This is a genomic window from Flavobacterium cupreum, assembly GCF_003996965.1.
Classification (GTDB): Bacteria; Bacteroidota; Bacteroidia; order Flavobacteriales; family Flavobacteriaceae; genus Flavobacterium; species Flavobacterium cupreum.
Genome location: NZ_QWDM01000014.1, coordinates 113,823 through 155,292 on the forward strand (window position 1 = coordinate 113,823; position 41,470 = coordinate 155,292).

General features: G+C 36.1%; 36 protein-coding genes, 1 tRNA gene and 2 pseudogenes (1 of these 39 running past the window's edge). 18 read left to right on the plus strand and 21 right to left on the minus strand.

All coding sequences use genetic code 11. The annotated features are described in order from the left end of the window. On the plus strand, nucleotides 1–177 hold the end of the coding sequence (locus D0817_RS19335; RefSeq protein WP_127340007.1) for a thiol-disulfide oxidoreductase DCC family protein. It extends 237 nt beyond the left edge of the window; 177 of the gene's 414 nt are visible here — the last part of the coding sequence; the start codon falls outside the window, past its left edge; it ends in the stop codon at nucleotides 175–177. Between the two features lie 302 nt (nucleotides 178–479). On the opposite strand, the gene ettA is transcribed toward D0817_RS19335, so the two are convergent. From ettA to holA, 4 genes and pseudogenes are all read right to left on the minus strand, one after another. Next, nucleotides 480–2,171 carry an energy-dependent translational throttle protein EttA gene (ettA, locus tag D0817_RS19340; protein WP_127340008.1) on the minus strand — a complete coding sequence of 564 codons (1,692 nt, stop codon included), beginning with the start codon at nucleotides 2,169–2,171 and terminating at the stop codon, nucleotides 480–482. 32 nt (nucleotides 2,172–2,203) lie between these two features. After that, nucleotides 2,204–2,592, minus strand: a pseudogene (locus D0817_RS19345) (four helix bundle protein). Nucleotides 2,593–2,622: 30 nt separating this feature from the next. Further along, nucleotides 2,623–2,805: a CAL67264 family membrane protein gene (locus D0817_RS19350; RefSeq protein WP_035680915.1), complete on the minus strand. Its 183-nt coding sequence runs from the start codon at nucleotides 2,803–2,805 to the stop codon at nucleotides 2,623–2,625. Between the two features lie 68 nt (nucleotides 2,806–2,873). Continuing rightward, nucleotides 2,874–3,878 (minus strand): DNA polymerase III subunit delta, encoded by a 1,005-nt coding sequence (gene holA / locus D0817_RS19355; protein ID WP_127340009.1) that lies wholly within the window; start codon nucleotides 3,876–3,878, stop codon nucleotides 2,874–2,876. Nucleotides 3,879–3,973: 95 nt separating this feature from the next. Between holA and D0817_RS19360 the strand changes: the two genes are divergently transcribed. The 3 genes from D0817_RS19360 to D0817_RS19370 are packed head-to-tail and all read left to right on the plus strand — an operon-like array spanning nucleotide 3,974 to nucleotide 6,329. Then, a complete protein-coding gene (locus D0817_RS19360; RefSeq protein WP_127340010.1) occupies nucleotides 3,974–4,423 on the plus strand; it encodes a type I restriction enzyme HsdR N-terminal domain-containing protein in 450 nt (149 codons plus the stop codon). A 20-nt stretch (nucleotides 4,424–4,443) separates the two neighbouring features. Beyond that, nucleotides 4,444–5,463 (plus strand): glycosyltransferase family 2 protein, encoded by a 1,020-nt coding sequence (locus tag D0817_RS19365; RefSeq protein ID WP_127340011.1) that lies wholly within the window; start codon nucleotides 4,444–4,446, stop codon nucleotides 5,461–5,463. Nucleotides 5,464–5,495: 32 nt separating this feature from the next. Then, a complete protein-coding gene (locus tag D0817_RS19370; protein ID WP_127340012.1) occupies nucleotides 5,496–6,329 on the plus strand; it encodes an OmpA/MotB family protein in 834 nt (277 codons plus the stop codon). 191 nt (nucleotides 6,330–6,520) lie between these two features. Here D0817_RS19370 and D0817_RS19375 read toward each other — a convergent pair whose 3' ends face one another. The 3 genes from D0817_RS19375 to D0817_RS19385 all read right to left on the minus strand — a co-directional run bounded on the left by D0817_RS19375 (nucleotide 6,521) and on the right by D0817_RS19385 (nucleotide 10,481). Beyond that, nucleotides 6,521–7,141: an L-threonylcarbamoyladenylate synthase gene (locus D0817_RS19375; protein ID WP_127340013.1), complete on the minus strand. Its 621-nt coding sequence runs from the start codon at nucleotides 7,139–7,141 to the stop codon at nucleotides 6,521–6,523. A gap of 86 nt (nucleotides 7,142–7,227) precedes the next feature. Further along, nucleotides 7,228–9,564, minus strand: coding sequence for an ATP-dependent helicase (locus D0817_RS19380; RefSeq protein WP_127340014.1), 2,337 nt, complete (start codon nucleotides 9,562–9,564; stop codon nucleotides 7,228–7,230). A gap of 149 nt (nucleotides 9,565–9,713) precedes the next feature. Then, the gene (locus tag D0817_RS19385; RefSeq protein WP_127340015.1) at nucleotides 9,714–10,481 is read right to left on the minus strand and encodes a sulfite exporter TauE/SafE family protein; all 768 of its coding nucleotides are present in this window, start codon (nucleotides 10,479–10,481) and stop codon (nucleotides 9,714–9,716) included. A gap of 122 nt (nucleotides 10,482–10,603) precedes the next feature. Between D0817_RS19385 and D0817_RS19390 the strand changes: the two genes are divergently transcribed. Then, nucleotides 10,604–11,125: a DUF7935 family protein gene (locus D0817_RS19390; protein ID WP_127340016.1), complete on the plus strand. Its 522-nt coding sequence runs from the start codon at nucleotides 10,604–10,606 to the stop codon at nucleotides 11,123–11,125. A gap of 89 nt (nucleotides 11,126–11,214) precedes the next feature. Here the strand turns inward: D0817_RS19390 and D0817_RS19395 are convergent, their stop codons facing one another. Together D0817_RS19395 and D0817_RS19400 are read right to left on the minus strand one after the other, a co-directional pair. Then, entirely contained in the window at nucleotides 11,215–12,114 is a 900-nt protein-coding gene (locus tag D0817_RS19395; protein WP_127340017.1) for a patatin-like phospholipase family protein, read from the minus strand. A 134-nt stretch (nucleotides 12,115–12,248) separates the two neighbouring features. Beyond that, nucleotides 12,249–14,309 carry a M1 family metallopeptidase gene (locus D0817_RS19400; protein ID WP_127340018.1) on the minus strand — a complete coding sequence of 687 codons (2,061 nt, stop codon included), beginning with the start codon at nucleotides 14,307–14,309 and terminating at the stop codon, nucleotides 12,249–12,251. A 66-nt stretch (nucleotides 14,310–14,375) separates the two neighbouring features. On the opposite strand from D0817_RS19400, the gene D0817_RS19405 reads away from it, so the two are divergent. Next, nucleotides 14,376–15,146 carry a Dph6-related ATP pyrophosphatase gene (locus D0817_RS19405; RefSeq protein WP_127340019.1) on the plus strand — a complete coding sequence of 257 codons (771 nt, stop codon included), beginning with the start codon at nucleotides 14,376–14,378 and terminating at the stop codon, nucleotides 15,144–15,146. 47 nt (nucleotides 15,147–15,193) lie between these two features. Next, nucleotides 15,194–15,883: an aspartyl/asparaginyl beta-hydroxylase domain-containing protein gene (locus D0817_RS19410; RefSeq protein WP_127340020.1), complete on the plus strand. Its 690-nt coding sequence runs from the start codon at nucleotides 15,194–15,196 to the stop codon at nucleotides 15,881–15,883. Here D0817_RS19410 and D0817_RS19415 read toward each other — a convergent pair whose 3' ends face one another. Both D0817_RS19415 and D0817_RS19420 read right to left on the minus strand, forming a co-directional pair. After that, nucleotides 15,884–16,426 (minus strand): DUF1697 domain-containing protein, encoded by a 543-nt coding sequence (locus tag D0817_RS19415; protein WP_127340021.1) that lies wholly within the window; start codon nucleotides 16,424–16,426, stop codon nucleotides 15,884–15,886. Nucleotides 16,427–16,549: 123 nt separating this feature from the next. Continuing rightward, nucleotides 16,550–17,362, minus strand: a complete 813-nt coding sequence (locus tag D0817_RS19420) for a hypothetical protein (RefSeq protein ID WP_127340022.1) — start codon at nucleotides 17,360–17,362, stop codon at nucleotides 16,550–16,552. Nucleotides 17,363–17,894: 532 nt separating this feature from the next. Between D0817_RS19420 and recG the strand changes: the two genes are divergently transcribed. Continuing rightward, nucleotides 17,895–20,003: an ATP-dependent DNA helicase RecG gene (gene recG, locus D0817_RS19430; RefSeq protein ID WP_127340024.1), complete on the plus strand. Its 2,109-nt coding sequence runs from the start codon at nucleotides 17,895–17,897 to the stop codon at nucleotides 20,001–20,003. Between the two features lie 319 nt (nucleotides 20,004–20,322). On the opposite strand, the gene D0817_RS19435 is transcribed toward recG, so the two are convergent. The 4 genes from D0817_RS19435 to D0817_RS19445 all read right to left on the minus strand — a co-directional run bounded on the left by D0817_RS19435 (nucleotide 20,323) and on the right by D0817_RS19445 (nucleotide 22,770). Continuing rightward, nucleotides 20,323–20,925 (minus strand): PAS domain-containing protein, encoded by a 603-nt coding sequence (locus tag D0817_RS19435; protein ID WP_127340025.1) that lies wholly within the window; start codon nucleotides 20,923–20,925, stop codon nucleotides 20,323–20,325. A 129-nt stretch (nucleotides 20,926–21,054) separates the two neighbouring features. Beyond that, nucleotides 21,055–21,231: a hypothetical protein gene (locus D0817_RS25710; RefSeq protein WP_161568445.1), complete on the minus strand. Its 177-nt coding sequence runs from the start codon at nucleotides 21,229–21,231 to the stop codon at nucleotides 21,055–21,057. A gap of 51 nt (nucleotides 21,232–21,282) precedes the next feature. Then, nucleotides 21,283–22,140 (minus strand): ATP-binding protein, encoded by an 858-nt coding sequence (locus D0817_RS19440; protein ID WP_127340026.1) that lies wholly within the window; start codon nucleotides 22,138–22,140, stop codon nucleotides 21,283–21,285. 30 nt (nucleotides 22,141–22,170) lie between these two features. Next, a complete protein-coding gene (locus tag D0817_RS19445; protein ID WP_127340027.1) occupies nucleotides 22,171–22,770 on the minus strand; it encodes a TlpA family protein disulfide reductase in 600 nt (199 codons plus the stop codon). Between the two features lie 639 nt (nucleotides 22,771–23,409). Here D0817_RS19445 and D0817_RS19450 point away from each other — a divergent pair. From D0817_RS19450 to pheT, 5 genes and pseudogenes are all read left to right on the plus strand, one after another. After that, nucleotides 23,410–24,468: an efflux RND transporter periplasmic adaptor subunit gene (locus D0817_RS19450; RefSeq protein ID WP_127340028.1), complete on the plus strand. Its 1,059-nt coding sequence runs from the start codon at nucleotides 23,410–23,412 to the stop codon at nucleotides 24,466–24,468. 74 nt (nucleotides 24,469–24,542) lie between these two features. Beyond that, a complete protein-coding gene (locus D0817_RS19455) occupies nucleotides 24,543–27,638 on the plus strand; it encodes an efflux RND transporter permease subunit (protein ID WP_127340029.1) in 3,096 nt (1,031 codons plus the stop codon). 60 nt (nucleotides 27,639–27,698) lie between these two features. Then, on the plus strand, nucleotides 27,699–29,009 hold the full coding sequence (locus tag D0817_RS19460; protein WP_127340030.1) for a TolC family protein: 1,311 nt from the start codon (nucleotides 27,699–27,701) through the stop codon (nucleotides 29,007–29,009). Between the two features lie 28 nt (nucleotides 29,010–29,037). Beyond that, nucleotides 29,038–29,901: pseudogene (locus tag D0817_RS19465) on the plus strand (bestrophin family protein). Between the two features lie 148 nt (nucleotides 29,902–30,049). Continuing rightward, entirely contained in the window at nucleotides 30,050–32,470 is a 2,421-nt protein-coding gene (gene pheT / locus D0817_RS19470) for a phenylalanine--tRNA ligase subunit beta (protein WP_127340031.1), read from the plus strand. 157 nt (nucleotides 32,471–32,627) lie between these two features. Here the strand turns inward: pheT and D0817_RS19475 are convergent, their stop codons facing one another. Beyond that, nucleotides 32,628–33,452 (minus strand): N-acetylmuramidase domain-containing protein, encoded by an 825-nt coding sequence (locus D0817_RS19475; RefSeq protein ID WP_127340032.1) that lies wholly within the window; start codon nucleotides 33,450–33,452, stop codon nucleotides 32,628–32,630. 397 nt (nucleotides 33,453–33,849) lie between these two features. Between D0817_RS19475 and D0817_RS19480 the strand changes: the two genes are divergently transcribed. The 4 genes from D0817_RS19480 to D0817_RS19495 are packed head-to-tail and all read left to right on the plus strand — an operon-like array spanning nucleotide 33,850 to nucleotide 36,345. Then, nucleotides 33,850–34,290, plus strand: a complete 441-nt coding sequence (locus D0817_RS19480) for a hypothetical protein (RefSeq protein WP_127340033.1) — start codon at nucleotides 33,850–33,852, stop codon at nucleotides 34,288–34,290. A 9-nt stretch (nucleotides 34,291–34,299) separates the two neighbouring features. After that, a complete protein-coding gene (locus tag D0817_RS19485; protein WP_127340034.1) occupies nucleotides 34,300–34,947 on the plus strand; it encodes a hypothetical protein in 648 nt (215 codons plus the stop codon). After that, a complete protein-coding gene (locus D0817_RS19490; protein WP_127340035.1) occupies nucleotides 34,920–35,717 on the plus strand; it encodes a sensor histidine kinase in 798 nt (265 codons plus the stop codon). The genes D0817_RS19485 and D0817_RS19490 overlap by 28 nt, the downstream gene beginning before the upstream one ends. After that, nucleotides 35,695–36,345 (plus strand): response regulator transcription factor, encoded by a 651-nt coding sequence (locus tag D0817_RS19495; RefSeq protein WP_127340036.1) that lies wholly within the window; start codon nucleotides 35,695–35,697, stop codon nucleotides 36,343–36,345. Before D0817_RS19490 ends, D0817_RS19495 begins: the two co-directional genes overlap by 23 nt. An 8-nt stretch (nucleotides 36,346–36,353) precedes the next feature. Here the strand turns inward: D0817_RS19495 and D0817_RS19500 are convergent, their stop codons facing one another. Together D0817_RS19500 and D0817_RS19505 are read right to left on the minus strand one after the other, a co-directional pair. Next, the gene (locus D0817_RS19500) at nucleotides 36,354–37,118 is read right to left on the minus strand and encodes a hypothetical protein (RefSeq protein ID WP_127340037.1); all 765 of its coding nucleotides are present in this window, start codon (nucleotides 37,116–37,118) and stop codon (nucleotides 36,354–36,356) included. A gap of 36 nt (nucleotides 37,119–37,154) precedes the next feature. Beyond that, nucleotides 37,155–37,667 (minus strand): adenine phosphoribosyltransferase, encoded by a 513-nt coding sequence (locus D0817_RS19505; protein WP_127340038.1) that lies wholly within the window; start codon nucleotides 37,665–37,667, stop codon nucleotides 37,155–37,157. A 112-nt stretch (nucleotides 37,668–37,779) separates the two neighbouring features. On the opposite strand from D0817_RS19505, the gene D0817_RS19510 reads away from it, so the two are divergent. After that, a tRNA-Arg gene (locus tag D0817_RS19510) sits at nucleotides 37,780–37,853 on the plus strand. Here the strand turns inward: D0817_RS19510 and D0817_RS19515 are convergent. The 3 genes from D0817_RS19515 to D0817_RS19520 all read right to left on the minus strand — a co-directional run bounded on the left by D0817_RS19515 (nucleotide 37,819) and on the right by D0817_RS19520 (nucleotide 41,256). Continuing rightward, nucleotides 37,819–39,369, minus strand: coding sequence for a recombinase family protein (locus tag D0817_RS19515; RefSeq protein ID WP_127340039.1), 1,551 nt, complete (start codon nucleotides 39,367–39,369; stop codon nucleotides 37,819–37,821). The two genes, D0817_RS19510 and D0817_RS19515, sit on opposite strands and share 35 nt — an antisense overlap. Continuing rightward, entirely contained in the window at nucleotides 39,366–39,536 is a 171-nt protein-coding gene (locus tag D0817_RS25715) for a hypothetical protein (RefSeq protein WP_161568446.1), read from the minus strand. Before D0817_RS25715 ends, D0817_RS19515 begins: the two co-directional genes overlap by 4 nt. A 907-nt stretch (nucleotides 39,537–40,443) precedes the next feature. Further along, entirely contained in the window at nucleotides 40,444–41,256 is an 813-nt protein-coding gene (locus D0817_RS19520; protein WP_127340040.1) for a hypothetical protein, read from the minus strand. Between the last annotated feature and the right edge of the window lie 214 nt (nucleotides 41,257–41,470).

Below are 41,470 nucleotides of genomic sequence, written 5' to 3' on the forward strand. Positions count from 1 at the left end.
CTTGAAATAGGAAAAGATCTGGGTGGAATTTATAGTTTAGCTTCCGTCTTTAAAATTTTTCCGGAAAGGTTTCGAAATTACATTTACGATTATATTGCTAAAAATCGATACAAATGGTATGGTAAAAAAGAAAGCTGCATGATTCCTACTCCGGAACTGAAGGCAAAATTTCTTTAATTCCAATTTTTTTAAAAATTCCAAATTCCAATTCTTCAACGCGATATTGTCATTTCGAGGAACGAGAAATCTTCGCAAGAAGCCTGAAAAAGATTTGATTTTTGTTGCGGAATTATTCACTAAGATTTCTCGTTCCTCGAAATGACATACTAAACGAAAATATTATTTTGAAAACCTTTTGTGGCGGGATTAGCTTCTAAAATTTAGGCCTGCTAAGTTTTGTATTTACAACAAAAAATCCCAAATTCAACTGATTACAATTGGAATTTGGGATTTTAAAAATTGAAATTTATTAGAAATTATTATCTAATTAACTTTCTGTATTTCAAACGTTTTGGAGTTAAATCACCACCCAAACGTTTCTTTTTATTTTCTTCATATTCAGAAAAACCACCTTCGAAATAATATACTTCAGAATCTCCTTCGAAAGCTAAAATGTGCGTACAAATTCTGTCTAAGAACCATCTGTCGTGCGAAATAATTACGGCACAACCAGCAAAATTTTCCAAACCTTCTTCTAGTGCACGAAGTGTGTTTACATCCAAATCATTCGTTGGCTCATCCAGCAAAAGTACATTTCCTTCTTCTTTCAATGTCATTGCAAGGTGCAAACGGTTACGTTCTCCTCCAGATAACATGGATACTTTTTTATTTTGCTCGCCGCCACCAAAATTGAAACGTGATAAATAAGCTCTTGAATTCACTTGTTTTCCACCCATCATGATTAATTCCTGACCATCGGCAAAGTTTTCCCAAATCGATTTATTTGGATCTATATTAGAGTGTGACTGATCTACGTAAGCGATTTTTACTGTTTCTCCCACTGAAAATTCTCCGCTGTCTGTTTTTTGCTCTCCCATGATCATTTTGAAAATGGTAGATTTACCGGCACCGTTTGGTCCGATAATTCCAACAATTCCGGCTTGTGGTAAAGTGAAGTTCAAATTATCGTACAACAATTTCTCTCCAAAAGCTTTTGCTACATTTTTTGCCTCGATAACATTTGTTCCTAAACGCGGACCATTCGGGATGTAAATTTCCAGATTTTCATCCAGTTGTTTTTGGTCTTCGTTCAATAATTTATCGTAATTCTGTAAACGCGCTTTTTGTTTTGTCTGACGTCCTTTCGCTCCCTGACGAACCCAGTCCAGCTCACGTTCTAAAGTTTTTCTGCGTTTAGAAGCTACTTTCTCTTCCTGTGCCATACGGCTTGATTTTTGGTCTAACCAGGAAGAATAATTTCCTTTCCACGGAATACCTTCTCCTCTGTCCAGCTCTAAAATCCAGCCTGCCACATTATCAAGGAAATACCTGTCGTGCGTTACCGCAATTACAGTTCCTGCGTATTGTGCCAAATGCTGCTCTAACCAAAGTACAGACTCCGCATCAAGGTGGTTGGTAGGCTCATCCAAAAGCAATACATCCGGTTGTTGCAATAACAAACGGCATAAAGCAACACGACGACGCTCTCCTCCTGAAAGGTTTTTAATAGGCGTATCACCTTCCGGAGTACGCAACGCATCCATTGCAATTTCTAATTTGGTATCGATTTCCCAGGCACCAAGAGCGTCAATTTTGTCTTGTAAAGCGGCCTGACGATCCATCAATTTGTCCATTTTGTCCTGATCTTCGTAATTTTCAGGAAGACCAAATAAATCATTAATTTGATTGTACTCTTCTAAAACTGCCATAGTTTCAGCAGCTCCTTCACGCACAATTTCGATAACGGTCTTAGAATCATCCAGAATTGGTTCCTGCTCTAAATAACCTACAGTGTAACCAGGCTGAAAAACAACATCTCCCTGAAAATTTTTATCAACTCCTGCAATGATTTTTAATAAAGAAGATTTTCCTGAACCGTTAAGTCCAAGAATACCAATTTTTGCACCGTAAAAGAAACTCAGGTAAATATTCTTAAGAACCGGTTTATCTGCTCCCTGATAGGTTTTGCTCAATTTCTGCATTGAGAAAATTACTTTCTTATCGTCTGACATATTATGTTTATTGTTATTAGTTTATTGTTAAATTATTTAAATTTAAGTCCTTTGATTTCACAATTCCTTAAATAATTCATCATCGCTCCTATTTTATTTTTTTCTATTTGAGTCATTTCATTTAATCTCAAGTGTTGTTCTTCTGAAATCAACTTTCTATCAAAAGCGCTGTAGGATTGCGATTTTACCACCCCGGCTGAACCTTTTGCAATACTCAAAAATTGGATAAATTCTCTATTTCCATTTCTTTCAAAACCTTCTGTAATATTATCCATTACAGATCCTGAACTTCTGTCGATTTGATCTTTTAGTGAATAATTTGTTTTTAAAGTTGTTGTTTGAATCAATAACTCAACATATTGACATAATTCTCTAGCTTTTTGCCAATTTCTAAATCTTCAAATTTATTTATTTTCGCCACAACAACAAACTACAAACTATAAACAACAAACTAAACTCTCCCTTTCAACGCATTAAAAACCCATGCATTAGCAAAAAAGCCAACACCAACAGCGACAAATCCCCAGCCTGAAACATCTCTGTATCTAAAAGCTCCAAGACCTATAAGTAACAATCCCATAAGTACCATTATAAAAGTAGCCCATCCTAAAACGGTATTTTTATTCATTCCCATAATTGATTAATTAATTTTTGATGTCATTTATTTTTTTCGGAAATGCAAATATCGTGAATTTTCACGGCTTAATTAAATATTTTGTACAGCATTTCTTTTAACAAGTCCGATTGCGATAATGCGTTAGCGCCGACTCCTTTACTTTTTACATCAATATCACGTAGTGCACCCACAATCTGACTCACTTTTCGCATTGGATAATTCTTTACCGCCAAATCGTATTCCTTTAAAAAATAAGGATTTACGCCAATTGCTGCAGCGACATTCTTAGGGTTTTTATCTTTAAGTCCGTGGTATTTCAAAAGCTGGATGAAAAATCCGAAGACTAGTCCTGTTGTCATTACCAACGGGTATTCTTTGGGATTATGTGCAAAATTTTCAGCAATTTTATAGGCTCTCAATTGATTTCTTTCGCCGATTGCCTTACGAAGTTCAAAGACATTATAGTCCTTACTGAAACCTATATTCTCTTCGATATGATTGGGTGTAATCATAGTTCCCTGAGGCAAAATAATCTGTAATTTTTCAAGTTCATTATTAATTTTACTTAAATCAGTGCCTAAAAATTCAACTAACATTGCGTTAGCTTTGGGATCAATGGTATATTTTTTTCCGGCAAGTACCCGTTTGATCCAGTCCCCTACCTGGTTTTCGTATAGTTTTTTACTTTCATAAATTACTCCTTTTTGAGCAAGCAGCTTGGTGACTTTTTTACGTTTATCAAGCGTTTTGTATTTATAACAAAAAACCAAAACCGTAGTTTCCATTGGGTTATTTACGTAAGACTCAATTTTATCAATGGTTCTGGACAAATCCTGTGCTTCTTTTACGATAACAACCTGGCGATCCGCCATCATGGGATAGCGTTTGGCCGTAGAAACGATATCTTCTACAGAAACATCCCTTCCATATAAAACGGTCTGATTAAATCCTTTTTCTTCTTCTGAAAGTACATTCTGTTCTATATATTCAGACAGTTTATCTATATAATAAGGTTCTTCCCCCATTAAAAAATAAATCGGTTTTATATTTCCGGCTTTGATATCGTTAACAATTTTTACAACTTCGTCCATTAAAATTTTGTTTCAGGTTTAAAGTTTCAGGTGCTTGCTTCAATAACTTGAAACTTTAAACCTAAAACTTAAAACCATTTTTATATTTTTGCTTTATGCTTAGATTAAATTTCCCTACTTATACTTTCCGATTCAAAAATAGCGAAAATAAAGTGTCTATTTTTGATGAAATCAGGAAAAAATTTATCATTCTCACCCCGGAAGAATGGGTTCGTCAGCATGTTGTTCATTATTTAATGAATGAAAAAAAATACCCAAAATCTTTGATAAACGTAGAGAAGGTTCTTACGGTCAACGGATTACGAAAAAGGTATGATGTTGTTGTGTTTAATCCTGATGGTTCTATACATATATTAGTAGAATGTAAAGCTCCTGAAGTACGGATTTCACAGGCAACTTTTGACCAGATTGCCCGTTATAACATGACAATGAAGGCACGATTTTTGAATGTCACCAACGGTCTGAATCACTTTTATTGCCAAATGGATTTTGAAAACGAAAAATATCAGTTTTTACAGTCGCTACCGGATTACAGGCAAGTTTAATAAATTATAAAAAAATACTTTTGGATAAAATAGCAGTCGTCATTTTAAATTGGAACGGGGTAAAATTGTTAGAGCAATTTTTACCTTCTGTAATTCAGTTTTCAGCAGAGGCCACCATATATGTTGCGGATAACGCATCAACAGACGATTCTGTAAATTTCGTCAAAGAAAATTTTCCTACGATTAAAATTGTAGAAAACAGCGGTAATCATGGCTTTGCAAAAGGCTACAATGATGCTTTACAACATATCGATGCCGAAATTTATGCTTTGGTTAATTCTGATATTGAAGTAACGGAAAATTGGCTACAACCTATTATTGAAACCTTTGCTCTTGAAAATCAAACTGCCATTATACAGCCTAAAATTCTAGATTTCAAAAATAAGGAATACTTTGAATATGCCGGTGCAGCAGGCGGTTTTATCGATAAATACGGATACCCTTACTGCCGTGGAAGAATTTTTGAAACGATTGAAAAAGACAACGGCCAATATGATGATCATTGTGAATTATCATGGGCTTCCGGTGCCTGCTTTTTTATAAGAAAACAGGTGTATCACGAATTGGGAGGTTTTGATGAAACTTTTTTTGCCCATCAGGAGGAAATCGATTTGTGCTGGCGTGCCCTCAATGAGGGTTACATAATTAAATACAATTCACAATCAACTGTTTATCATGTTGGAGGAGCCACTTTACAGCATGGAAATCCGAAAAAAACATATTTGAATTTCAGGAATTCGTTATTAATGCTTGTTAAAAATCTTCCAAAAAAACGAATGTTTTTTGTTATTTTCACGCGAATGATTCTGGACGGAATTGCAGCGATGCGTTTTGTAACACAGGGAAAATTCCGGCATACTTTTGCCATTTTGAAAGCACATTTTTCATTTTATTGCATATCTTTAAAATATATAAGAAAAAGAAAAGATTTTCAGATACAACAATACTATACCGTAAAAAGTATCGTTTACTTGTATTACATAAAGAAACTGACGGTATTTAAAGAAATCTTTAACAGAATTCAAAATATTAAAAACTAAATTTGTAATCAACGTCTAATTAAATTAAAATTATGAGAAAAATAGTAATTGCACTATCAGTATTAATGGCTTTAACATCGTGCGTTTCTAAAAAGGAATATGCAGCCTTGGAAGCTAAGAACAAAGAGATTCAGGACTTATTAAATTCTTGTACTGTAAAACTTAATTCATGTTTAGAAGAAAAAGCAGGATTGGCAGCTACGGCGGAAAGTTATAAACAACACAACCAGGACTTGATAAGCAGCTCTAAAGACTTAACTGTATTAACTACAAAAGGTGCTGAAAATCTTGAAAAATCTTTAGAAAGTTTAAAAGAAAAAGATTTGAAAATATCGAGATTACAAGACGCTTTAACTAAAAAAGACAGTGTAACGTTAGCTTTAGTTACAAGCTTAAAAGGAGCTGTTGGGATCAACGACCCGGATATCGAAATCAACGTAGAAAAAGGAGTGGTTTTCATTTCTATTGCTGACAAATTATTATTCAAAAGCGGTAGTTATGAAGTAAGTGATAAAGCAAAATCAGTTTTGGCTAAAGTAGCTAAAGTTGTAAATGATAAACCAGATTTCGAATGTATGGTTGAAGGTCACACAGATGATGTTCCTTACAAAAGTAATGGTGTTTTGCTAGACAACTGGGATTTAAGTGTTAAACGTTCGACTTCAATTGTTCGTGTATTAACAAATGATTTAGGTGTTAACCCGGCTAAATTAATTGCAGCAGGTAGAAGTTCATATGTGCCTTTAGTGGCTAATGATTCTGCTGAAAATAAATCACGTAACAGAAGAACACGTATTGTGGTTATGCCAAAAATCGATCAGTTCTATGATATGATTGAAAAAGAAATGAAAAAACAAGCGAAATAAAAAACATTGTTTTCTTTAGTATAAAAACAGAAAAAGCAGGTCTAATGACCTGCTTTTATGTATTCTTAACCTTTTTAATAACCAATTAAATATAAATCAAGAATAGCATTATTTTCAATTAACTAACTAAATTTTAACTGATATTAAAGTTAGGTATTATTTTTTGATTATTATACAATTTCAGTTTTTTTTTACAAAATGTCAATATCCCCTTTTCCTTCTCTCACAATTACAGGTTCATGTTCTGATAAATCGATAATTGTCGAACCTACATTATCCCCGTAACCACCATCAATAACAAGGTCTACCAGATTTTGCCATTTTTCAAAAATCAATTCCGGATCTGTTGTATATTCAATTACATCATCTTCGTCCCGGATTGAAGTTGATACTACGGGATTCCCCAGTTGCCTTACTATTTCCAGAATTATGTTATTATCAGGAACACGGATACCAACGGTTGTTTTCTTTTTAAATTCTTTTGGCAAATTGTTATTTCCGGGTAAGATAAAAGTATACGGCCCGGGTAAAGCTCTTTTTAAAATCTTAAAAGTAGACGTATCAATCTGACGTACGTAATCTGATAAATTACTTAAATCATGGCAGATAAACGAGAAATTTGCTTTCTCCAGTTTTACGCCCTTGATTTTTGCTATTTTTTCCAAAGCCCTCGAATTGGTAATATCACAACCTAATCCGTAGACCGTATCTGTTGGATAAATTACCAGTCCCCCATTCTGAAGCACTTTTACCACCTTTGCAATTGCAGCTTCACTAGGTTTATCGGGATATATTTTTATAAATTCGGCCATTTTTTTTGTTTAAAAGTTTAGTTTGTTTCAGGTTTCCTGTTTCAAGTTAGTTAAAACAACCTGAAACACGAAACTTAAACATTATTTTATCCTACAACATCCAGTTTAGCAAATCGCAAAAGAAGTTTTTTAATGCCCCCGACTTCAAATTTGATTTCAGCTTTTTTATCAGGTCCGACGCCCTCAAGATTAACCACTTCGCCTTTACCAAAACGCTCGTGCATTACGATATTGCCGACAGTCAGTTTATTGTCAAATAAATTGGGAGCACCGGCATTTGGATTGGTACCTGCAACCGGTTTTAATTTTCGGATATTCAAATCCGGCTTCGGTTCGTTGTCTGTTATATATTTAGGCGGAGTTCCTCCTACCGGTTTTGCCAGTCGCAGTTTCGATTTGTCAATATCACCAAAAATATCGCTGTCGATCATGGGCTTATAGCGATAGTTGCTTTCGGCCGGCGTTAAATATTCTAAATATTGCGGGTCAATTTCTTCTACAAATCGTGATGGTTCACTGTCTGTCAGTTTACCCCAGCGGTATCGTGATTGTGCGTATGTCAGATAGGCTTGGTGCTCCGCACGGGTCAGTGCCACGTAAAACAAACGTCTTTCTTCTTCCAGTTCACTTCTTGTGCTCATACTCATGGCACTCGGAAACAGATCTTCCTCCATTCCGACTACAAAAACATGAGGGAATTCCAGTCCTTTTGCCAAGTGAATAGTCATCAAAGCGACACGATCTTCATCGGTTGTGTCTTTATCCAAATCTGTTGCCAGCGCTACGTCTTCCATAAATTCAGACAAAGCCCCTCTTGCGCCATCAATTTCTTTTTGACCCTCCGTGAAATCTTTTATACCGTTTAAAAGTTCTTCGATATTCTGGATCTTAGCCATTCCTTCGGGAGTAGCATCTTTTTTAAGCTCCTGAACCAGTCCGGTTTTTTTAGCGACGTAATCGGTAATGTAAAAAGCATCCTGATTCTGATCTATAACCTGAAAACTCTGGATCATGGTTACGAAATCGTTTAGCTTTTGTTTTGTTCCCGAATTCAGTTTCAGGTCAATTTTATCAATGTTGACCATTACTTCCCAAATCGATCTTTTGTAATGATTGGCGGCAATAGTCAGTTTTTCAACTGTGGTATCCCCAATTCCACGTGCCGGATAATTGATCACACGAATTAATGCTTCTTCATCTTTCGGGTTAATCACCAAACGCAGATAACACAATACATCTTTGATTTCCTTGCGCTGATAGAAAGACAAACCTCCGTAAATTCTATACGGTATGTCCCGTTTTCTCAATGCATCCTCCATGGCACGCGATTGCGCATTGGTACGATATAAAATAGCGAAAGAACCATTGTGCAATTGATTCTGCATTTTCTGCTCGAAAATTGTGCTGGCCACAAAACGGCCTTCTTCGGCATCTGTAAGGCTTCGGTGAATTTTTATTTTTGGACCAAAATCATTGGCTGTCCAAACAATCTTATCTAATTTGGTTTTATTATGATCAATAATAGTATTTGCAGCTTCTACAATATTTCGTGTTGAGCGATAATTTTGCTCCAGTCGAAAAGTTTTTACGCCTTCGTAATCTTTCTGGAAATTCAGAATATTATTGATATTCGCCCCACGGAACGCATAAATACTCTGCGCATCGTCTCCTACCACACAAATATTCTGAAATTTATCTGATAAAGCCCTAACAATCAAATATTGCGAATGATTGGTATCCTGGTACTCATCCACCAGAATATAGCGGAAACGGTTTTGATATTTGGATAAGACTTCCGGAAAACGGGTTAGCAATTCGTTGGTTTTCAATAACAAATCATCAAAATCCATCGCTCCGGCTTTAAAACATCTGTCGACATACTGCTGGTAAATTTCTCCTAACCTCGGTTTTTTCGCCATTGCATCTGCCTCTTGCAGTTCCGGATTATTGAAATAGGCTTTCACCGTAATCAAGCTGTTTTTATAACTTGAAATCCTGCCTAAAACATGCTTTGGCTTGTACACATCACGGTCCAGCTGCATTTCTTTTATAATAGAAGAAATCAGTCGCTGGGAATCCTGAGAATCATAAATGGTAAAATTGGAAGGATATCCCAAATGTTCTGATTCTGACCGCAATATACGGGCAAAAATCGAGTGAAATGTTCCCATCCAAAGATTTTTTGCTTCAGCCGGTCCCACGATATCAGAGATCCTGTGCTTCATTTCACGAGCTGCCTTGTTCGTAAAAGTAAGCGACAAAATATTAAAAGCATCAACACCCTGATGCATCAAATACGCAATTCTGATGGTTAAAACACGTGTTTTTCCCGAACCTGCACCAGCAATAATAATCATTGGCCCGTCTTTTTGTAAAACGGGTTCTCTTTGTGCTTCGTTTAGCTGGTCAATATATTTATGCATGAATTTTTTTCTGTTTATGCAAAAATAAGAATTAAAGATGGAAAAAGAAAGTGACTAAGTAGCTATGATGAAGATACTGAGACACTAAATTTTAAATAGTGTCCAAAAACAAAAAAACGCAACAGTCATACCACTTATAAGGCGCTAACTTACTTATAAAACACATCGTAGGCAAAACGGATCAAAGTACCGATCACTACCACTAAAAAGAAAATCCTGATAAAACCGTTTCCTTTATTGATTGCCAATTTGGCGCCCATCCAGCCCCCAAGTGCATTGCTTGCTGCCATGGGCAGTGCAATGGCCCATATTATTTTTCCTTTAAAAATAAACAGACAAATCGAACCGAAATTCGTTGCCAGGTTAACCATTTTAGCATTCGCGGAAGCATGCAGAAAATCAAAACCCATTATTGCAATGAAAGCCACTACCAAAAAACTTCCTGTTCCGGGTCCGATAAATCCATCATAAAAACCAACGACCATGCTAATTGCCACAGCATATAAAATTTGTGTTTTAGCAGCATGTTCCTTAACAACATGCTGTCCGAAATTTTTCTTTGCATAGGTGTAAATCAGCAAAAGCGACAGCACCACCAACAAGAGCGGTTTCATAAAATCATTACTTACATAGGTCAATAAAGTAGATCCCAGAAAAGCAGACGGAACTGCAAGAAACATCATAATCAATAATAATTTCCATTGAATCACCACCTTTTTCAGGTATTGAAAAGCAGCGAAAGCCGTTCCGCTGAAGGCAGGCAATTTTAAAGTTCCGATCACCGTAGAAACCGGTAAATTAGGCAATAAAATCAATCCCATTGGGGTCTGAATCAGTCCGCCGCCTCCCACTATGGCATCAATAAATCCTGCTGCAAAAGCAGCTAAACAAAGTAAAATAATGATGTATGATTCCATTTCTGTTGTTTATCGGTAGGTTTGAAGAACTGTGCACAAAAGTAGAATTACATTTTGTTATTACAATAATTTTAAAGCGGATTTCTCGTCAAAAAGTATATTTTTGTTGAAAAATTACTAAAATGGATTTTACAAGAATTATAGAATTAGCAAGTTATACTTTACCAGCCATTGTTACCGGATTTGTGGCCTACAGTTTTTTTGAATTACATATTAAAAACAACGACAGAAAGCGTGCTTTTTTGTTGAACAAACAAGCGCACAGTGAATCGCTGCCCATTCGTTTACAGGCTTACGAGCGTATGACTTTGTATTTAGAGCGCATCAACTTAACGAAACTGCTAATCAGGATTGCTCCCATTTCCAACGAAAAGCATGATTACGAAAATTTTGTAATCGATCAGATCGAACAGGAATTCGAACACAATCTTACCCAGCAGATTTATATGTCTGATGAATGCTGGACTATTATTACAACTGCAAAAAACTCTACCATACAAATTATTCGTAAAGCGGCTATGAGTGAACGCGTTGACAGTGCGGATAAATTGCGTGAAGTAATTCTGAATGATTTATTAGAGAAACAATCTCCAAGTAATGCTGCTTTGGGATATATCAAAAATGAAGTAGCTGAATTGTGGTAACCTTTACTGGCACTTAAAACAAATGCACTTTTTTATAAGTGAAAAAGCAGGCATTCCAATTGATTGATTACCTGCTTTTTTATTTTAAATTACTTGTTGTCACTCATAATTTCGGACTTATTCTGTGCATATTCATACCCCTGCTCCCACCATTCTTTCATGACTTCCTTATTAAAAATTAAAGCATTATTGGTAAGTTTTGTGGGCGTGTAGTATAAGTTAAGTTTCACATTCTTATTGTTTGCCATAAGTTTTCCAATAGCAATATCGTGTTTTTCTACCTGATTCAGGGCAATCCGGAACAAATCGATCATTAATGAAAACGGATTTTTGCCAATAACCATTTTATCCATATTGACTTCGGTTTCCAAAACAATGACATCAATTTCGGTCGCGCCGCGATTGATAGCTTCGCGAATAGGTACCAGACTAGAAAAACCACCGTCCCCGTATTCATAATTATTTTTGGTCACCAGGCTCATAAACGGAATGTAGTTACTCGAAATCCAGGTCCAGTCACAGAATTCATCGTAGGTACAATCTTTCACCGATTTATATTCTGCTTCGTTTTTGGTTAAGTTCGTAACCGTGACAACAACATCAGATTTGAGTTTTTTCAATTTATTAAAATCTGATATCGAAAAATTATTCTTAATATATTTCTGCAAACCTTTACTTTCACCAAAGGTTCTTTTTCCCTTGAAAAACTGACGTATAACATTAAAATGGTTGATCGTCACTATATCAATCCCATCTTTTATCTTAACAACAAAAGGACAAATATTAAAGATTTTAGACATGGTAACATTGGTATAGACCCAGTGGATTTTTTTAATATGCCCAAGAGCCAAATGCGGAATTAATAAACTTCCGGTTGAAGTTCCTAAAAAGAGATCGTACTCCTGTTTTCTTTCTTCTATTAAATATTGTGCAACCCCGCCAGCAAATGCTCCTTTACTACCTCCGCCAGAAATAACCAATGCTCTCATAAATTTATTGTGTTTTTTTTTTAGAATATAGAGAATGGAGCATAGAAAATAGACTTAAAGCATTGCCTAAATTCTTTCTTCCCAAATCTTTTATCTATATTCTATAATCTATATTCTATAATCTATACTCAATTCTACTCCCCTAACAACCGCTTCAACTGAAACTGCTCATCGGGGGTCAAATTAGGCAAAATTCTTTCAAACGAAGCACGCATTTCTGAATTTTTTAATAAGCTGCGTATGGAATCCCTGCCGTATTTTGAAAATTGCCACATATGGTGCGTTGTTGCGTTTACAAGGTTTATTAAAACGGCATCGTTTGTCAGTTTAAAGGCAATTAGCTTTTCCAATGCATTTTGTCGGGTTGTGGCCTCATATTTCGTCGAAGAAAAAGACACCAATTCAGAGATTAAAGCTGGCGGATCCTCACTGTAATTGGGTGTTGATAATGCCAGCGAAAGCCATAACGTACGCAGATTGTAATCGTTAAAACCAATCCAGTTTTTAGATTTATTTAAATACGCTGTTCGGTGCTCCGGAAAATTTCTCCATAAATTAAACAATGCAATTTCCTGCGTCTGGTACGATTTATCGTCCAGTAAAGTTTCATACTCTATTCTGAAATCCTCGGGAATCTCGCTAAAATTATCTGCAAGAGCCTGACGGATCTGTACATTATTCGTGTGCAATGCGAGAAGCAGCAAATCCTTTTTTAATTCATATTTCTCATTTTGAATCTGATCAGCAATCGCTTCTTTTACAGTATGGTAAACATCCGAATGTAAAGTCTTCATTAAAAAATCCTTTTTCTCTGCAAATGGTGTTTTTTTCAATTGATCAACTTCCAGTCGAATCTGAATTGCTTTGTTTTTACTCAGTAAAGCATTGGCTGTCGGGGTATCAAATACAACAGATTCCAGCCATGTTTTTTGAAATTTATCCAGATCAAAACTGGAGACCTTTTTTATTTCATCAAAGAAATCCTGAGTATTCACGGATTGATAAGCATATTTTTTCAAATAACTTTTTATGGCTTTTTTGAATGCCTTATCGCCTATCGATTCGTGTAAGACAAATAATGCCCATGCCCCTTTTTCATAAAAAGTCAAGGAACTGGCTTTCGCATTCAAAACCGGAATATAATCAGTCCGTGAGGCAAATTTCAGCTGCTGGGCCGTTTCATATAATCTCGAATAAAAGTAATCGTCTCCAAAAATATCCCTTTCAGCCAACAAAGCATAATAGGTTGCAAAACCTTCCTGCAGCCAGTGATGCCTGCTGCTTTCGGCAGTGATCAGATCTCCAAACCAATGGTGTGCCAATTCATGCGCATCAACATTGGTGTACTTTCGATCTGTAAAACCTGTTGAATCTACTACATAGCGGGTTGTAAAAAGCGTTGAAGTTGTATTTTCCATTCCGCCATACAGGAAATCGCGAACCGGAATTTCCCTGTAAATTTTCCATGGATATTTCACTCCGATTTCTTTTTCCAGAAAGTCAAAAATGCGCTTAGAATAACGGTAAGTCGGTTCAAAACAATCCTTGTCTTTATTTTCTAAGTAATATTCTAACGGAATTTTGGTTTTTGAACTAAATACTGTTTTATCAAATTTACCGACAGCAAGCATCAGCAAATAAGAACTCATGGGCTGTTCCATTTGATATTGCCAGTTTACCTGATTGTTGTTTTCAGTTTTATCCTTTAAAACACCATTTGAAATAACCTGATAACCTTTATCATAACTGATTTGTAAATTGAAAATCAGTTTCTCATTCACATCATCAAAACTCGGAAACCAATTACTGGTATACCTTCCCTGACCCTGCGTCCAGATCTGAACGTCTTCATTTTCAATACCAACGAAATATAAAGCCTGTTTCGGTTTAACCGAGTAATCAAAGCTTAAACGATTTTTACCCTTTTGAAAATGAGAAATGATTTTCAATTCTTTACCTGTATTTAAAAAAGCTATTTCTTTTCCATCGACTTTCACCTTAGTAAATTCCATGTTTTTGGCATCAATTTTAATTGTATCCGTGGGCTGTAAAGCATCAAAATCATATACAACAGATCCGGAAACCGATTTTTCTTTGGCATTTAACAGCAATTGTCCCGAAACTGATTTAAAATCAACATAATGAGTTTGTTGTGCAAAAACGAAGCTAGTGATGAGGAGAAAGATGTATTTCATTGAAAATTAATTTGGGCAGAAATCCAAAGTTACAAAGGTTTGACCAACAAATCGAAGGAAATTTGTATGTTTACAATAGAAAACTATCAGAACGTGTTAAAACCAATCAAAGCCTTATTTAACTGGAGCAGTGGGAAAGATTCCGCACTGACCCTGTACAAAATTTTACAAAATCCGGATTATAAAATTGAATATTTGCTCACAAGTGTCAACCAAAAATTTCAGCGGATTTCGATGCACGGTGTTCGCGTGGAGCTGCTTGAAGCCCAGGCCAAAAGCATTGGTTTACCACTAAAAATCATGCAGGTTCCCGAGATGCCCACCATGGAAGTATATGAAAGGGTAATGACCGAAACCTTAACTGAACTTAAAAATGAAGGAATTACCCATTCTGTTTTTGGAGATATTTTTCTGGAAGATCTTCGGAAATACAGGGAAACACAACTGGCAAGAATAGATTTTCAGGGTGTTTTTCCCATTTGGAAGATTCCGACCGGCGAATTGATTCAGGAATTCCTTCAGTTGGGCTTTAAAACGATTGTGGTCTGCGTGAACGAACGTTATCTGGACAAAAGTTTTGTCGGCCGCGTCATTGATGCCGATTTTATAAAGGATTTGCCTGAAAATGTAGACGTATGCGGAGAAAATGGTGAATTTCATACCTTTACATTCGATGGCCCTGTCTTTTCCAAACCGGTAGCTTTTGAAACCGGAGAGATTGTTTACCGTAAATACGAACGGCCAGAAAGCGAAGAGTCATCAGATACAGCTTGCGATACCAGTGCCACCGATGCTTTTGATTTTGGATTCTGGTATTGCGATTTGATTCCGAAATAAGATACTGATTTTCCGATATTTTATCAACATTATTTAAAGCAAAAAATATGGATACATTAATACGTTTTATCAAATTTCCGATTTCTTTTGATGTGGCTAAACTCAAAAGTGATCTTTCCGGGATAATGAGTAAAAACTGGGTTGATCATTATAATAAAAATGATTATACCGGAAAATGGACCTCCGTTGCCCTGATGTCTCAGGATGGAAAATCGGACAATATTTTTGCCTTAGCTAGTGGTGATGCTCAAATGAGGAATACTGAAATTTTAGATTCCTGTGGATATTTTAAAGAAATTCTGGACAATTTTCACTTCGAAAAAACCGCGGTAAGACTGCTGCAACTTGCTGCCGGAGCTGAAATCAAACCCCATTCGGATCATTGCCTGGGATATGAAGACGGTTCGTTCCGGTTGCATATTCCAATCATTACCAATCCGGATGTTGAATTTATCCTTGACGGAAAAAGGCTGACTATGAACGAAGGGGAATGCTGGTATATTGATGCCAATTTTACCCATTCGGTTGCGAACAGAGGAAATCAGGACCGGATTCATCTGGTAATTGATGGCGTACGAAATGACTGGACCGATGCCTTATTTTATAAGGAAGCAGCCGAAAATCAATTTGTAAAACCTGGGATGACAATGAGTGAAGAGCAGAAATTATTGGTGATTGCGGAGTTAAAACGCATGAACACCACTGCCTCAAATGAATTGATTAAAAATTTGCAATAATTACTCCTCGTACATCTTTAACAGATTCGTAACCGTATTCCAGTTTCTGATCGTCGCCGTAACATTTAGTTTTTTCTCGATATATTTCTGGTCAAATCGTGTTTTTCCAGCACCCACGGCATATTTAATAAATATTCTGTTCCCGTCAATACTCGCTTCATCAGGTTTAAACTGACTGATTTTCAAGTCATTTATGTTTTCACTTTTCAAAGCAATGGAGACAAATGCAACATACAGCTTTTTCGTATCTAAATCTTTTTCCTTTAAGTACGGACTGTTTTTAAAACAAGCTTCCAGATCTTCTTTCGTAATTACAATCGTAGGAACTTCATGTCCGAAAACCTTAAAAATTTCCTGTTTGATCATGAACCCTACTTTCGAAGCGCTTTCTTCTTCTGAATCCACAAACACATTGCCGGATTGCAGGTACGTTCTGACGTTTTGAAAACCGATATTTTCAAGCATAAGTTTTAAGGCTTCCATTTTCATCATATTGTGACCGGAAACGTTGATGCCGCGTAAAAGTGCCAGATGTGTTGTCATTTCTTTTAAAATTTTATTCAAAGATAAAGATTCAGTTGCAATAAAAACCGAAGCAGTTCAAAGTCCGTATCAATTAAACCGGAATCCGCTAACTGTTCTATAATTTACTTCAGGATAAAAACCCTATTTACAGTCTCTTTCAAACAAGGAAGCGATATGGTCTGCATCATAAGTAAGTTCAAAAGACATCCCTGATTCATCTGCTAACGTATATTCATTATTAGTAAAAGTGTAATCCATAATTTTTAATGTGGTATAATTATTTTTTGAAAAGGCATTAAACAGGGCGCCGTTTATAAAAAATTTCCCTTTTAAAAGATTCTCGGAAGTATCGTAATTTAAAAACAAATATTCCCTTTTTCCCGTAATCGCATTACTGAAAAAATCATACTTAATCTGCTCAATTTTAATCAGGTTACCAGCGGATAAAGTAAAGGTTCTATAGACTTTTCCATCTATTTTTTCTTTTATTTCATTGCTGTTATATTCATAGGTATACACTACCGGATCTAATTTTATGGGATATATTTTGGTTACCTTTCTGCTTACTAAAATTCCTTTATTTAAAGTAAATTCTTTTTGATAGGGCCTCGCATCCGAATTCGCAGAGTAATCCACTTTGATCGTATTGTTATCGTAGGCAACTAAATCTTCAACGTCATTTGACAGCACCCATTTCCTAAGGTTATTCCCATCCGGCATATATAACAATCCTCCTTTTACTTTAGTAATACGGTTTTGACTGTCATACTCAAAGTTTATTTTGCCTGAAAAATTGGAATTATAGGCGTCGTCCGGAAACGTTATATCATCATAATAAAAACCAGTTATTTTGGCACTGACCAGTCTGCATTCTTTATCCTTGTTATTTTCGGTATCACTGGAGCACGCTGCGGAAATAACAGCAATTATTACGAGCAAGATATTTTTTTTCATTGATGAATTGTTTTCTTAAAATTTCAGCAAATATATTCTTTTGCAGTAAGTATCTCTACTCTATTTGCTACTTTTAATTTCTTTTCCAAACAAGCACATTTTCAAAATTCCCAATTAAAATCTATCTTCGCAGAAAGAGAAGCAAGAGTAAAGAGTAAAGAGTAAACAATATAGAATATAGAATATGGAATAGAGAATATAGAATATAGAATATAGAATAGAGAATATAGAATAGAGAATATAGAAGCAAGAACCTCGAAGCAAGAATCTGGGAGGTAGGATTATTGAAGAAAGAAAATAGAAACAAGAGGATTGATTATTATTAGCGTGTAGTCCCCATTATTTCTTTACTCTTTACTCTTTACTCTTTACTCTTTACTCTTTACTCTTTACTCTTTACTCTACATTCTATACTCTATATTCTATACTCTATCTTCTATACTCTATCTTCTATACTCTATCTTCTATACTCTATTTTCTATAATCTATACTCTATTTTCTAAAATCAAAAAAGAGACCCAATCTAAAAAAAATGTCTAATAATCTCCTTGAAACCCCAATCGAATACTTAAAAGGTGTTGGCCCGAGTCGTGGTCAGCTGCTTCGTAAAGAATTGGGAATTCATAAATATGGTGATTTAATTAACTTTTTTCCGAATCGGTACATTGACAGGACTCGTTATTATAAAATAAACGAACTTCAAAATACAGGTTCAGAAGTGCAGCTGATTGGAAAAATAATCAATATAAAAACGGTTGAATTTGCTAAAAACAAAAAACGGCTGGTCGCCACTTTCGTAGATGAAACCGGAGCACTTGACCTCAATTGGTTTCAGGGACATAAATGGGTCCGCGAAAGTCTTAAACTGAATGAACCTTGCGTTATTTTTGGAAAATGTTCCCTTTATGGAAGCCAGTTCAGCATGGCGCATCCTGAAATTGAACTGCTGAGCGAACACGAAAAAAGCCTTCGTTCTGCCATGCAGCCTGTTTATCCTTCAACAGAAACCCTGACCAATCGCGGTATTTCGAACCGGACAATCAATAAATTAATGGAACAATTATTTATTGAAACCCAGGCTTTGTTTACCGAAACGTTTCCTTCTTATTTAATTGAAGAATTAAAACTGATTTCCAAAAAAGCAGCTTTATTCAATATCCATTTTCCGAAAAGTACTGAGGCCTTATCAAAAGCACAGTTTCGTTTGAAATTTGAAGAATTGTTCTTTATTCAACTGCAATTAATTACCAAAAATCTCATTAGGAAACACAAAATTAAGGGACATCCCTTTACTAAAGTCGGTGAACTTTTTAATGACTTTTACCAGAATCATTTGCCGTTTCAATTGACAAATGCCCAAAAAAGAGTGATCAAAGAAATTCGTTCCGACATGGGTAGTAATGCCCAGATGAACCGTTTACTGCAGGGAGATGTAGGATCGGGAAAAACCATTGTGGCTTTTATGAGCATGCTTCTGGCCATTGACAACGGTTTTCAGGCCTGTCTGATGGCACCTACGGAAATTCTGGCCAATCAGCATTTCATTGGGTTATCGGAACTGGCTCAAACTTTAGGCATCAACATTAAGATCCTCACAGGTTCCACCAAAACAGCAGCGCGGAAAATTATACATGAAGAGCTTGAAAACGGAAGTTTACATATTTTAATTGGTACGCACGCTTTACTGGAAGATAAAGTGAAATTTCAGAATTTAGGGCTATCCGTAATCGATGAGCAGCACCGGTTTGGCGTAGAGCAGCGTTCTAAATTGTGGAAAAAAAATGATATTCCGCCACATGTCCTGGTCATGACCGCCACGCCGATTCCGAGAACGCTGGCCATGAGTTTGTACGGTGATCTGGATATTTCTGTTATAGATGAACTGCCGCCGGGCAGAAAACCGATTCAGACCGTACACCGATTTGACAGCAATCGCCTCAAAGTATGGAAATTCCTGCGTGACGAAATTGCGCTCGGCAGACAGATTTATATTGTTTATCCGTTAATTCAGGAATCCGAAAAAATGGATTACAAGGATTTAATGGACGGGTATGAAAGTATTTCACGTGATTTTCCGTTACCGCAGTATTCTATTTCAATTTTGCACGGAAAAATGAAACCAGCGGATAAAGATTCCGAAATGAAACGATTTTCTGAAGGCAAAACCAATATCATGGTAGCCACAACCGTTATCGAAGTTGGTGTAAATGTTCCGAACGCGAGTGTCATGATTATCGAAAGTGCCGAACGTTTTGGGCTATCTCAGTTACATCAGTTGCGTGGCCGCGTAGGCCGTGGAGCCGAACAAAGTTATTGTATACTGATGACGAGTCATAAATTGAGCGCCGACAGCAAAACCCGAATGGAAACTATGGTAAGTACCAATGATGGTTTTGAAATTGCCGAAGTCGATCTTAAACTTCGAGGCCCAGGAGATTTGATGGGAACGCAGCAAAGCGGGGTTTTAAACCTTCAAATTGCAGATATTGTCCGTGATCGAGATATTCTGTCATTAGGCAGAAATTATGCCCTGAAAATCCTCAAAGAAGATCCCGCCCTTCAAAAACCCGAACATGCCGTCCTGAAAGCTGTTTTCATCGAACTGACAAAGAAAAAAAATATCTGGAATTATATTAGTTGATTTTATAAGGTGCAGAGGGACAAAGTTTTTAAGGTGCTGAGCTGCTAAGGTTCTGAGTAATTCAGATAAAAAAGTTAGTTAACTCTCTAAAGCTATCATTTCATAAAAGACATCCGGCATTATCTCATTATCCAATTATCCAATTATCTAATTATCCAATTATCTAATTATCCAATTAAAAAAAACACTCCAAAGTATCATCTTAAACACTCGTTATTTAAGTCTAAAACAGTCTCTATTAAATTAGTAAGCTTGATAGATTTGGGGCTAAAAGGCTTTTCCTGTCTAGAGCTGATACGATGGAGTTTTTTTTTATAATTTATTTTTTAGATGAATTTTTCTTTTCGAAAAAACCATTAAAAAAACCTTTACTTACTTTGTTTTTATCATCTTTTCCTGTTGCCACCAGATGATCAACGTATTCCATATACGTTTTTTTCCGTTCTTCTAAAAATCCGATCAGATACTCTTCAGAAGCATGAACGCCACTCGCCTCTTCAATATGGATTAGTTTTTTATATAATGGTTCTATAAATTTTACGATGATTTCGTCCGGAACCGATTTTCTGGTTCCAAAGTAACCCACAATTTCTCCATCGGTATCTGAGATAATTTTAAAATCTGTGATTACCCAATAGTACCTGCCTGTTTTGGACATGTTTTTAATGATAGCATGAATGTTCTGGCTAGATTTGATACTATCCCATAAAAACTTAAAAATAACTTTTGGCATATCGGGATGGCGGATAATATTATGAGCGTGTCCGATCAGTTCGAATTCATCATAACCGGATACATCGATAAAAGCTTCATTCGCATACAAAATGGTTCCTTTTGTATCTGTTTTACTTAATAACACTTTGGTTTTATTCCAATCAACTTCTCTGTCTGATGGCGTCGGGCGGGTAATTCTGGTATCCATAAATCTTGTATTTTAAAATTAATATGCAATTTCAGTGCTGCATAAAATGGTCTTTGCTTCTTAAAAATTATTCTAATTATGCTTATTTTAATAGTGTCAGTATATCCTTTATTTTCTTAAAAACAGGTTCTAATTCGTCTTCCAGCCAATCGGGTAAAGTGGCATCATTGCCACTTCTTTTCCGAACTCATTATCGGCTCCAATTTTCTCAAAGGAACTCAGGGCCGCATCTTTCAGGAAGAAATCAAAAGATTTTTTTAACGAATCCAGTGCTGCAGTGGTTAGTTCAAAATCATGTTTCGACATAAAATCTCTTTTAAGTTATAATTGATAAAGTATTCTAATACAACCCAAACCTTAATTCGAAACCCGGTTGGCTGATTTACCGTGGATATCATTCACCAAATCATCAATTTTCTTGGCACTTTCCCGCATCATTTCCAGATAAGTCAGCAGTTTATCATTGTCTGTATGTCCTTTGGAAACATCAATAAGTTTCAATACAGAATTGACAGGCAATTTTAAATCCTGCGCCGTTCTGTAAACAAAAACATTAAACTCGTTATTGGCCGATAAGGAACTGTACTTTGCCGAAGCTAATTTGATATTTTCCAATTCATACTCATCCGAAATTTTAGAAATATGATTATGACTGTGTTCCTTAAAATAATACGCCCAGTAGCCATTCATAAAAAATACAACTGCCGCCAGCACAACATGAATAATAAGCGTTTCAAAATCAAAATTTACCTGGGAAAAATACAATTGCAGCCCTTTTGGATCCGTGTAAACGAAATTTTGCATATACGCCAAAGCAGCATGATGAAGTACGACAAGGAACGTAAGCGGAATTTGGAGTTTCCAGTTTTGATAGATAATCAAAATCGTACTGGCAATAAAGACCGTGAAATGCATTTCGAACAAACCGTGCATCTGATAAATATATTGCGCCATAAAAATGGCAAGGACCACAGACAAAACATACTGGTAAAAATTCGATTTTTTAACAAAGAATTTAGCCGAATAATACAATAGTACATTAATCGTTCCTACTCCTACTCCAATTTCAAAAGTATCATACTTAAAAGCCAATGCAATTCCGAAAAGAAAATAGATGGCCAGAACATAATTAATAATAGTATCCGATTTTTGTGTCATAGTCGACGTAAAACTGTGCAAATAGTCTTGTTCATTCAAACTGGCTTTTGTTTTCATAATTTTAGGTAATTTAGGTTAAGGTTAGGTTTATTTAGTGCATTTTGGTAACGAACATCCATAAGCTCTGAGCGCTAAAGCATCAAACGAAGGGGTCTTGGTTTGTTCTAACAAAGAAACAATAGCCATCTGGGCATAATTACTGTCGGCATTAGTGCAATATCTGGTTTTATTGTAGTTTCCTCTGTAATATAAGTGCTGCGAAGGATCGATTATAACCGCTTGCGGAGTGGAGAAAACACCACACTTTTTTGCCATGGCGCTATCAAAGTAAACGGGTAAGGCTGCACCAAATTTTTTCTGGATCTCGTCAATCGTAAAATTTTTATCATTATGAAGTACGACAATCTTAAAGTTGATTCGATCACCATATTTTTTTATTAAACCGCTCACATGAGGTATATTGAATCGGGAACAAGGGCAATCCGGATTGAAAAAATGAATAAAAACAGGTTTATTATTTGTGGCCCAGCATTTTCCCAAATCAATTCTGGAACCCATGGCAACTTTATGATAGTTTTGCGGAATCGGAGTCGGCAAACTGTATTTGAATTCGTTTTGCCAGAATAAAAACAAAATTGCGAAGAGCAAAAGTGAAAACCATAAGCCCAAAAGTATTTTTTTCGCCATAAACAGCAGTTTTAAGTACGTTACACGAATAATGCATAAACAATTGTTAATTAATAAATGTGGTATATCATTAATTTTAACTGACAAACAAATAAAAAACTTACACATTTTAGCGCTTAACCTCCAAACACATTACTGTTCTCACAAAAAATCATCATTTTGTTTAAGCTTATCAATGTTACGAATAAAATCGATAAAGTGCAAATAAAATCGGACAAAATGCAAATAATTATTTTTAAATAGGAATTAACTTATTTTTAAAAGTTTCTCTAAGTAAATCTACGTGCGTATAAACAGACAAAAAAGAACAAATTCTAAGACAGTTCTGAAAATTTTGTTAAAAAAAACCAAAAATAAACTACAAGGCATTAAACCAAATGCCAGTGCGATAGTCTAAACTTACTTATCGACATCAAATAAGTAAAGAATAAGATTAATAAAGTGATTACAACAGCCGGAGTACCGCAAAAAAATCATCTTAAGAAAATATAAAATACTGATTATTAAAAGTTTAAAATCAATGTAAAGATTTGTACATACAAATGTTAAATAAAAGCTAACGCCAATGTGATTCAGTACAAAAAGTTAAATTTGTACACTTACTAAAAATACATACCAAAATACATTTACCTCAATTCTATGAAAGTAAAAAACCTAGTTTACGCCCTTCTGATTATCGGTCTCGGAGGATTTATTGCCTACAGAGTCATCTCTAACAAAAGTAAAAACGACGAATCCAAAAAATCAGGAGACAAAGACAAACCTACTACTGTAACCGGGATAGTGGTAAAAACGTCAACATTCGACAATAACCTTTCGCTGTCAGGTTCTATTGAAGCCAATGAGCAAATAGAAATTCACAGTGAAGTTTCAGGGATCGTAGAAGGAATTTACTTTACGGAAGGGACGAATGTAAACAAGGGACAGGTACTTTTTAAAGTCAATGATATTGAATTAAGAGCACAATTAAGACAGGCTGTTACCAAAGAAGGTCTGGCGGGTGAAAATCAGCGAAGAGCCAAATTATTACTGCAGAAAGAGGCCATTAGTCAGGAGGAATTTGATGTTGCAAATGCCGATTTTGCTTCCATGCAGGCACAAACCCAGCTGATCAGGGCGCAAATTGCAAAGACTTCCGTAAAAGCCCCTTTCTCCGGAAAAATTGGTTTACGATCTATTTCTCCGGGAACTTACATCACTCCTGCTGTTCTGGTAGCAAAATTAGTCAACACAGGAAAACTGAAAATTACGTTTTCGATTCCTGAAAAATATGCTTCTCAGGTACAATCAGGATCGGTTATCGATTTTACCGTATCCGGTTCCGACAAAGTGTACAAGGCAAAAATATATGCTATTGAGCCAGAAGTAGCTGTAGCCACCCGTACTTTACAAATTCGTGCGATTGCTGATAATTTAGACGGCAAACTTTTTCCGGGTACTTTTGCTGATGTAAAACTGCCTTTAAACATCATTAAAGATGCCATAGTAGTTCCTTCGCAGGCTATTGTTCCCGTGCAAAGCGGTAAAAAAGTATATATCGCCAATATGGGCAAAGCCAAAGAAGTTATGGTAGATGCCACAACAAGAACCGATGCGTCTATTCTGGTTTTATCGGGACTAAAAGCTGGTGATACGCTAATCACAAGCGGTGTGATGTCGTTGAAAAATGAAGCTCCCATAAAAGTTAATATAAAATAATTATAGATTTTGAATCTGATTTTTGATGTAACAGTCCGAAATCTGAAATCAACAATCTAAAATCTAAAATCATAATGAGTTTATCTACTACAAGTATAAGAAGGCCTGTTTTAACCATTGTACTGAACCTTTTGATTATTTTATTCGGTTTCATTGGTTATACCTTTTTGGGTGTTCGGGAATTCCCGTCCATTGACCCTGCACAGGTTTCTATAAGAACCAACTACACGGGAGCCAATGCCGATATTATTGAATCACAAATTACAGAACCGTTAGAAAAAGCAGTAAATGCTATCGACGGAATTCGAAATATAACGTCGTCGAGCAATCAGGGAAGCAGCAGCATTACCATCGAGTTTAATTTAGATAAAGATTTAGAAGAAGCTGCGAATGATGTACGTGATAAGGTTTCACAAGCCGTTAGGAATTTACCGCAGGATATTGATGCGCCGCCGGTAGTTTCAAAGGCCGATGCCGATAGTGAATCTATTATTTCGATGACCGTTCAGAGTGATACGCGCAGCTCTTTGGAATTAAGTGATTATGCCGAAAATGTCATTTCACAACGATTAGAAACTATTCCCGGTGTAAGTGGTGTGCAGATCTGGGGACAAAAACGTTACGCGATGCGTTTATGGATTGACCCTGCAAAACTGGCGGCATACGGCTGTACTGTTGCAGAAGTCCGCACGGCACTAAATGCACAAAATGTCGAACTGCCTTCCGGAAAGCTCACCGGAAACAACACCGAACTGACGGTAAAAACCATTGGAAATCTTTCTAAACCGGAAGAATTTAATAATATCATTATTCGTACAGATGGCGATAAGATCGTTCGCCTAAGTGATATTGGAGGTGCGGAATTAGGGCCTGAAAATATCGAGACTTCCCTGACATCGTCCGGACTTCCTATGATTGGTCTGGCTATTGTACCCATGCCCGGCGCGAATTATCTGGATATTTCATCTGAATTTTATAAAAAATACGAAGCCTTAAAAAAGGATTTACCCAAAGACATTAAGCTTAATATTGCGCTTGACAATACGCTTTTCGTTAAAAAATCGGTACTTGAAGTAGCAGAAACCCTCGGAATTTCTATTATTCTGGTAATCATCATTATTTATTTGTTCTTCCGGGACTGGGCCATCGCTTTCAGACCGTTGATTGATATTCCTGTATCGTTAATTGCAACCTTTTTTGTCATGTGGCTTTTCGGATTTTCCATCAATGTACTGACGCTTTTGGCTATTGTTTTGGCTACGGGACTGGTAGTCGATGATGGAATTGTTGTTACCGAAAATATATTCAAGAAAGTAGAAGAAGGCATGTCGCCAATTGAGGCCGCAATTAAAGGGTCTAACGAAATATTTTATGCCGTAATTTCGATTTCGGTGACTTTGGCAGCAGTGTTTTTGCCGGTAATTTTCTTAGAAGGTTTCGTAGGAAGGCTGTTCCGGGAATTTGGTGTGGTCATTGGCGCAGCAGTATTGATCTCTGCCTTTGTATCGCTGACTTTAACGCCTATGCTGAATGCCTATCTGATGAAAGGCGGTGAACAGAAAAAATCGAAGTTTTACATTAAAACCGAGCCATTTTTCGAAAAATTAAACAGCGGTTATGCAGATGCCTTAAATCGTTTTATGGCAAAAAAATGGATCAGTTTTCCTATTCTGATTGCCTGTTTCGGATTGATTTATTTGTTTTTCACCATACTTCCAAAAGAAACGGCTCCTTACGATGACCGTAGTTCGGTAACGATGCGTATGACTACTCCTGAAGGTTCTTCTTATGAATATACCAATCGTTTTATGCAGGAAATATCAAAATTGGTTGATGATTCTATTACCGATAAAAAAGTAAGTTTAGTCATTACCGCGGGAGGTTCCGGAGGATCTGCCACCAATTCGGGTTTCATCAGGCTGTCTTTAAAAGAACCGGACGAAAGAAAGGCATCCCAAAAAGATATTGCAGATAAATTAACCAAATGGACCAAAAAATACCCGGATGCAAAAACCTCTGTCATTCAGCAGCCTACCATTGCGGTAAACAGACGTGGCGGTCTACCGATTCAGTACATTATCCAGGCCCCTACTTTTGAAAAACTAAGAGAAAAAATTCCGCTCTTTATGGAGGAAGTGGGTAAAAGCGATGTATTCTCGGTTACCGATGTCAACCTGAAATTCAATAAGCCGGAAATCAACGTTAGTATCGATCGTGCCAAAGCCGAAAGCTTAGGAATTTCTATTCTGGATATTGCCCAGACTTTGCAGCTTTCCTTAAGCGGACAGCGTTTCGGATATTTCATTAAAAACGGAAAACAATACCAGGTGATCGGTCAGTTTGATCAGAAGGACCGTTCTAAACCTTTGGATTTAACTTCCATGTTTGTTAAAAATAAAAATGGCGAATTAATCCAGATGGATAACGTGGTAAATATAGAGGAACAAAGTAATCCTCCTCAATTGTATCACAACAATCGTTATATGTCAGCCACTGTTTCGGCAGGTTTAGCACCGGGCAAAAGCATCAGTGACGGAATCGAAGCCATGAATCAGATTAAAGCCAAGGTGCTGGATGAAAGTTTTACAACAGATTTGAGTGGTGAATCACGGGATTTTGTGGAAAGCAGTTCGAATACCTCTTTTGCTTTCGGATTGGCTTTATTGCTTATATTTTTAATTCTTGCCGCTCAGTTTGAAAGTTTTATAGATCCGTTTATTATTATCTTAACGGTACCGATGGCGGTTGCCGGAGCTTTACTCTCGTTATGGTTGTTCAATCAGACGTGGAATATTTTCAGCCAGATCGGGACAGTTATGCTTATCGGACTGGTGACGAAAAATGGTATCCTGATTGTAGAGTTTGCGAATCAGTTAAGAGAACAGGGAAAACCTAAAATGGAAGCTATTTTAGAAGCTTCGGAAGCGCGTTTACGTCCGATTTTGATGACCAGTTTAGCCATTGCTTTGGGAGCTTTGCCAATCGCAATGTCGCTTGGTGCTGCTTCTACGAGCAGAATCGGAATGGGAGTTGTTATTGTCGGAGGAACTATATTCTCTTTAGCCTTAACCCTTTTTGTAATTCCGGCGATTTATCTGATGTGGTCCAAAGCCCGAAAACATTATCCGGAATTTGATCATATCGAAGAATACGAAAAAGAAAGTAAATAATACAGCAGTCCGTAATTCCTTGATTTTAATTGATGAATTCCTGTCATAAGAAAAACAAATATGAACATTAAGATTTTATTCAGCAGCCTCTTTTTATGCTTCTTCTGCTTCGCGAAAATGCAGGCGCAGGAAGTACTAACTATTGAAGATGCTATGAAAATAGCTTTGGAAAATAATTTTGAAATCAAAATTGCCAAAAACAATTCAAGAATAAACGAAACCAATGTAACGATTGGAAATGCCGGAATGCTGCCTGTCGCAACCGCTTCGGTGACCGATAACAACAGCATTCAGAATTCGAAACAAACCCGTCAGGACGGAACTTCTACTTCTTTAGACAACGCTAAAAACAATAGCTTAAATTACGGGGTAAGTATTGGCTGGACTATTTTTGACGGAATGAAAATGTTCGCCAGACATGATCAGTTAAAGGAACTTCAGAAATTAGGCGATTCGGAGCTGAAAAGAATCATTCTGGCTAAAATTGGGCAGGTTAATTCTGCTTATTACGACCTATTTCAGCAACAACAGCAATTGGCGGCATTAGACACTACTATTGTCATTTCGAATCAAAGGCTTACACTTGCAAAAAATCGCTTCACTATTGGTAAGGCATCGAAACTGGAAGTTTTAAATGCTCAGGTAGATTTAAATTCAGATCAGGTGGCATTGCTCAGACAAAAAGAATCTTATGCCAATGCCAAAATCCTGTTGAACCAATATCTGGCCCGTGATCCGAAGATAGATTTCAAAGTAACAGATCAGGTAACGGTTGATAGTAAATTAGTCCTGGCCGATTTAATAGATTTGGCACAAAAACAAAATCCGGCCCTGGAAACGCAAATCATCAACAAACGCGTGGCAGAATTACAGTTGAAACAAGTTAAAGCAGATCGTTATCCCGTTGTGAGACTGACTTCAGGTTATAATTTTGCTGAAAGTGAATCAAGTCTGGGTTTTACCAGTGCCACGTCAGCACGAGGTCTCAACTACGGTTTTAATGCTACTTTAAATATTTTTGACGGTTTCAATCAGCATCGAAATGAAAAGATTGCGAAACTGCAAATTGAGAATTCACAAATTGCCATCGAGCAGCAAAACATGATTTTAAATTCACAGTTAAGCATTGCTTTTCAGACTTATTTAACCAATTTAGAGCTAATTGATTTAGAAGAAGACAATGAGGCAATTGCCAGACAAAATCTTCAAATCACCTTAGATAAATTCAAAATCGGAACCATCACAACCATAGATTTCAGAACTGCCCAGCTGAATTATGTAAATGCAAAAGTACGTTACAGCAATGCACAATATGAAGCAAAATTATCTGAAATTGCCTTAAAAGAATTGGCGGGAAATATCAATTTTTAAGTTATTTTTGTTTTCAAAACAAATTTAAATGATCTCATACAATACGAAAGACTGGTTTTCTTTTATTTTTCACTTTCACAAATCAGATACGGTAAGACAGCTTTTTCCGGTCATGTTTGCCATTGGAATTTACGCTGCAGTAGTTGGTTATTTTGAAGTCGTTTATTTAGGAATCGATGAAAACCATTACATCAAAAATATTCCGATGATGCATGGAATATTAGGTTTTGTCATTTCCTTACTATTAGTATTCAGAACCAATACTGCGTACGACCGCTGGTGGGAAGCCCGGAAATTATGGGGAGCATTAGTCAACAACAGCCGTAATTTTGCCATCAAGCTTTCGTGCATGTTAAAAGATGAAAATGATCGTAAATTCTTCAGGAAATTCATTCCCGCCTACGCTTCCGTTTTATATAAACATTTAAATAATTCCGAAACGGCAAAGCAGCTTTTTGACGATGTAGATTTAGAACTGGATCATCATAAACACAAACCCAATTAGGTCAAACGCATGATGTCGCATAAAATCAATGATTTGTATGAATCTAAAAAAATAACCGGCGATCAGCTGATTGTTTTAAATGCGGAACTGGTTGCCTTTACCGATATTTGCGGAGCCTGCGAAAGAATTAAAAATACGCCTATTCCCTACTCTTACAGTGCTTTCATTAAAAAATTTATCTTTTTTTACATTATGACCCTGCCTTTTGGTTATTCTTTAAGTTTGGGATATTACGTAGCACCAGTGGTCGTTTTTATCTTTTATGTATTGGCCAGTTTAGAACTAATTGCAGAAGAAATTGAAGATCCGTTTGGTGATGATGAAAACGATTTGCCTATCAAAAAGATTTCGGAAAACATTAAAAAACACGTGGAAGAATTAATTTAATGAATTGTCCTGTTAAAAGGACAAATTACTCATTATTACAGACTTCTGTACAAAAATAGAAACAGTTAGAAAAAAGCAAATAAATTGTTTCTTTCTCCAATACGCAATCCTTATATTTGTATCCTTATTCAAGAACAAAAAAGTTAACATGAAAATATCTTACAACTGGTTAAAACAATTCATTAAAACAGACTGGACATCTGAACAAACTTCAGAATTACTGACCGATCTAGGTCTGGAAGTTGAAGTTGTTGAGAAATATGAATCAGTAAAAGGCGGTTTGGAAGGAGTTGTTGTAGGACACGTACTGACTTGTGAAAAACACCCTGACGCCGACAGATTAAACATTACAACCGTTAATATCGGACAGGAAGCCCCTATACAAATTGTTTGTGGCGCTGCCAATGTTGCTGCAGGTCAAAAAGTACCGGTGGCTACCATCGGAACCGTTTTATATGACAAAGAAGGTGGAGAATTTACCATTAAAAAAGGAAAAATCCGCGGACAGGAAAGTCACGGAATGATTTGTGCCGAAGACGAATTGGGTCTTGGTACAAGCCATGACGGAATTATGATTTTAGACGAAAACTTAGAACCGGGAACTCCTGCTTCAAAAGTTTTTGATATTGTGAGTGATGAAGTTTTCGAAATCGGACTGACGCCTAACCGTGCCGATGCCATGAGCCATTACGGTACTGCCCGTGATCTTAGAGCCGGAATGCTGCAACGTGGTGTGAACATCGAATTAATTACACCATCGGTAAGCAATTTCAGGGTAGAGATGCGTACTTTAAAAATTGATGTTTCTGTAGAAGAACCAGCTTTAGCACCAAGATACTGTGGTCTGACTATTTCAGGGATTTCTGTTGGAGAATCCCCGGCCTGGTTACAGGATCGTCTGAAAGCCATCGGTTTAACCCCGAAAAATAATATTGTTGACGTTACTAATTATGTTTTGCATGAATTAGGACAGCCTTTGCACGCTTTTGATGCTGCAAAAATCAACGGAAAAATCATTGTAAAAACACTACCGGAAGGCACAAAATTCACGACTCTGGACGATGTTGAAAGAACCTTGCATGCGGAAGATCTTATGATTTGCGACGAAAAAGGCCCTCTTTGTATTGCCGGTGTTTTTGGCGGAAAAAAATCAGGAGTTTCTGAAGGAACTACAGCCATTTTCCTTGAAAGTGCTTATTTTGATGCCGTGAGCGTTCGTAAAACGGCCAAAAGACATCAGTTAAATACAGATGCTTCTTTTAGGTTTGAAAGAGGAATTGATCCGACGATTACCGAATATGCCTTAAAGCGTGCTGCACTTTTGATTCAGGAAGTAGCCGGTGGAAAAATTACTTCTGATGTGGTAGAAGTTTATCCTAAAAAAGTAGAAGATTTTTCTGTTTTACTGCATTTCAGCCATGTTTCGAAAATCATCGGACAGGAAATTCCAAAAGATACCATAAAGAAAATACTGGTTTCTTTAGACATTAAAGTAAACAGTGTTTCTGAGTCTGGTCTTGGATTAACAATTCCGGCTTACCGTGTTGATGTGCAACGCGAAATTGATGTGATTGAAGAGATTTTAAGAGTTTACGGATACAACAACATTGAATTCTCCAAAAAGTTTAATGCTACTGTTGCCAACTCCCCAAGAACCGAAGATTATAAAGTACAGAATATCATTGCGTCACAGTTAAACTCACAAGGTTTTCATGAAATGATGGCGAATTCCTTAACAACGGCGGCTTATGCAAAACTATCTACCGTTTTAAAGGAAGAACATAATGTAACGATGCTGAACCCCCTAAGCGGTGATTTGGCAACGATGCGCCAGTCTTTGTTATTCTCTGCACTGGAAGCGGTTTCCTATAATATCAACAGAAGAAATTCTGATTTGAAATTGTTTGAATTTGGAAAAACCTACCACAAATACCTGAACGGTTTCGAAGAGCACAAACACCTGACCTTATCGGTTTCAGGAGACCGAAACAAGGAAAGCTGGACGAGTCCGCAAAAACCAACTGATTTCTTTTTATTAAAAGGATATGTAAAAGCTATTTTGGCGCGTTTAGGAATTGATAAAATATCAAATGCTCCCGTACAATCGGATATTTTCTCAGAAGGAACATCCATTTGCTACAACAATGATACTTTGGTTGAAATGGGTGTCGTTAAAAAATCAATACTAAAGCATTTCGGAATCAAACAAGATGTTTATTTTGCTGATTTTAACTGGGATCTGGTTTTAAAAATCATCTCGGGAAAAATTAAATACAACGAAATTCCAAAATATCCGGAAGTCCGCAGGGATTTGGCTTTGCTGATTGATCAGACCACTACTTACGAAAGTATTTATAATCTGGCCAAACAAACAGAAAAAGCACTTTTAAAAGATGTCAACCTGTTTGATGTATATGAAGGCAAGAACCTTCCGGAAGGAAAAAAATCATACGCTTTGAGTTTTACGATTCAGGACAATACAAAAACATTAACCGATGCTCAAATTGATAAAATCATGTCAAAACTGCAGCAATCTTTTGAGACTGAACTTGGTGCGAGCTTAAGGTAGTTATGAGTTATGAGTTATGAGTTATGAGTTATAAACCCGACAGGTTTTAAAAAACCTGTCGGGTTTAATTTTTTATTGTGTTCTGAGATTGGACTGGGACTGCAAACTGGGACTGCAAACTGAAAACTGTGACTGAAAACTGTGACTGAAAACTTTGTCAGGGCGCAAATTTCGTATAAGCATTTTTCAGTTTTTCATCGTATTTATTGTTTTTATAACCTTCACCATTATATTTCAGGGCAAATTCTGCCCACTTTTTATTTCTTAGGGTGGTGATCAGATTATTTTTCTGGAGGAATAATCCAAAAGCTTTCAGGTGTTCTCCTTCATTCAGGTTCATTTTCTGCACAAATTCGTCAATGTCCTTGTAACCAATTGAAACTGCGTTGAATCCCATAATCTGGAAAAGTCCCCATGAAGCAGCACAATTTGCCGCATCCCTGAATTTTTTGTCCGGGTTTAAATTAATAGCCTTTTCGAGTCTGTCGTATTCCCCTGCACCGCCCACGTAATATTTTCGGGTATATTTTTTATAGAGAATATTTGCCGTGTTGGCATTCACATAAGTTTCGCAGTTGATATTTCTTTTTTCGAGTTCTCTCCAAAAAACATGACCTTCAAATAAAATTTTCGGTCTTCCGTCTAAAAGAAACCCTTTTCCGTTACTTTCGACGAGATTAACAGCCTTGACGACAGCCAGTTCCATATTATGGTTGTTGGCAAAATCAATCAGGTTTTGTTCTGAAAGCAATTTAGTATTCGATGAAAACTTATCTTTACTTTTCTCTATAAGCGCCGACCAGGTTTTGAGCCCGACGATACCATCTACCACCAGATTGTTTTTAAGCTGAAAATCCTTCACAGCCTTATCGGTTTCAACCCCGAAATAATCAGAAACTACAACACTGTAATTAAGTTTTACGAGTAATTCGTTCAGGTAATACACCTCACTTGATTTTACTCCCGATTTTAAAGTTTTCATAACCTTTTGTTTTAGTATACGTTTAGGAAGGCTTTTAAAATCAAAAAATCAGTTCCCTTCCACTTTTTTAAAGAATTTTTATTGCTCCGGAACTTCCAGGCAGCTCATCCTGAAGAGTTTGTTACGGCATAATTTAACAATTCAAAGCTTTACACTTTTACAGGTGTATTTCTAAAGTTCAGCCCGTCTCCTTTGTCAATAAAATTGAACCCTGTAAAATTATATTTTTATAAATTGCTAAATAACAGCATTTTGACCCAATTTTTTTAATAATTTTACTTATAAAAAAAGGGTGATTATACCCTTGTACAGCTTTTTCATTTAAAATAATTTTGTCAGAATCATTTTCAAAACCACTAATAAATTTTAACCAATATTTTTTAAACTAAAAAAAATCATGAAAAACCTTTGCGAAAAACCAAGCCAGTTGATTACAAAAGAATTCGCCAAAGAGCTGAATTTGAATTACACTCATAAAAGATCAAAGCTAATTCACAAATCAACTAAAAGAGAAGATGCAAATGCCATATGGTATTCACTGGAAGCTTTAGAAAGCTATATAAATTATATCAAAACCCATGGAGCCGATACAGGATATGAAGTGGACGGAATCCGCTTTTATTTCGGCGTATATCCGGATGATGAAAAACATGGTGAAAAAGCCGGCTTAACCACTTTATTTTTGGCTGCAACAGGAAAAAAGGCAGCATCAGCAGCAGAAGCTTCCAATCAGATACAAAGTTTTGTAATGGCAAAAGAAGATTCATCTGCCGATATCGAGAGCCTGGACCCAATGAATTATGGCAACATAGGCAGACCGCCTAGCATTATATACTAAATACACATTATGTTTGAATTTTTAAGATCGTATATCGTCTGTCTGGCTTTATTATCCGGAATCATCGGATTGATTTCCCTGCATAAACTTCCTGGTAATAAAGCTAAATTTTTAGTACTTTTAATCTGGTTTTCAGTATTAACTGAAATAGTTGGGTATTTCTTTACACAATGGACGGGCCTGTTGAATTATTATGTTTATAATTTTTACATGTTCGTCAGTTTTTCCGCCTATATACTATTACTTCGAAGTCTATTACAAAAACAAACCAACAGAATTTCGGCTGTACTATTTTTAATTTTATTTTTAATTTCTCTTTTTTTAAATATTTTATATTTCAGAAAAGACATCAATCATTCGTTTACGTACAGTTTTGCAGTAGGAGTTATAGTCGTTATGATGCTTTCCTGCCTGTATCTGGTAGAGATTTTCAATTCAAACAAAATATTAAATTTTAAAAAATCGGTATTTTTCTGGTATATCCTGGGCATACTTGTTTTTCATGTTCCCGTTCTGCCCTTTATGCTCGCCATAAAGTGGTTCTTAATTAAACAAGATGAGTCTATATTTAGTCTCGTCCTGTTTATTTTAAATTTTTTAGCACATAGTTGTTACATAATCGGATTTGTATGGAGCGAAAAGAAATACAATTATTAGTTATTTCGTTAGGTATCGTATTTTTTACTTTACTGGTTACGCTGCTTGTCATTTTTTTTTATTTCCTGAAAAAAAAGAACAACTATCTGGTGGAAAAAATGGAATCTGAAATGTATTTCCAGTCGGAATTGGTCAAGACCCGAATTGAAATTAAAGATCAGACCCTTTCTGAAATAAGCAAGGAACTGCATGACAATATTGGCCAGATTGTGTCCGTGGGCATTATGCAGCTCAATATGTACATACAGAACGGTCAGCCCGTTAAAAGCAAGGAACTCACCGATCTCAAAGACGTCTTAGCCAAGTCACTGGATGAAATCAGAATTTTATCCCGAATAATAAACAAAGACAACTTACTGGAAACCAATTTTATAGAAGCCATAAAACAAGATCTGGAACGTATCAGAAAGCTAAAACATATACAGTATGCTTATAATTTTAAAGGAGAAATACCAAAGATTAACGAAGGCCATGATTTGTTTATCTACCGAATTTTTCAGGAAGCCCTGCACAATAGTCTAAAACATTCACACAGTGATTTATATGAGGTGAATATTACAACGACCACAACGCTTTTTCAATTGAAAATGAAGGATTTCGGAATTGGTTACGATACCAAAAAAATCAATTCCGGTATAGGATTAAACAACATGAAATTGAGAGCTAAACTAATTGGTGCCACACTAATTATCGAATCAAACCAATCCGGAACAAGTATAGTATTAGAATATCCATTAACCCCACCCGATGAAAACAATAGCGAAGAATAAAATTATTATTGTTGACGATCACTTGCTATTCTCCCAGTCCTTACAGCTCCTGATCAATAATTTTAAAGAATTTGAAGTGGTCAACCGCTTCGAAAATGGTAAAGTTTTTATAAATTATCTTCAGGAAAACGCCGATTCAGAAGTCGATTTAATTTTACTGGATGTAAATATGCCTGTGTTGGATGGTGTTGAAACAATGAAATGGATCAAAGAAAACAGGCCTTCCCTAAAAGTTATCGCACTGTCTGTAAATGACGATGAAGAAATCATTATCAGGATGATTACCAATGGCGCCAAAGGCTACCTGCTGAAAGACACTTCGCCCGAAATATTCAAAGAAGCCATGTGCTGTGTCATTGAAAAAGGCTTTTACTTCACCGAATTGGTTTCCGGAATGCTGGTCAAAAAAGCGAATGACGATTCTAAAAAAATCAGCTTAAAAGAAAAAGAAATCGTTTTCATACGACATGCCTGCAGCGAGAAAACCTATAAGGAAATCGCCTCTGAAATGTGCCTGAGCCCTAAAACAATTGATGGCTACAGGGAGTGTCTGTTCGATAAACTCGAAATCAAAACCCGTATCGGTTTGGTTTTATATGCCATTAAACATAAAATTGTCCTGGTATAAGGCCCTGTTTATCTGAATTCAATCAATTTGTCATTCGGTAAATCATATTCATATAATTTCCTGTTTTCGCTGTCCAGATACAGCCACTGGATGATACTGGTACGATTTTCGAATTCGTTGGAAATTCCTAAAACCGTGTAGGAACGTCCGTCCTTTTGACGGTCTTCTATCGAATAGACGAACTGTGTATCAGGATTCTGCAGGTGTACTTTTACAAGGTCTTTTTTAGAATTGGCTAAATAATATTCTACCTGAGTGTAGAGATAATCCTTGAAATCCTTAGTATATTCCTCGTCTTCTGCCCAATAAAACTTAATGGGTTTGGTGTATTTTTTCTTAAATAAACTAACTTTTCCGTTTTTTACTTTTTCAGCGTTTATAAGCCACTCGGTAAAATCAAGTTTTTCTCCCTCACCTGCTATATAAGTAGAATCCATTTTCCAGGTAATTTTTAGGATGTCACCTCTGTTGAACTGATCAGAACCTTCAAAATTAGTCTGCAGTGCCACCACTTCATTTCCTTTTTTTATGGTAAATAAAGCATAGTCGCCGTTCGCATCATAATCTACATATTCAACTTGATCAGCGTACTGCTCGCCTTTATTGAGTCTTTCATCGGGCCGTATGGCACTAAAAACATTTACTTCTTCGGGAATCACAGCAATATTTTCAGAAGTAACACCCGTACTATTATTTGATTTTTTTGGAACTGAAGTTTTTTTATCCGTACACGAAAATAATAACAGAAGTGAAGCTAAAAGAAAGTATCTCATTGTGGCGTTTAGTTAAGCGGTTTTGAAAAAGTAAATTTAATAAGTTATCGCGGCAAAAATGGGATGACCTTCAATTTTATTTCTTCCGTTTAAAAAAGAAAGCTCCATCAGAAAATTAAACTGAATAATTTCGCCACCAAGTTTCTGTACTAATTCTGCCAGCGCTTTTGCCGTTCCTCCTGTAGCCAGAACATCATCGTGAATCAAAACCCTGTCTCCTTTTTGAATCGCATCTGCATGTATCTCCAGTGCATCAGTACCGTATTCCAAATCATAAGAAGCCGAAATAGTAGTAAACGGAAGCTTTTTAGGTTTACGCGCCGGGACAAAACCCGCATTTAATTCCTGAGCCAGTAACATCCCGAAGAAAAAACCGCGGCTTTCTGCTCCTATTACCTTATCAATACGCTGGCCGTTTAAAGAGGCCACTAAAATAGACAGGCATTCTTTTCTCGCAATCGGGTCATTTAAGAGCGGGGTGATATCTTTAAACAAAATTCCTTCTTTAGGAAAGTCCTGAATATCACGTATATAATTTTTAATCTGCATTTTTTTTTATTTTTATGTTATTTTTCCCTTGTTTATCTCACATTTATCTCTATCTTTGCACCCGCAAACAGCGTTCATCAAAGCTACGAAAATTAGCTTAATGAAAAAAACTGGCCTCGTGGCGCAACTGAATAGCGCACTTGATTACGGCTCAAGAGGTTACTGGTTTGAATCCAGTCGAGGTCACTACTCGGGACAAAAGAAAAATATCATCTTTTGTCCCGTTTTTTTTTGCCCGTAATCTATTGTTTACCAGATAGATACAGTTGACCATTTCATTGACTCGGGCGGTGCGGATTTTCTTTTCTTCAAATGTGAAATTTTCGGGAAAAATTAAACCAATTAATTCTCTAGAATCAGCTAAAGTCCCACCATCAAAGGCTTCACCTAGCTTTAAAAGGTTTTCCAATCCAGTCGTCGTTAAATGCTCTATACTCGCCCTGTCGTCCTCTACATTTCCAATGCCTTTTTCCAACTTACTGATAATTGCATTGTACTCAATTTTCATAAGATTGTAATCTTCAGCATCGATTTTCTCGGTAACTAATAAATTTCTGGCCACAGATAATTTCTTTTCATAAACTGCAATCTGCTCGAGGGACTTCTTTTTTTCACCGGCTATTACTCCAGTATGCTCTCTATAACCTTCAAGCAGAACCGCGGTATATAGCTTCTTAACTTCCTCTAAAGGTTTAAATTTATTTAAATGTTCTTTAAAAATCTTGTTAGCTATTTCAGAATTCACTCTCCATTTACATACTTTATCACAGTGATAATAGTAGTAATATTTATTCCTTCCTTTACATTTACTTCCTGTTAACTTCTGACCGCATTTTGGGCAGAGAAAAAAACCGCGCAAAGGAAAATTCTCAATAGTTTTAATTTTTGGCCGGTAGGTTCTTGCTTTACTATCAAGAACGTCTTGAACCCGATAAAATAACCCCTCACTGATAATTGGCTCGTGCTGTCCATTGACCCATCTCTCCTCTTCATCTCTATACTTAGGAACAACTATCTTTCCGCAATAAAGAGGATTCCTTATGATAAGCCATAAGTTATTCTTAGAGATAGCAAAGCCTTTCTCTTTCGCCATTTGATAAATAGATTCAGTACTGAAAATATTTTTAGCAATCTGTTCAAAGATCCAAATAACCTTTACAGCTTTATCCGGTACAATGGCGATATACTTTTTCCCATCCTCTGTTATTTTATTGGCGTATCCATAAGGAGCCATTCCCATATGCCTTCCCTCCTTCTTGCCACGTCTAAGCCCCTGAAAGGTATTTAGTGCTCTTCGGTCATTTTCAACCTCAGGCGCAGCCAGATAAAAAGCCAACATCATTTTGTTTTCCGGAACACTCAGGTCAAGTGGCTGTTCTATAGCCTGCGGCTCTACACCCAGTTTTCTTAAAACATTGATCATTTGGTAAGCATCACCTGCATTACGGCTGAACCTGTCCCACTTCATAAAAAGAACCAGATTAATTTTATTTTTATATTTCTTCACATCAGCTAGGAATTTTTTCCATTGAGGCCTGTTAAAAGTCTTTGCTGAATGATCTTCATAAATTACATTACGTATCTGTATTTGGTTTATGCTGCAATATTTCCTTAGCATTTCTTCCTGATTACGCTGGGAGAAGCCTTTCTCTGCCTGCTCGTCAGTACTTACTCTGATGTATAAATCCGCTATCTTGCTCATTTTGTTTTATTTAAATGTTTCAACACAGCGATATTAGCAATTATTCTTAAGAAATACAAGATTTCCTCTGCCTGTTCAATAGTAACATCTAACCCCTCAGATCGAAGCATTTGTAAAGCTTTTTCGGGGGTCAACTTTGAATTACTGTAGTCAATATCTTTCTCCATAGTTTTACTCTTTAAAAATTCATAAAAAGTAATTTAAATGCAAAAATGTTTGAAATTTAAATAGCAACAGTACTTGTCCTTAAAAGGAAGTCTATTTCTGACTTGATTCTTTTGAGTCTGAGAATAATTAAAGTAAATACTTAAAAGAAAAAGTTTTGGTTGATCTGGGTATTCCGGAGCAAAGTGGTTCTTCGTCAATTTTGGTGATCTGAATCGAATTTGGCAACGCCATTTTTATAGTCGATTAAACTAGCCTGTGACTTGTCTGCTCAGATATGGAGATAGTCAAGGCATTATTAACAGAAGCGTAATTTTTTAATAGATTGTTAGCATAAAAATTAAAACTGAAATTATCAACTATTTGAGTATTAACAATCCCTTTTGACAACGAACTTGGCTTTATCCTTTCACCAAAATTGACGAAGAACCACTTTGTAGCGGAATCGTGGAGACCTTTGTAGCGGAATATCCACATACCTTAAGCAGAAATTGTGATGAGTACCACATGAGTCTTGCTAATTTATTCGATTGCTAATATTCTAAAGAATCAAATTATTGAAAAAGATAGAAAATTTCCAGACTATCATATTTTATTGAAATAATTTCTAACAAACAAGGACAGATTTTAATTTATGAAGAAGTATTTGTATTTAAAGTCACAAGCCCACATCGATTTTGTGTAGTTTCAGTAATTTAAAAAATTGCTTAAAGTTTTGTATTTACCGAAGCAATAAAAATAAGCATGGTAAGTACCATTTGCGTAGCGTTTAAATGAGAGCATTGGGATTCCAATCTACCTCCACCATTTCAATAAATACAAACTTAACACACTTATTTTAAAGTAAAAGTCGTTAATTGCAACAGAGTTAAAACAATACTATTTCTAAACCGATCCTACCAGCGATAATTAAATACTGATAATGGAATTAGCTACTCTCTTTTCACCACCAATATGTGTAGTGTAAAACCTTTGCTCAATTCCCCAAAGAACAAATTTCAAATCATCATCGCTTTCGATTTTAAATTTACCATCCTGAAATGATACTTGCCCATATTCATTCGTGTAGTCATAAATTGCTAGTTTTTCCTCATTGGATAAATTATTTAAAGTCTCATTTACTAATGCAATACGTTTTCTGTTGGGAATTGTAACATTCTTAGCAACGAAATCAACTCTCACATCAAGAAAGTCACTATTCAAAAATGTTTGTGTCTCTCCTTCTGTTGCTTCTTTATATAATTGATCCATTCCTTTAAATATTTTTTGCGCAGCAGTTAATTTTTTAAAATATAGTATATCACTATTCTTATCGTATATAGCATCCGCAAAAGGATTAATAGTTATAATTGGTTTTTCGGTTTCTAAAGTTAATTCTTCAATTGAGAACCATTTTTTACTGATATAAAAACTTGAATTTATAATTTGAAAAAAATAGAGGTTGTCTTGCACTGTACAGATAAATGATAACTTTTTTAAATCTGGTTTTGTTATTTGATTCTGGTTCACTGTGGCTAACTCGTGTTTAAGAAAATCTAAAATAAAGTCAGAGGTTGAAAAACTTGTAAGTTGGTATAGTTCTTCATTCTCAATTAGAGTTGCTGGATTATAGTCAATGCCATTTAAGGTTAGCTGTTCAGTATTGTAAACTTCAGTTTCTGTCTCAATAACGCGAAACATATTTTGCTTTCTTTTGACCTTTCCAAAGATATAATTTGCCATATAAAATTAATTAGAGTTCGATAAAAGTATAATTATTAATTCTTCTCAATTTTTCAAAACTATTTTCGCCAGGTGTTTTCAATTGCTCTCTGGAAAAACCGGTCAATTTGACCACCTAATTCCGGAGTAAATTGACCACCCGTTCCGGAGCAAACTGACCACCTAATTCCGGAGCAAATTGACCACCAGGTTTTGTGGTGAATTAAGTATTAAA

What these genes read in the sequence shown, in the direction of transcription:
- ettA (WP_127340008.1), bottom strand. Translation starts at nt 2,171, where the DNA reads ATGTCAGACGATAAGAAAGTAATTTTCTCAATGCAGAAATTGAGCAAA.
- D0817_RS19350 (WP_035680915.1), bottom strand. Translation starts at nt 2,805, where the DNA reads ATGGGAATGAATAAAAATACCGTTTTAGGATGGGCTACTTTTATAATG.
- holA (WP_127340009.1), bottom strand. Translation starts at nt 3,878, where the DNA reads ATGGACGAAGTTGTAAAAATTGTTAACGATATCAAAGCCGGAAATATA.
- D0817_RS19360 (WP_127340010.1), top strand. Translation starts at nt 3,974, where the DNA reads ATGCTTAGATTAAATTTCCCTACTTATACTTTCCGATTCAAAAATAGC.
- D0817_RS19370 (WP_127340012.1), top strand. Translation starts at nt 5,496, where the DNA reads ATGAGAAAAATAGTAATTGCACTATCAGTATTAATGGCTTTAACATCG.
- D0817_RS19375 (WP_127340013.1), bottom strand. Translation starts at nt 7,141, where the DNA reads ATGGCCGAATTTATAAAAATATATCCCGATAAACCTAGTGAAGCTGCA.
- D0817_RS19380 (WP_127340014.1), bottom strand. Translation starts at nt 9,564, where the DNA reads ATGCATAAATATATTGACCAGCTAAACGAAGCACAAAGAGAACCCGTT.
- D0817_RS19385 (WP_127340015.1), bottom strand. Translation starts at nt 10,481, where the DNA reads ATGGAATCATACATCATTATTTTACTTTGTTTAGCTGCTTTTGCAGCA.
- D0817_RS19390 (WP_127340016.1), top strand. Translation starts at nt 10,604, where the DNA reads ATGGATTTTACAAGAATTATAGAATTAGCAAGTTATACTTTACCAGCC.
- D0817_RS19395 (WP_127340017.1), bottom strand. Translation starts at nt 12,114, where the DNA reads ATGAGAGCATTGGTTATTTCTGGCGGAGGTAGTAAAGGAGCATTTGCT.
- D0817_RS19400 (WP_127340018.1), bottom strand. Translation starts at nt 14,309, where the DNA reads ATGAAATACATCTTTCTCCTCATCACTAGCTTCGTTTTTGCACAACAA.
- D0817_RS19405 (WP_127340019.1), top strand. Translation starts at nt 14,376, where the DNA reads ATGTTTACAATAGAAAACTATCAGAACGTGTTAAAACCAATCAAAGCC.
- D0817_RS19410 (WP_127340020.1), top strand. Translation starts at nt 15,194, where the DNA reads ATGGATACATTAATACGTTTTATCAAATTTCCGATTTCTTTTGATGTG.
- D0817_RS19415 (WP_127340021.1), bottom strand. Translation starts at nt 16,426, where the DNA reads ATGACAACACATCTGGCACTTTTACGCGGCATCAACGTTTCCGGTCAC.
- D0817_RS19420 (WP_127340022.1), bottom strand. Translation starts at nt 17,362, where the DNA reads ATGAAAAAAAATATCTTGCTCGTAATAATTGCTGTTATTTCCGCAGCG.
- recG (WP_127340024.1), top strand. Translation starts at nt 17,895, where the DNA reads ATGTCTAATAATCTCCTTGAAACCCCAATCGAATACTTAAAAGGTGTT.
- D0817_RS19435 (WP_127340025.1), bottom strand. Translation starts at nt 20,925, where the DNA reads ATGGATACCAGAATTACCCGCCCGACGCCATCAGACAGAGAAGTTGAT.
- D0817_RS25710 (WP_161568445.1), bottom strand. Translation starts at nt 21,231, where the DNA reads ATGTCGAAACATGATTTTGAACTAACCACTGCAGCACTGGATTCGTTA.
- D0817_RS19440 (WP_127340026.1), bottom strand. Translation starts at nt 22,140, where the DNA reads ATGAAAACAAAAGCCAGTTTGAATGAACAAGACTATTTGCACAGTTTT.
- D0817_RS19445 (WP_127340027.1), bottom strand. Translation starts at nt 22,770, where the DNA reads ATGGCGAAAAAAATACTTTTGGGCTTATGGTTTTCACTTTTGCTCTTC.
- D0817_RS19450 (WP_127340028.1), top strand. Translation starts at nt 23,410, where the DNA reads ATGAAAGTAAAAAACCTAGTTTACGCCCTTCTGATTATCGGTCTCGGA.
- D0817_RS19455 (WP_127340029.1), top strand. Translation starts at nt 24,543, where the DNA reads ATGAGTTTATCTACTACAAGTATAAGAAGGCCTGTTTTAACCATTGTA.
- D0817_RS19460 (WP_127340030.1), top strand. Translation starts at nt 27,699, where the DNA reads ATGAACATTAAGATTTTATTCAGCAGCCTCTTTTTATGCTTCTTCTGC.
- pheT (WP_127340031.1), top strand. Translation starts at nt 30,050, where the DNA reads ATGAAAATATCTTACAACTGGTTAAAACAATTCATTAAAACAGACTGG.
- D0817_RS19475 (WP_127340032.1), bottom strand. Translation starts at nt 33,452, where the DNA reads ATGAAAACTTTAAAATCGGGAGTAAAATCAAGTGAGGTGTATTACCTG.
- D0817_RS19480 (WP_127340033.1), top strand. Translation starts at nt 33,850, where the DNA reads ATGAAAAACCTTTGCGAAAAACCAAGCCAGTTGATTACAAAAGAATTC.
- D0817_RS19485 (WP_127340034.1), top strand. Translation starts at nt 34,300, where the DNA reads ATGTTTGAATTTTTAAGATCGTATATCGTCTGTCTGGCTTTATTATCC.
- D0817_RS19490 (WP_127340035.1), top strand. Translation starts at nt 34,920, where the DNA reads ATGGAGCGAAAAGAAATACAATTATTAGTTATTTCGTTAGGTATCGTA.
- D0817_RS19495 (WP_127340036.1), top strand. Translation starts at nt 35,695, where the DNA reads ATGAAAACAATAGCGAAGAATAAAATTATTATTGTTGACGATCACTTG.
- D0817_RS19500 (WP_127340037.1), bottom strand. Translation starts at nt 37,118, where the DNA reads ATGAGATACTTTCTTTTAGCTTCACTTCTGTTATTATTTTCGTGTACG.
- D0817_RS19505 (WP_127340038.1), bottom strand. Translation starts at nt 37,667, where the DNA reads ATGCAGATTAAAAATTATATACGTGATATTCAGGACTTTCCTAAAGAA.
- D0817_RS19515 (WP_127340039.1), bottom strand. Translation starts at nt 39,369, where the DNA reads ATGAGCAAGATAGCGGATTTATACATCAGAGTAAGTACTGACGAGCAG.
- D0817_RS25715 (WP_161568446.1), bottom strand. Translation starts at nt 39,536, where the DNA reads ATGGAGAAAGATATTGACTACAGTAATTCAAAGTTGACCCCCGAAAAA.
- D0817_RS19520 (WP_127340040.1), bottom strand. Translation starts at nt 41,256, where the DNA reads ATGGCAAATTATATCTTTGGAAAGGTCAAAAGAAAGCAAAATATGTTT.